Origin of the sequence: Pseudomonas sp. FeS53a, from assembly GCF_000931385.1 — a bacterium.
Taxonomy (GTDB): domain Bacteria; phylum Pseudomonadota; class Gammaproteobacteria; order Pseudomonadales; family Pseudomonadaceae; genus Metapseudomonas; species Metapseudomonas otitidis.
In genome coordinates, this window is sequence record NZ_JYFT01000004.1 from 1 (window position 1) to 48,159 (window position 48,159).

Genomic DNA, 48,159 nt, shown 5'->3' on the forward strand with positions numbered 1-48,159 from the left:
TGGGCGGGGTGGGCGTTTCATCGCCTTGGCGGTGGCCAGCACGGTGCGTTTGCTCCAGATCAGCAGGCCGCTGAGCACCATCATCGTCAGCAGCAGGCCGAACACGAACCACAGCAGCTTGACCCAGATGCCACCGAAATCGCCGGTGTGCAGCGGACGCATGGACTCGGTGACGAACTCCAGGGCGTTGCGGTCGCCGAGCAGGTGCGAGCCCAGCAGGGTGCCGTCGTAGGGGTTCACCTCGGCGGTCTGGAACATCAGCGGGTACCAGCCCCGGCCGCCCACCTCCAGCGGGGTGAAGGCGTCCGCCGGGAAGATCACGAAGCTCACCTCGAAGCCGGGGATGGTGCGCGTCGCCACCTCCACCGCCTGGTCCACGCCGATGCGCGGCACCGGCTGGCCGGGCTCGGGGCGCGGCAGCGCCTCGCGGGCGATCAGCGTGGGCGGGCCTTCGCTGGAGATGGAGATGTGGTTGTCGTAGAGCACCGCGCGGATCAGGAACCAGGTGCCGGTGACGGCGATCACCGCGATGAACCAGATGGACCAGATGCCCACCAGGCGGTGGAAGTCGCCCCAGAAGATCCGCGCGCCCTGGCGGATGCGCAGGGTCGGCCGCAGGAAGCCGCGCCAGAAGCGCTTGTACACCACCAGCCCGGTGACCAGCGAGGCGAGCATCGGCAGGGCCAGCAGCGACACCAGGTACCAGCCCCAGCTGTAGCCGTTGGTGAAGGGCACCAGCCACCAGCCGTGCAGGGCACGGGTGAACTGGCGGAAGTCGAACAGCGGGCTGCTGCCCTGGATCACCCCGGTGTACGGGTTGACGTAGAGCGTGGCGGTGCGGGTGTCGGGGTAGCTGACCGCCGCCGTGAGGGCGAAGTGGTCCTCCTCCGGCTTGGCCAGCCACTCGATGGCGGCATCCGGCTGCTGGCGGGCGATGGCGGCGACGACCTGGTCGAAGCCGAGGGGCTGGGTGTCATCGGCGGGGCGGGTGGCGCGCACGTCGGGGTTGGCCAGCCAGATGATCTCCTCACTGAGCACCGCCAGGGTGCCGGTGGCGCAGACGAGGAAGACGAAGAACCAGATCGGCAGGGCCAGCCAGCTGTGGACCAGGAACCAGGTTCGCGAGCGGGACTTCTTGGACATGACGGAGCGCGGTCCTGACTGTTCGGGGCGATGAAAAAGACCGCCCGCCGGGATGGCGGGCGGAAACTAGCCAAAGGGGCGCTCGGCACCGGCCCGCCCCGGCAAGGGCGCGGCAGGTGCATGGAGAGGAGTGCCTAACAGTAAGGACGGATGAGCGCGGAAAAACCGACAGGGTCAGGTGAAAGAAAATGTTTCCGCGCCGGCCGGGCTCAGCCCATGTGGGAGCTGGAGCGGCGCACGAACTTGATGGAGTGCTTCAGGGTGGGCTTGCGGGTGACGCTGATGGCGCGGCGGGTCACCGTGTCGATGGTGATGTTCCAGAAGCCCGTGCTGGGCACCGTGATGCGCGCCGGGAAGCGGTCGAAGGCGCCGCCGTGGTAGGTGTGGCGGCCGCCGTTCTTGAAGCTGCGGAAGTTGGCATCGCTCATCAGGCGGATGTTGCAGACCTGCGAGCACTCGATGACGACCAGGTCGCCTTCGTTGAGGTGTTCGCGTTGATGGATGAACTTCATGGCAAGGCTCCGGAGCAGGGGTGACGCGGGGGCGCAACGATAGCACGGCCGGCCGGCGTCCCGCTGCCCCGGGCACGGCGTGCGCGACGGAATGCCCGGATTCGCCAGGGCGCGGTTGCCGGGCGCCGGCGGCCCGGGAATGATCCCCCGCTGCGGGCGCGAGCCCGGTCTAGGCTGCGCAGCGAAAGATCGCAATTCCTGCAAACCCGCTGCCGCTAGCGTCTGGTCCAGGGAGGCTGACCATGAAACCCGAAMCCCTCGCTCACTACGCCCGCCGCATCGACCCGGTGCTGCGCTGGCTGGCCGCTCACCCGGACGCCGATCCGGACCTCCACCACCTGGCGGAGCTGGCCTGCCTGTCGCCGTACCACTTCCACCGCGTGTACCGCGCGATGCTCGGCGAGACGGTCAATGCCACGGTCCAGCGGCTGCGCATGCACCGCGCGGCGGTGGCCCTGGCCGGTACGGGGGATTCGCTGGAACGGGTCGGCCGGCGTGCCGGGTACAGCTCGCACGCCGCCTTCAACCGCGCCTTTGGCGCCCACTTCGGGCTGCCCCCGGGACGCTACCGCGAAACCCGGGCCCGCCCGCTCGACCCCCAGGAGCTCGCCATGTACCCCATCGCCATCGAAACCTTCCCAGGCGCCGTCCTCGCCACGCTGCCGCACCAGGGCAGCTACCAGGGCATCGGCCCGCTGTTCGGCCGCGCCTTCATGCTCGCCATGGGCCAGGGGCTGCTCGGCCCCGACTGCCTGATGTACGGCGTCTACTTCGACGATCCGGCCCAGGTGCCCGAGGCGCGCCTGCGCTCGCTGGCGGGTATTTCCGTGTCCCCGCAGGCGGTGATCGGCGGCGAGCTGGAGCGCTACGAGATACCCGCCGGGCGCTGCGCCATGCTCACCTACACCGGGCCCTACAACGAGATGGGCAAGGCCTATGACTGGCTGTACTCGCGCTGGCTGCCGGAGAGCGGGCTGGAGCCGGGCGACTGCCCGATGTTCGAGCAGTACCTGAACGACCCGCGCAGCACCCCGCCTGCCCAGTTGCAGACGCGCATCTGCATGATGCTCGCGGGCTGACGCCCGGCGCCGCCTTCCCGGGGGAAGGCGGCGCGATAGTTTGCAGAATCCGCAACTGAGTATTTGTCCTGTCCGATGTATCCCGAGCAACCGCTTGGCTAGAGTCCGGCGCACAACCATTACAACAACGCCGAGCACTGCCATGCCTGACGCCTCGTTCGCCCTGCGCCCCGTCCCCTCGTCCTGATCCGCGCCCGTCGCCGCGCCTTCAACTTCCCTACCGGACGAGGACTTCCCATGACTCAACAGCACGACGCGCGCCCGATGATCGAGGTGCGCTCCATCGACTACGTGCCCCGCCACGAACGCCACGGCAAGGTGTGGCACCAGGGGCCGTTCTGGTTCACCGGCAACTTCGTGCTCACCACCCTGGTCACGGGTTTCACCGGGCCGGCCCTGGGGTTGGGGGCGCTGGGTTCGATCCTGGCGATCCTCATCGGCGTGTGCATCGGCACCTTCTTCATGGCCTTCCACGCCAACCAGGGGCCGCGCATGGGCCTGCCGCAGATGATCCAGTCGCGCCCGCAGTTCGGCGTGCGCGGCGCGGTGGTGCCATTCCTCGCCGTGGTGTTCGTGTACATCGGCTTCAACGTGTTCAACGTCATCCTCGCCACCGACGCCATCAACACCGTGCTGCCCGGCGCGCGCACCCCCTGGTACGTGCTGCTGGTGGGGCTGGCGGTGCTGCTGGCCATCGTCGGCCATGACCTGCTGCACGCCGTGCAGCGCTGGCTGACCTGGCTGATGATCGCGGTGTTCGGTGCCCTGACCCTGTTCGCCGTGACCCAGCTCAGCGCCGATGCCGCGCTGCAGGGCAGCGGCTTCAGCTGGAGCGCCTTCCTCGTGCAGCTCTCGGCGGCCGCCGGCTACCAGATCAGCTACTCGGTGTACGTCTCCGACTACTCGCGCTACCTGCCGGAGGAAACCCCCGCCGGCAAGGTCATCTTCTGGACCTACCTGGGGGCCGGCGCCTCGGCGCTGTGGCTGATGTCCCTCGGTGCCTTCCTCGCCTCGGCCCTGCCGGCGCCGGACGCCATCGGCAGCGTGCGCGAGCTGGGCAACCAGCTGCACGACGGCTTCGGCACCCTCATCGTGCTGGTGGCGGTGCCCTCGCTGGTGGGCATCATGGCGGTCAACTGCTACGGCGCCATGCTCACCGGGCTCAGCGCGCTGGACGCCTTCTCCCGCGTGCGCCCGACCCTGGGCGTGCGGGTGGTCGGCATCAGCGTGGTGGCGCTGGTGATCCTGCTGGTGGCACGGATGATCCCGGAGAGCTACCTGGGCAGCTTCAACACCTTCGTGCTGCTGATGCTCTACTTCCTCGTGCCGTGGACGGCGGTGAACCTGGTGGACTTCTACCTGGTGCGCAAGGGCCGCTACGCCATCGCCGAGATCTTCAACCCCGAGGGCGTCTACCGCGGCTGGTCGCGCCCCGGCCTGGTGGCCTACGGCCTGGGCCTGCTGGCCATGGTGCCGTTTATGTCCCTGAGCTTCTGGAGCGGCCCCTTCGCCACCGCCCTGGGCGGTGCCGACATCGCCTTCGCCATCGGCCTGCCGGTGGCCGGCCTGGCCTACTGGCTGCAATGCCGCCACCAGGACCGCAGCGAGGAAGAACGCCTCGCCGCCCTCGACCCGCAACGCCTGGAGGACCCGCGCCCATGAACACCCGCCCCGTCGCCCCGGTGAAGGTGGCCTGCTGCCAGGTGGCGCCGCGCATCGGCGAACTGGCCCACAACCGCGCCCTGGCCGAGGGCGCCATCCGCCGTGCGGCCCTGGAGGGCGCACACATCATCGTCCTGCCGGAGCTGGTGCAGAGCGGCTACCTGTTCCGCGACAAGGCCGAGGCCCTGGCGCTTTCCGAGCCCCTGGACGGCCCGGCGGTCAGCCACTGGCAGGCCCTGGCGCGGGAGCTGGGGGTGGTGATCGCCGCCGGTTTCTGCGAGCGCCGCGACGACTGCGAGCTGGCCAACAGCGCCGTGCTGGTGGACCCGGACGGCCTGCGCGCGCATTACCGCAAGGCCCACCTGTGGGATGCCGAGAAGGCCCTGTTCATCCCCGGCGACGCAGCGCCGCCGGTGGTGGATACCGTCCACGGCCGCCTGGGGCTGATGATCTGCTACGACCTGGAGTTCCCCGAATGGGTGCGCCTGCCGGCCCTGGCCGGCGCCCAACTGCTCTGCGCCCCGGTGAACTGGCCCCTGGGCCCGCGTCCCCAGGGCGAACGCCCGGCGGAAGTGGTGCGGGTGCAGGCCAACGCGGCGGTGAACCGCATGTTCATCGCCGCCTGCGACCGCCACGGCCACGAACGCGGGCAGGACTGGGTGCAGGGCTCGGTGATCGTCGATGCCGACGGCTTCCCCCTGGCCGGCCCGGTGGAGGGCGGCGAGCGCCTGCTGCTGGCGACCCTCCACCTGGCCCAGGCCGACGACAAGCGCATCAGTGCCCGCAACGACGTCCACGGTGACCGCCGCCCCGCGCTCTACCAGGCCCCCTGAGGGGCCTGCCTCCCTTTCTGCGTAAAACGTGAAACAGGCATGCCAGAGCCTGTGAAGCAGTCGTCACTGTGACGGAGCGCATACCCTTCGGTGAGCGATGGGTTCAGACTACGCGCCCCCGTTTCACAACGGCGACAAGGGTGCCGAGGGTGGCTTCGCTGCGCGACGCCAGGCATCCGGTCCGTCATCACAAACACAATAAAGGGGCGACCGGTCACAGCGCCGTGCCCCGCGAACCAACAGCAAAAGAGGGAGTTTTCCATGGTTGTTGCGGTAAGACGCGCCCTGGGCCTGGCGCTGGCAGTCACCTGCCTGCCGGCCTCGGCGGATTTCGTCACGGTCATCACCTTCGGCGGTGCCAACAAGGACGTGCAGAAGGAAGCCTTCTTCAAGCCGTTCAAGGCCAGCACCGGCGACGCCGTGGTCCACGGCTCGTACAACGGCGATCTCGACAAGCTCAAGAGCATGATCGACATCAGCCACGTGACCTGGGACGTGGTGGAGGTGGAGGCCCCCGAACTGGCACGCGGCTGTGAAGAAGGCCTGTTCGAGAAGATCGACCCGGCCCTGGTGGGCAACCCCAGCGACTTCGTCGCCGGTGCCCTGCAACCCTGCGGCGTGGGCATCTTCGTCTGGTCCACCGTGCTCGCCTACGACTCCGCCCGCATCAAGGACGCCCCGCGCGGCTGGGCCGACTTCTGGGACCTGCGCAAGTACCCCGGCAAGCGCGGCCTGCGCCATGGCGCCAAGTACAACCTGGAATTCGCCCTGATGGCCGACGGCGTCGCGCCGAACGAGGTCTACCAGGTGCTCGACACCCCCGCCGGTGTCGACCGCGCCTTCCGCAAGCTCGACGAGATCAAGTCCAGCGTCGTCTGGTGGAAGTCCGGCGCCGAGCCGGTGCGCGCCCTGCAGGACGGCAAGGTGGCCATGAGCTCCGCCTACAACGGCCGCATCGCCACCGCCCAGAAGGAGACCCGCAGCCTGGCCATGGCCTGGGGCGGCAACATCTACGACTTCGACTACTGGGCCCTGCCCAAGGGCTCGTGGAAAGGCGAGCTGGCGAAGAAGTTCGTCCACTTCGTCAGCCAGCCGGACCAGCAGAAGGCCTTCGCCGAAGGCATCTCCTACAGCCCGGTGAACAACAAGGCGATCGCCATGATCAACCCGGCCATCGCCGCCACCCTGCCCACCGCCCCGCAGAACATCCGCGATGCCCTGCCGATGAACGTCACGTTCTGGGCGGCCCATGCCGACCTCGAAGCGCGTTTCGAGAACTGGGTGAAGAACTGACCCCGCCCCACCCTGAAGCGGCCGTCCAGGCCGCTTCGTTTTTCCGGCAGCGTCTTCCGCTGCGGTCGACGTCGGGCCCGCGCCTCTGGCACGCTGCGCCAGCCCCGGTACCGCGTTGCCGGGCAGCCGCCTGACAGGGAGCGAAGCGATGGCAGTGGATATCGAATGCGTGGTGGTGGGGGCCGGCGTGGTCGGCCTGGCCGTGGCCCGTGCACTGGCCCAGGCAGGGCTCGAAGTGGTGATCGTCGAAGCGGCCGACGCCATCGGCACCGGCATCAGCTCGCGCAATTCCGAAGTGATCCACGCCGGCATCTACTACCCGCCGGGCAGCCTCAAGGCGCGCCTGTGCGTCGACGGTCGCCATCGGCTCCTGGCCTTCTGCCGCAGCCACGGCGTGGCCGTGCAACAGCTCGGCAAGCTGATCGTCGCCACCGATGACGCCCAGGTGGCGCCGCTCCAGGCCCTGCTGGCGCGGGGGCTGGCCAACGGCGTGGATGACCTGCGCCTGCTGAGCCGCGACCAGGCCCTGGCGCTGGAACCCGACCTGCACTGCGTGGCCGCGCTGCATTCGCCGTCCACCGGCATCGTCGATTCCCACGGCCTGATGCTGGCGCTGCTCGGCGACGCCGAGGCCGCCGGTGCCGCCCTGGCCCTGGGGTCGCCGCTGCTGTCGGCGCAGGTGCAGGGCGACGGCTTCCAGCTGACGGTGGGCGGCGCCAGCCCGACCACCCTCGGTTGCCGCCTGCTGGTCAACGCCGCCGGCCTCGGCGCCCCAGGCCTGGCTGGCCGCATCGACGGGCTGCCGGCCGCCCATGTCCCGCGCGGCTACCTGTGCAAGGGCCACTACTTCAGCCTCGCCGGACGGGCACCGTTCAGCCGCCTGGTCTACCCCGCGCCGGAGGCCGCCGGCCTGGGCGTGCACATGACCCTCGACCTGGGCGGCCAGGCCCGCTTCGGCCCCGACGTGCAATGGACGGATACCGAGGACTACCAGGTCGACCCACGCCGCTCCGACGGCTTCTACGCCGCCATCCGCCGCTACTGGCCGGGCCTGCCCGACGGCGCGCTGCAGCCGGACTACGCCGGCATCCGCCCGAAGATCAGCAGCCCCGACGAGCCCGCAGCGGACTTCCGCATCAGCGGCCCCGAGGACCACTGCATCCCCGGCCTGGTCAACCTGTTCGGCATCGAATCCCCCGGCCTCACCTCCAGCCTGGCCATCGCCGACGGGGTGCGGCAGGCGTTGGAGCGTTAGGGGGCGTGGAGCTGCCGCCCTGTAGCCCGGACTTCAGTCCGGGAGTGCCCCGCACCATTTTCCTGGGCTGAAGCCCAGGCTACGGGGGCTTGGGCGTTGTCTGGCGGGTTGTTGCGGTAAACATCGGATTTCTGTTCAGGAGGGAGCATGGCCATCTGGCAATTCGATTTCAGCCTTGTGCCCAAGGCGGCTGTGGTGGCGCTTCACGGGTGTGTGCCGGACAGTCTGGACGGCTACGCGGCCTTCGATCTGGAGGAGGAGTTCGATCTGGACTCGGACTACCCCAACTACTGGGAAGGGGGTGTCAGTCATCAGGTCGTGCAGGTTGTGCGGGAGCGATTGCCGCTTCGCCGCTCCTGGAGCGAGGAGGCTGAAATGTACGGAGACGAGCGCGGCACCAGCGTCGAAATCTGGAGCGATGACGTGAATTGTCGCGTTGATGCGCGATCCAGTCCGCTACCTGATCTGGAGTTTTTTGCACAACTTGCCTGTGATGCTGAGTGCCTGATCGTCCTCAAGGGAACCGGTTCGCCGCTTGAGCCTTCGCTGCTCTCATTGCTATGTGCCTTCAAGGCATCGCGGGCGTATCGCTTCTGCAAGGACCCCATCGGCACCCTTCATGAGCTGTAGCCCGGACTTCAGTCCGGGGATGCCCCGCACCTTTTCCCTGGGCTGAAGCCCAGGCTACGGGTGCCAGGGGGTTGCCTGTAGCCCGGACTTCAGTCCGGGAGTGCCCCGCGCCATTTCCCTGGGCTGAAGCCCAGGCTACGGGTGCCAGGGTGTTGGCTGTAGCCCGGACTTCAGTCCGGGAGTGTCCCGCACCATTTCCCTGGGCTGAAGCCCAGGCTACGAGCACAGCTGCTTTCGCGAGGAGAAATGAGATGTCCATCCTGATGTGCCTGGAAGTCGAAGAAGGCGTTCCGCTTGCGGTCGTGGAGGCCATTCTTCGTGCGAGTGGGGAGCGGTGGGAGGAGGGGCCGGATCGACTGGAGGGCGTGTTCGAACGCTCGTGGGCGGTATTCGCGTTCCGTCGGGAGGAGCCTGCTCGGGACGTGGGACTCGACCACCACAGCGTGGATTGGAAGGTCGGTTTAAGCGGCGTTTTTCATTGCGCCAACAATCGCTTGGCGGAGAGCTGGGGCGACATCCATCACCTTATCGTCCAGCTTGCGGCTGCAACCTCTGCGCGCTTCCTGCTGTCATTTCAATACGAGTCCCTTTATGCCTACCGCGATCACGAAGGGCTCACGCTGGTACAGGCCATGGTGCTGGACTGAGGTCGCACTGCATTCGGGCTGCCCTCGGTCGTCTTGCATTTTGCAAGGCGATCAACGTGCCATCGTGCAGGCTGCATATATCAAACTGCCTTCATGTCAAATAAATTCCTTTTAAATCAAATGGATAGATTTATCGTTCGGCTGGCATGCGCCCTGCAAATGCCTGGGTCCAAAAGCCCAATCCACTGACAGGGAGCCGAACAATGCAGATCGCCATCAAGGAATTCTTCGACGCTTTTCCCGGTTACGAAGTGTCCATCCGCCCGCGTCCGGACGGCATGTTGCTGCTGACCCTGGGCAAGGACGGCGAGGAGCCGTTGCGCAAGGCCATCCCGAGCGATGCGGTGTTCTGCATCGAGCGGGTGCGTGGGGTGATCCGCGAGATGCAGCGGGAAATGAAGCTGGCCTCCGGCGAAGTGACCTGGAAGGGCGAGGGCGACACCTGGCTCAATCGCGAGCTGCCCACCTTCACCGGTGGCCCGATCCACATGACCGCCGCCAAGACCCTGGTCGAACGCCGCCGCCTGGAATTGCTCAACGCCCGTCGCGCCGTGGCCAGCTGAAGCCCGGCGCAGCGGATCGGCCATGACGCCGGTCCGCTGGCAGGGAATTTTTCGCGATTTCCGTACTCCACCATTCCGAACCCCGTCGGAAGAATCGTTATGCCAGCAACGACTGCTGGTAGAGGTTCTGTTAGTTTGTGCCCTCGTTCACGTCAGATCCGGCCTATTACCCGGTAAGTCGTGTGGGTTTTCCCCGCCGCGAGGACACGAAAGGAGATCGCGTTGTGACACCCATCGACAGCACCGAGGACCTGGCGGCTGCGACCGAAGCCTGTGCCAAAGAGCCCATCCACATCCCGGGCAGCATCCAGCCCCACGGTTTCATGCTGGTCTTCGACGAAGGCCGTGGCTGCGTGGTGCAGGCCAGCGAGAACGTCCAGGACTGGCTCGGCCTGCCCGCCAGCGAACTGATCGGGCTCCCGTTCGAGCGCCTCTTCGAACACGCCGCTGTGCTCCAGGGCCGCCTGCAGGGGCTGGCCCTGGAAGACCCCAATCCCTTCCACCTGGGGGACGTGCGCTTTGCCATCGGCCAGGAGCGTTCGCTCCCGGTGGCGATGATGGTGCACCGCCACGACCAGGTGCTGATCGCCGAGTTCGAGCCGGCCAGCGACGCCATCTCCGCCTACGGCAATTTCTACCCGCTGGTGCGCAGCTTCGTCGCCCGCCTGCAGGACGCCGACAACGTCGACGAGCTTTGCCGCCACGCGGTGCAGGAGATGAAGCGCATCACCGGTTTCGGCCGGGTCAAGGCCTACCGCTTCGACGCCGAGGGCAACGGCCTGGTGCTGGCCGAAGAGGCCGACGAGGGCTACCCGCGCTACCTCGGCCTGTGCTTTCCCGCTTCCGACATCCCTCCCCAGGCGCGCGCGCTGTACCGCGCCAACCGCATCCGCGTGATCGAGGACGCCCACTACACGCCCTCGCCGCTGTACCCGGCGCAGAACCCGCTCACCGGGCGCCCGCTTGACCTCAGCTTCGCCGCCCTGCGCAGCGTCTCGCCGGTGCACCTGCAGTACATGCGCAACATGGGCACCCTGGCCTCCATGTCCGTCTCCATCGTGGTGCGTGGCGAGCTGTGGGGACTGATCTCCTGCCACGACCTGCACCCCCGGGGCGTGGGCTTCCAGACCCGCACCGCCTGCGAAATGCTCGGCAGCGTGCTCTCGCTGCAGATCGAGAGCCGCGAGGCCCACGACCGCACCGAGCACCTGCTGAGCCTGCGCCAGCACATCGTCCAGATGCTCTCGGCCATGGCCGACCGCGACAGCATCAGCGGCGGCCTGCTGGCCCAGCCGGAGACCTTCCTCGGCTTCGCAAAGGCCAGCGGCGCAGCGATCATTTCCGCCGCCCGCTGCGACCTGGTGGGCGAGACCCCGCCCCAGGCCCAGGTGACGGCGCTGGTGCACTGGCTGGCCCGGCGCCCCGGCATCAACGTGTTCCACAGCGACAACGTCGGCCGCGACATCGACGAACTGCCCGAACTCGCCCGGCATGCCGCGGGCGTGCTGGCCGTGGCCATCTCGCAGATCCATTCCCACTACCTGGTGTGGTTCAAGCCCGAGCAGGCGCGCACCGTCGAATGGGCCGGGCGCCCGGAAAAGAGCGTCGACCCCAGCGGTGGCCTCAGCCCGCGGCACAGCTTCGAACGCTGGCAGCAGACCGTACGCGGCTACTCGAGTCCCTGGGACCCGCTGGAGATCGAGGGCGTCTGGGAGCTGCGCACCGCCGTGCTCGGCATCGTCCTGCGCAAGGCCGAGGAGATGGCTGCGCTGGCCAGCGAGCTGAAGAAATCCAACAAGGAACTGGAAGCCTTCTCCTACAGCGTGTCCCATGACCTGCGCGCACCGTTGCGGCACATCGCGGGTTACGCCGAGCTGCTGGGGGAATTCGAAGGCAGTCGCCTGTCCGAACGGGGGCTGCGCTTCCTTGACCACATCGGCGAATCCGCCCGCTTCGCCGGCACCCTGGTGGACAACCTGCTGAGCTTCTCGCAGATGGGCCGCGCAGCCCTGCGCTTCTCCGACGTGGACCTGCAGGCCCTGGTGGACGCCATCCTCAAGGAGATGGAGCCGGACCTGGTAGGCCGCAACATCCAATGGCACATCGCCGGGCTGCCCACGCTCATCGCCGATGCCGCCTTCCTCCACCTGGCCATGCGCAACCTGCTGGCCAACGCCGTGAAGTACAGCCGCGACCGCGACCCGGCGGTGATCGAGGTCAGCGCCCGCACCGAGGGCGACGAAGTGGTGGTGACGGTGAGCGACAACGGCGTGGGCTTCGACATGGCGTACGCCGGCAAGCTGTTCGGCGTGTTCCAGCGCCTGCATCGCATGGAAGAGTTCGAGGGCACCGGCATCGGCCTGGCCAGTGTGCGCCGCATCATCGAACGCCACGACGGCCGCGTATGGGCCGAGGGACGCGTGGGCGAGGGCGCCCGATTTCATTTCGCACTGCCCCTGAGGGCGCAGCACAGTCAACTACCCACTGAGTGATTACCCATGCTCAAACCCATCCTGCTGGTCGAGGACAACCCCCACGACCTGGAACTCACGCTGGTCGCTTTGGAGCGCAGCCAGCTGGCCAACGATGTCGTCGTCATGCGTGACGGCGCCGACGCCCTCGATTACCTGTTGCGTCGCAACCACTACGCCCAGCGTGACGACGGCAACCCCGCCGTGCTGCTGCTGGACCTGAAGCTGCCCAAGGTCGACGGCCTGGAAGTGCTCAAGGTGGTGCGCGAGACGCCCGAGCTGCGCAGCATCCCCACCGTGATGCTGACCTCCTCCCGCGAGGAGCCGGACCTGCAGCGCGCCTACGAGCTGGGCGTGAACGCCTACGTGGTCAAGCCGGTCGAATTCAAGGAATTCGTCACCGCCATCTCCGACCTCGGCGTGTTCTGGGCCGTGCTCAACGAGCCGCCGCCGGGCTCGCTGCGACTGCAGCGCCGCCCCGGAAGCTGATACGGCCCGCCGACCCACAGGAAGCCCCCACACTCCATGCCGCAAACGCCACTCAAACTGCTGCTGGTCGAAGACAGCCCGCGGGACGCCGAACTGGCCCTGCTGACCCTGGAACGCAGCGGCCTCGAGGTCGACTCGACTCTGGTCTACCACCACGCCGGGGTCGAGCAGGCCCTGGCAGCCGCCACCTTCGACCTGATCCTCTGCGATTTCATCCTGCCCGGCTCGTCCGGCGCCCAGGCCCTGGAAGTGGCCCGGCGCCTGGCGCCGAAGACGCCCTTCATCTTCCTCTCCGGCGTGTTCGGCGAAGAACACGCGGTGGAGATGATGCGCCAGGGCGCCGTCGACTACGTGCTCAAGCAGAACCTCAGCCTGCTGCCCAAGGCCGTGGGCCGGGCCCTGGCCGAGGTGCGCGAGCGCGAACGCCGGCGCCGCGCCGAAGAGGCGCTGATGGAGGTGGAGGTGCGTGCGCGCTTGGCCATCGACGCCGCGCGCATGGGCATGTGGGACTACAACCCGCAGACCGGCCGGCTGCTCTGGGACGAACGCTGCAAGGCCCTCTACGAACTGCCCCGGGACGCCGAGGTGGACCTGGTCACCTTCTTCGACCGCTGCCACCCCAAGGACCGCCCCCTGCTGGAGCGCAAGGTCCAGGAGGCGCTGGCCGTGGACAGCGGCAACGAGTACCAGGCCGAGTACCGCGTGCAGCTGCCGGGCGGGCGCGAGCGCTGGGTGCTCACCAGTGGCCGGGCCTTCTTCGAGGCGGGGCGCTGCGTGCGCTTCATCGGCGTGCTGCAGGACATCAGCGAGCAGAAGTACGCCACCGAGGCCCTGCAGCGGCTCAACGAAATGCTCGGCGAGCGCGTCGAACGGCGCACCCGCGAGCGCGACCGCACCTGGGAACTCTCCCGCGAGCTGCTGGCGGTGATGCGCTTCGACATGACGCCCATCGCCCTCAACCCCGCCTGGGAAGACACCCTCGGCCTCACCCGCGAGCAGCTCACCCGGGTGCAGCTGTGGCAGCTGATCCACCCCGACGACATCGAGGCGACCCTGCGCGAGACCGAGAGCGTGGCCGACGGCAACGTCTCCACCCGCTTCGTCAACCGCATGCGCCACACCGACGGCGACTACCGCTGGCTGTCCTGGACCATCGTCCCCGACGAGGGGCTGATGTACGCCGCCGTGCGCGACATCACCGGCGAACGCGCGGTGCTCGACGAACTGGCCACCACCAACCAGCGCCTGCGCGAGCAGATCCGCGAGCGCGAACGCATCGAGGCGACCCTGCAGCAGATGCAGCGCCTGGAAGCCATCGGCCAGCTCACCGCCGGGGTCGCCCACGACTTCAACAACCTGCTCACCGTCATCCTCACCAGCGCCACCTTCCTCGAGCGCGATGTCGAGCGTGGCAACCACGAGCGCATCCTCGGCCGCCTGCACAACATCCGCGAGGCCGGCGAGCGCGGCGCCAAGCTCACCGGGCAGTTGCTGGCGTTCTCCCGCCGGCAGCGCCTGGAGCCGGTGCCGGTCAACCTCAACGACACCCTGCAGGGCCTGCTGGAGCTGCTGCAGCGCACCCTCGGCGGCGGCATCTGGGTGGAAACCCGCACCGCCCCCGACCTCTGGCGGGCGCTGGTGGACCCGACCCAGACCGAGATGATCATCCTCAACCTCGCCATCAACGCCCGCGACGCCATGCCCCAGGGCGGCACCCTGCGCCTGGTGACTGCCAACGAGGTGGTGCAGGCCGCCGCGCAGCGCCCCGAAGACCCGGAGCCGGGCCCCTATGTGGTGCTGAGCATCGAGGACACCGGCGTGGGCATGACCGAGGAGGTGCTGGCCAAGGCCTTCGAGCCGTTCTTCACCACCAAGGAGGTGGGCAAGGGCTCCGGGCTCGGCCTGGCCCAGGTGTTCGGCTTCGCCAAGCAGTCCGGCGGCGGCGTCAGCATCCACACCGAGCCGGGGCGCGGCACGCGGGTCAAGGTCTACCTGCCGTGCATCCACGACGACCCCGGCGAGGCTTGCGTCGAGCGCCCGGCGGCCGTGCCGGCACCGGGGCCGAGCAGCACCGCGCGGACCATCCTGCTGGTGGACGACGACCCCCGCGTGCGCGAGGTGACCGCCGCGCTGCTGGACTCGCTGGGCTACCGGGTGCTGGAGGTCGGCAGCGGCAGCGAAGCGTTGCAGCGCTTGGAACAGGGCGTCGACCTGCTGCTCACCGACTACGCCATGCCCGGCATGAACGGCGCCGAGCTGGCCAACCTGGCGCAGCAGCAGCGGCCCGATCTGCCCGTCATCTTCATCACCGGCTACGCCGAACTGGGCGGGCTGGACCTGCCCGACCAGGTGGTGGTGCAGAAACCCTTCCGCGAAGCGGACATCGCCGCCAAGCTGCGCGCCGCCCTGGAGGAGCGCCCATGAGGGTGCGCGAGCACCTGCGCCAGGCCGGTGCCCCGTTGCACGAGGCCGTGGACGCCGCCTTCTCCCGCTTCGACCTGGGCCAGGCGGACGGCTACCGCGCCTTCCTGCGCGCCCATGCCCGCGCCTTGCCGGGGCTGGAACAGGCCCTGGAGCAGGCCGGTATCGCCCAGCTGGTACCCGACTGGCCGGCACGTTGTCGCCGCCACGCCCTGCTGGCGGACCTGGCCGACCTCGGGTTGCCGCCGCCACCGACAGCCGCGCCCCGCCTGGACGCCAAACCGGGCCTGCTCTGGGGCCTGGCCTACGTGCTGGAAGGCTCGCGCCTGGGCGGTCGCCTGCTGGCCCGACAGGTCACCGGCGCCCAGGCTGACCTGCCCGTGCGCTACCTCGGCCACGGCCAGGACCAACCCCTCTGGCCCGACTTCCTCCGCCAGCTGGAAGCCCACGCCCACGACCTGCCCCACGCCGACCTGGAACAGGGCGTGATCCTCGGCTTCCGCCACTTCCTGAACGCCGCCGAACCCCCTGCCGAACAATCCGCAGGATGCGCTGAGCTCGGCGAGCCGCATCGAATCCCCGCATGAGCCCGCCATGATGGGCTTCGCACAGCTCAGCCCATCCTACGTTTGTCGCCGCGCGCTGGCGGACACTCCGCGCTTCACCAGCCCACCGCCTCGACGCACATCGGGCACCCGTAGGATGCGGTGAGCTCGGCGAACCGCATCGCCCCGTGCCCGAGCTCCGCCATGATGGGCTTCGCACAGCTCAGCCCATCCTAGGTTTGCCTCCGCACCCTGCCGGACACTCCGCGGTTCACCGGTTCACCATCTCGGCGTCAGACACGTAGCCCGGGCTTCAGCCCGGGACCACGGCGCATCCCTGGGCTGAAGCCCAGGCTACGGCTGAGCGTAGGGTGGGCTTCAGCCCACCATCGGAGCCGGCGGCACACCCTTTGGTGGATGGATAAAGCGCCATCCACCCTACACACCGGGCACCCCCGTAGGATGCGGTTCGCTCGGCGAACCGCATCAACCCGCGCCATTCCCCGCAGCCGTCTCCATACCTACCCCTCACTGCGCTCCGCCATGAGCCGGCGGTAATGGCGGGTGCGGTGGAGGGTGTGCCATTGCTCCTTGAGCAAGGCGCGCAGGGGGGAGACGCCGGGGCGGGGGGATTGGCCGTCGCCGAGGCGACGCATCTGGTATTTCACGGCCGACATGTAGGCCAGCGCGGCGAGGGATTTGTTGCGCCAGCGGATGGGCGGCAGCTCGGCGCTGGCGGCGTTGTCGCCTTCACGCCAGCGGCGCGGCAGGGCCGGGTCCAGGGCCAGGGCGGTGGCGATACCGGCCAGGCTCACGCCGCTGGTGAGCACCTGCTCTACCACCGGCAGCCGGCGGATGCCGCCGGTGACCATCACCGGCATGCGCGCTTCGGTGGCCAGTTCACGGGCGAATTCCAGGAAGTACGCTTCCCGCGCGAGGGTGCGACCGTCCCGGGCATCGCCCTGCATGGCCGGTGCCTCGTAGCTGCCGCCGGAGAGTTCCACCAGGTCCACCGGCAGGTCGTTCAGCCACAGCAGCACCTGGCGGGCGTCTTGCGGCTCGAAGCCGCCGCGCTGGAAGTCCGCCGAGTTCAGCTTCACCCCCACGCCGAAGCGTGGGGATACCCGCGCCCGCACCGCCTTCACCACCTCCAGCAGCAGGCGCGCGCGGTTCTCCAGGGAACCGCCCCAGCGGTCCTGGCGGCGGTTGGTCAGCGGCGAAAGGAACTGGCTGAGCAGGTAGCCATGGGCGGCGTGGATCTGCACGCCGTCGAAGCCGGCCTGCTCGGCCAGCACGGCGCTGTGGGCGAAGCGTTCGATCAGGGCGGCGATGTCCTGTTCCTCCAGCGCACGCGGGGTGGGGAACATCCGCGACAGGCTGCCCATCTCCAGGGCCACCGCCGACGGGGCCACGGTCGCCTGGCCGAGGTTGGCCTGCATCTGCCGGCCGGGGTGGTTCAGCTGCAGCCAGAACTGCGCGCCATGGGCCTTGCCCACCTTTGCCCATTCGCGGAAGCGCGGCAGTTGGCGGTCATCCTCCAGCACCACACCGCCGGGTCCGGTCATGGCGCGGGCGTCCACCATCACGTTGCCGCTGAGCAGCAACCCCACACCGCCTTCGGCCCAGGCCGCGTAGAGGCGCATCAGCGCATCGGACGGCGCCTGGCGGGGATCGGCGAGGTTCTCCTCCATGGAGGCCTTGGCGATGCGGTTGGGCAGGGTGGTGCCATTGGGCAGGCTGAGTGGCTGGAAGGGTGACATGGTGGGTGTCCTCGGGCGGGCATCGACGAAAGGTAGAAGAGCTGCGGTAGAGCCTAAGGTTAAAGTCAGCTTCAAGGTCAATAGGTGGAGAACCCCTGCCATGAAAATCGGCGAACTGGCGCGACGCAGCGGCCTGACCGCCTCGCGCATCCGCTTCTACGAGGCCAGTGGCCTGATCGCCGCCCAGCGCCTGGGCAATGGCTACCGGGACTACCCCGAGCAAGCCCTCGCGGTGCTGGAGCTGATCGCCTGCGGCCAGCAGGCCGGCTTCAGTCTGGAGGAGATGCGCCACCTGCTGCCCAGCCCCGGCCAGGTGCACGGCAACCACGAGCGGATGCTGGAGGGCCTGCGGCGCAAGGTGGCGGAGATCGAGGCCATGCAGGCGCGCCTGGTGGTGGCCCGCGAGCGCCTCCTGCAGGTGATCGACAGCATCGAGGACAAGCCCGAGGGCATGGGCTGCCAGGAGAATGCCGAGCGCGTGCTGGGGCGCCTGCGCAGTAGCACACAGCCGCTGCCGCAGCGCTGAGTTGGCGTTTTTGCCGGGCCACTTCGCGGCGGCGCGGGACGTTTGCAGCGACACTGCGCGCGGTTCCGGGGCGCGCAGGGTTCGCCCATCGATCAGTCAGTGGAGGGCAGGGCAATGAAAGGGTTGGCAGCGGTGTGTGCAGGGATGGCGTTATCCACAGGGGCGGCCTGGGCAGGCGCATTGCCCGATCCGCAGGCATCCGGCGCGGCGGCCAAGGCGCCGGCAGTGCTGGAGCACTACGCGGGCGCGCTGGGCTGCAGCTTCTCGATGCCGGTGAAGACGCTGGTGCCCTTCACCGTGGTGGAGCCCGCCACCCTGGAGGAACACCCCCTGTACCTGGCGCTGTTCCAGGTGGACGAGGGCTGCGTGGGCGACGCGAGTGCAGTGCGCACCCACATCGCGGCGCTCCAGCCCGCCCGGAACGGCGGCCTCTATGTGGTGCCGGGTTATTCCCAGACCTCGCCCTACCTGCCCCAGCGCATCGACCGCCTGTTCGTCGAGGGCGAGGCGTTGCGCTACACCGGCCAGGCCAGCCTGGACCCGGCCAACCCCGAGCCGCAGGCCGGCCAGCTGAGCCAGGAAGGCGGCCGCTGGATCGACGCCAACCTGGAGCCCCTGGGCGACTGAGCCGGCCCCGGCCTCAGTGCCAGGGCACCAGCAGGAAGTCGGTCACCACCGCCACCAGCCGGCCACTGGCGTCGTAGCCGAAGTAGCTGGGATAGGCGCCGTCGCCATAGCCGCTGGAGAACAACGCCACGTTGCCGGCCTCGGTCGGCAGCAGGGTCCAGCTGCGGGTGTGCCGGTAGGTCCTGTCCAGCTCGGCTAGCAGGCGCTCGTCGAAGGCTTCGCCCTCCTGCTCGCGCTGCGCTTCGTAGCGACGCAGGGCGGCGGCGTCCATGAAACCGCCGGTGCCGCTGTCCACGCCGTAGCCGAAGAATTCGTCCGGGCCCAGGGTGCTCGGGTCCTGGCCGTCCACCAGGGCCATTTCCCAGCGGGTTGCCGTGCCCGGCGCGAAGACGATGCGGGCGAAGGCGATGCGCTCGTCCTCGCCGATCCGCGCGATGGCCAACTGCAGCGGGAAGCGGCCCTTGGGCACCGCCTGGGTGAAAGGCGCGTCGCAGCTCACCAGCGGGTCACAGGCCACCAGCTGCCCGGTGGGCAGCTCCAGTTCGCCAATGGGCTGGGTGTAGAAGCGGTAGTCGATCCCTTCCACCTTGACCTGGTAGCCCTCGGCGAAGGCGGCATCGAAGGGCGGGTGGTTCATGGGGGCAACCTCCTCGGCGTGGAGCGTGGACAGGGCCAGCAGCAGGGTGAGGGCGGCGAGGGGGCGTTTCATTCGCAGCGGTACTCCAGGTGTGCGCCAGCGGCGGTGAACAGTTCATACCATCGCTTGAGCTCATAGCTACTGGCGTTCAGCACCCGGAAGCGCCCCGTCTGCATACGCTCTCGGGCTTGTGCCGGAGTCAGCTGGGCGGCCAGCCGGAGGAGGGCGAACACCTTGATGGGGTGCTCGCCTGCGTCCAGAACCCACAGCGAGGGCTCCTCGGACCACGGGTGGTCGGGTGCCATGCTGCCGAAGCGGGCCACCAGATGCGCCAGAGCCTGGTCACTGGGCATGTTCGTGCATTCGCTAGCCGCCTCCCTGTGCTCAGCGCAGAACCACTCAAGCCCGACCGGGTGCCCCGCCGCGCGGGGTGCTAAGGGGCGGTAGTCGGCGAACCGGAACCAGTATCCGCAGTCGACCAGCCCACAGCACACGCAGGGCCTGCCGCAAAGCATGCAGATGGCGGCTCTCACCGCAGCCTCCGGATGGCGGTGCATGGGCCTATTAGGCAGGGCATTGGAAAAGCTCCCTCGCATTCATTGACGAACGACCGGCTCGTGATGCGGAAGCGCGTTACTCTACGCGCCGTTTCGGCCCGTGTCGGGCGCGCCATCATTGCATAAGGATCGAAGATGGAACCGGTCTCTGTTTCGCAGCTTCTGGCTGCACTGTTCGAAGCCCATGGCGTCGAGTTCGTCGTGCACGAAGGGTGGGTCGCTCCGGGTGGCCGGCTGCCGGCGATCCGCGCTACCTGGTATCCCCGTGGCAAGACCGGTCGGCTGGATGTGGACGTGCTGCTGGAGGATGACAACCGCCACTTCCAGGAAGCCTTCGCCGGCGTGGGTGAGGGCGAGGCCGGCCTGCGCGATGCCTGGGAGAACTTCTGCCGCAACAGCTTCCACGTGCTGCTCTCGGCACTCTGGGGCCGTGTCGACGAGGACCAGGTGACGGTGGAGACCTGGCAGGTGGGCGAGCAGCGCTTCGAGGCGCACCTGGGCAACTTCTGCACGCGCGGTGCCGACGGCAAGGTGCCGGCGCTGCCGGAGGACCTGTTCCCCAGCATCGAGGCACAGATCCGAGCGCTGCCGCTGGATGGGCGCATCCACTGGTTCCGGCACTTCTTCTGCGCCTTCGACAACCAGCGCACGGTGGAGGCGCTGTTCGACAACGAGCCCTGGCAAGCGGGCATGGACAGCTTCGCGGGGCTGGCCTGGCAGGACTCCGAGGCCTATTACAGCGCGCGGAATTTCCTGGTGATCAAGCCCGTCCCGGCCTGATCGGAGCGGGTCGTCCCCTTAAACAAAAAGCCCCGCATCATGCGGGGCTTCTTGTTGGGCGAGGCGACGGATCAACGGTTGTTGTAGCCGTCTTCGCTCGGGTCGTAGGTGATCTGGTAGACGTTGAAGTTGGCACCGGTGGCGCCTACGCCGGTGTAGGTGATGCGGCCCTGGCCCTTGTACAGCTCTTCCATGCGCATGGCGTCGCTGCCGAAGTAGAAGGGGATGAACATCTTGCCGGTCATGCGGTTGTAGCTGTCGGTGGGCTGGCCGATCAGGTCATGCACCTGCTTCATGGACATGCCGGGCTGGACCTTGGCAAAGGGGCTGCCCGCCGGGATCTGGCCGACGATCTGTTGTTGCGGGGCACGTGGCGAGGAGCCGCAGGCGGCCAGCAGGCCCATGGCGGCGATCAGGCCGATGTGCAGGATCTTGGTACGCATTGAATCTCTCCAGAGGGTGACGGTAATTCAGCGGGCTGCTCAGCCCTTGTAGCCTTTCGCGACCAATTCCGTGGTCACTTCCTTGGCCGCCTGCACGCACTCTTCGTGAGTGCTGTCGAGGAACCTCAGGAAATGCCAGGCACCGTCCTTCTTCATCGCGAAGCCTTGCATGTCGCCGGTGTCCTGGCCGTCGGCCCGGACGCTGTTGACGGTCTGGCAGGCGGCGATGCCGTCGATTTCGGTGTATTCGCCGAACTTGTAGACGTCCTTCACCAGCAGGTTGTCGATCACCACCTTCTGGACTTCGGATTCGGAGGAGTTGCAGCCACCGAGCACGGCGGCGAGCCCCACTGCGACGGCGCAGCGGAGCAGGTTGGCAGGGGTACAGCGGCGTTTCAGGGCGTGGAAAACAGTCATGACGCAATCATCCATGTGGGTTCTTGTTGGGCGTGGAGCGCCTGGTTGTCACTGCAAATTCACAGAAGAAGCTGTTGGTCGAGGTTCACTCCCGCTCGGGAACGCTATTTTCCAGCCACGACGAAAAGCCACGACTTGGCGGCAGGATCAGCGGAATTCAGGGGGATTTTGCAGATACTCGCGAGGGTGTTTCTGGGTCGCTTTGTACTTGCAATCCTTTGCAACACTTGTACAGCGAAGCGGAATCTGACAGGGGCGTAAGAAATATTCAACGGAAATCGTATGACAATCTGAAGGCTGTCACAGCGGCAGAGTGGCCATCGATGCCACGCCGAAGTTTCGTTTCGTGGTCTGGTGAGCCACTCAGTCTTTCGAATACGCTGCTGCGCTTTACCGGGAGCTTTTGATTGTCGGGAGTTAGTGACGTGCAGCCCTTGATTGGTATTGCGAGTGTCCAGTTCTCCATCTCAATGCCTGATCTATACGAGTGGATCGATGACACCAAATACCTCACGGCAGCCTGGCGAGACATTGCTCGGTACGTCGGTGTCAATCCGGATGCATTGACTGGCCTATGGGATCTCTATTTCGAACGTACCAAGGTCGGGGAGGGCGATTTGCATGCCTTTCTGGGGCATGACGAGATGCACGACGTGCTGATTTTTGACCTGTATCGGGAAATCATCGACCAGATGGACATCATTGAAGTGACCGCCCGGGTGGCCCGAGCACGTATGAACGGGCTCAGGAAATTGCTGCGGGAAGCCTTCGACCAGTCGAGTTGCCAGCTCGGCTATCGGGAGACGTGTTCGGATTTCGGAGTGGTGCGTGCCCTAGATCCTGGCTCCTACCCCAAGGTGATTGAAGAAACCCGCTATGCACAGCAGTTGAGGATATGGCCGGGCAAGCCGGCCTGAGGCGCTCCCCTCTGCTTTTGACGCACGCCCCGCCCCGCCTCCACACGATCTCCACAAAACCTCGAATCAATCCCAACGGTAGGCCGCCAGACTCGCGTTTTCTGGGGCTTTCGGCCGTTCTGGCCGGGGCCGTTCATCCGTGAGGGCAGTGGGTCATGGGATTGCTGAAGGGGCGGCTGCGTGCCGTGTGGATCGGGGTGTTCGCGTTTGGCCTGGCGGGGTGTGAGCCGTCGCCGACGGCGGAGGAAGGCATGCCGCCGGCGCGGGTCACGGTGATGACCCTGGCGCCGACCGAGCTGGTGGTGGACGAGGACCTGCCAGGGCGTGTCGCGGCCCTGCGCACGGCGGAGATCCGCCCCCAGGTCAGCGGCATCCTGCAGCGCACGCTGTTCAGCCAGGGCGCCGAGATCCAGGCCGGGACGGCGCTGTTCCAGATCAACCCGGCGCCCTTCAAGGCCGAGGTGGAAACCGCGGCCGCCGCCCTGCAGCGTGCGCGGGCGGTGCTGGATCGCGCGCGCATCCAGGCCGAGCGGTTGGCGCCGCTGGTGCGGGCCGAGGCGGTGAGCCGGCAGGTGTATGACGACGCCGTGTCCCAGCGCGAGCAGGCGGCGGCCGACGTGGCCCAGGCCCAGGCGGTGCTGGCGCGGCGGCAGCTGGACCTGCGCTTCGCCACGGTGGAGGCGCCGATCTCCGGGCGCATCGACCAGACGCTGGTGTCCGAAGGGGCGCTGGTGACCTCGACCGATGCCTCGCCCATGGCCACCTTGCAGCAGATCGACCAGGTGTACGTGGACGTGCGCCAGTCCGCCGCCTCCCTCGAACGCCTGCGCGAGGTGCTGGAGGCACGTGGCGGGCCCGGCGATGGCGGGCTGCCGGTGCAGATCCTCGGCAGCAGCGGCAAGCCCTACGACCTGCACGCGCGCATTCTGTTCTCCGGCATCAACGTCGATGCCGGCACCGGCGATGTGCTGTTGCGCGTGCTGGTGGACAACCCCGAGCGGCGCCTGTTGCCGGGCATGTTCGTGCGGGCGCGGGTGGTGCGGGCGCATTACCCGGCGGCCCTGGCCGTGCCGCAGCAGGCGGTGGTGCGCGCCGGTGAGGCGGCCAGCGTGTGGGTGATCGATGAGCAGCAGCAGGCCAAGCGGATCGCCGTCGAACTGGGCGAGCTGGTGGACCGCCGCTACCGCATCGCCGCCGGCCTCGGTGCCGGCCAGCGGGTGGTGGTGGAAGGCATCGAGCGCCTGGAGGAGGGCGCCGCCGTCGACCCGCGCCCTTGGCAGCCCAGCGTGGCCGCCGGGTTGGCCGCCACCGCGCACTGAGTCGAGGAGACGACCATGCCGCAGTTCTTCATCGAGCGCCCGGTGTTCGCCTGGGTGATCGCCTTGTTCATCGTGCTGTTCGGGGTGATCGCCATCCCGCAGCTGCCGATTGCCCGCTACCCCTCGGTGGCGCCGCCGTCGGTGACGCTCTACGCCTCCTACCCCGGCGCCACGCCGCAGACCCTGGACGACTCGGTGGTGAGCCTGATCGAGCGCGAGCTGTCCGGGGTCAAGAACCTGCTCTATTTCGAGTCCTCGGTGGACACCTCCGGCTCGGCGCAGATCACTGCCACCTTCAAGCCCGGCACCGACCCCGAGCTGGCCCAGGTGGACGTGCAGAACCGCATCAAGGCGGTGGAGCCGCGCCTGCCCCAGGTGGTGCGGCAGAGTGGCCTGCAGGTGGAGTCCGCGGCCTCCGGCTTCCTGATGATGGTGGGCATGACCTCGCCGGACGGGCGCTTCGACGAGGTGGCGCTGAACGACTACCTGGCGCGCAACATCGTGCAGGAGCTGCGGCGCATCGACGGCGTCGGGCGCGTGCAGCTGTTCGGCGCCGAGCAGGCCATGCGCATCTGGGTGGACCCGCACCAGCTGACCGCCTACGGGCTGACCATGGGCGACCTGGCCCAGGCCATCGAACAGCAGAACGCGCAGATCGCCCCCGGCCGGGTCGGCGACGAGCCGACGCTGCCCGGCCAGCGGGTGACCGTGCCGCTGACGGTGGAGGGGCAGCTGTCCAGCCCGGAGCAGTTCGCCGCCATCGTGCTGCGCGCCGGCGCCGACGGTTCGCGGGTGGTGATCGGTGACGTCGCGCGGGTGGAGCTGGGCGCGCAGTCCTACGGCTTCGCCAACCGCGAGAACGGTGTGGCGGCCACCAGCGCGGCCATCCAGCTGTCGCCCGGGGCCAACGCCGTGCGTACCGCCCAGGCCGTGCGCGACCGGCTCGCCGAGCTGGCGCCGAGCATGCCGGCGGGCATGGGCTATTCCGTCCCGTTCGACACGGCGCCCTTCGTCAAGGTCTCCATCGAGAAGGTGGTGCAGACGCTGTTCGAGGCCATGGTGCTGGTGTTCCTGGTCATGTACCTGTTCCTGCAGAACGTGCGCTACACGCTGATCCCGGCCATCGTCGCGCCCATCGCCCTGCTGGGCACCTTCGCGGTGATGCTGGTGGCGGGCTTCTCCATCAACACCCTGACCATGTTCGGCATGGTGCTGGCCATCGGCATCATCGTCGACGACGCCATCGTGGTGGTGGAGAACGTCGAGCGGCTGATGGCCAGCCACGGCCTGTCGCCGCGGGAGGCCACTGCGCGGGCCATGAAGGAGATCAGCGGCGCGGTGGTGGGCATCACCCTGGTGCTCACCGCGGTGTTCATCCCCATGGCGTTCGGCTCCGGCTCGGTGGGGGTGATCTACCAGCAGTTCACCCTGTCGATGGCGGTGTCGATCCTGTTCTCGGCCTTCCTCGCGCTGACCCTGACCCCGGCGCTGTGTGCCACGCTGCTGCACCCGGTGGCGCCCGGGCACCACGCCCGGCGTGGCTTCTTCGGCGCCTTCAACCGTGGCTTCGAGCGGCTGACCGAGCGCTACACCGGCGGCGTGGCCGGCATGGTCGCCCACAGCGGGCGGATGATGGCGGGCTTCGCCGTGCTCTGCGGCGTGCTGGCGCTGGCGGCGTACCAGTTGCCGTCGTCCTTCCTGCCGGAGGAGGACCAGGGCTACTTCATGACCTCCATCCAGCTGCCCACCGGCGCCACCGCCGAACGCACCCTGGACGTGGTGCGCACCTTCGAGGCCCACGTGGCCAGCCGCCCGGCGCTGGAGGCGAACCTGGTGGTACTGGGCTTCAGCTTCTCCGGCTCCGGCCCCAACGCCGCCATGGCTTTCACCATGCTCAAGGACTGGGACCAGCGCAACGGCGCAACGGCCGGCGAGGAGTCGGCCCTGGCCCAGGCGGCGATGGCGGAGATTCCCGAGGGCACGGTGATGAGCCTGCTGCCGCCGGCCATCGACGAGCTGGGCACTTCTTCCGGTTTCACCCTGTTCCTCCAGGACCGCGCCGGCCGGGGTGAGGCGGCGCTGCGCGAGGCCCAGGCGCAGCTGCTCAAGCTGGCGGCGCAGAGCAGCGTGGTGAGCGACGTGTACCCGGACGGTCTGCCGCCGGGGCCGAGCATTCGCCTGGAGATCGACCGGCGCAAGGCCGAGGCCATGGGCGTGTCGTTCGCGGCGGTGAGCAGCACCCTGTCGGCGGCCATGGGCTCGCTCTACGTCAATGACTTCCCCAATGCCGGGCGCATGCAGCAGGTCATCCTCCAGGCGGACGCTGCCGCGCGCATGCAGCTGGACGACGTGCTCGGCCTGCGGGTGCGCAACGCCGCCGGCGGCATGGTGCCGCTGCGCGAGGTGGTGACGCCGATCTGGACCGAGTCGCCGCAGCAGATGATGCGCTTCCAGGGGTTCCCGGCGGTGCGCATCGCCGGCGGCCCCGCGCCGGGCGTGTCCAGCGGCGACGCCATGGCCGAGATGGAGCGGCTGGTGGCGCAGCTGCCGGCGGGCTTCGCCGTGGCCTGGACCGGGCAGTCCCTGCAGGAGCGTCAGTCGGCGGCCCAGGCGCCGCTGCTGATGCTGCTCTCCGCGCTGGTGGTGTTCCTGGTGCTGGCGGCGTTGTACGAGAGCTGGTCCATCCCGCTGTCGGTGATGCTGGTGGTGCCGCTGGGCCTGCTGGGCGCGGTGGCGGCGGTGATGCTGCGCGGCCTGCCCAACGACGTGTTCTTCAAGGTGGGGATGATCACCATCATCGGCCTCTCGGCGAAGAACGCGATCCTCATCGTCGAGTTCGCCCGCCAGCTGCACGCCGAAGGCCGCAGCCTGGCGGAGGCGGCGGTGATGGCGGCGCGCCTGCGCCTGCGGCCGATCCTGATGACCTCGCTGGCCTTCACCCTCGGCGTGGTGCCGCTGATGCTCGCCTCCGGCGCCAGTGCCGAGACCCAGCACGCCATCGGCACCGGGGTGTTCGGCGGCATGCTCAGCGGCACGCTGCTGGCGGTGTGCTTCGTGCCGGCGTTCTTCGTGTTCGTCATCGGCCTGCAGGAGCGCCTCGGCGCCCGGCGGGCCCGACGCACCGCTCCCCAATCCCCGCGCGAGGAGGCCTGACATGCGCCTGTTGATCCCGCTGGCCCTGGCCGCGAGCCTTGGCGCCTGTTCCCTGGTGCCGCCCCTGGAGCGGCCCGCACCGCCGGTGCCGGCGCAGTTCCCGCAGCTGGCGGGCGCTCCGTCCGTCGCGGCCGCGCCGCTGCCGGGCTGGCGCCGCATGTTCGGCGACCCGCGCCTGCAACGCCTGATCGAGCAGGCGCTGGAGCAGAACCGCGACCTGCGCCTGGCGGCCCTCAATGTGGAGGCGACCCAGGCGATGTTCCGCATCCAGTCTTCCGCGCGCCTGCCTTCGGTGGCGCTGGAGGCCAACCAGACCCGCGAGCGGGCCCTGGCGGCCGACTCCAGCGAGCGCTCCAGCCGCACGGTGAGCAAGCAGGTGGGGGTGAACCTGGGCGTCAGCGCGTTCGAGCTGGACCTGTTCGGCCGCGTGCGGGCGCTCTCCGATGCTGCGCTGGCGCGCTACTTCGCCAGCGAAGAGGGGCGTGACGCCGCGCAGGTGGCGCTGGTGGGGGCGGTGGCCGATGCCTACTTCGCCCAGCAACTGGCCGCCGAGCAGCAGCAGCTGGCCGAGCAGACCCTGGCGGACTGGGAGCAATCCCTGGCCCTGGCGCGCCTGCTGAAACAGGCCGACCAGAACAGCGCGCTGGACGTGGCCCAGGCCGAAGGCCAGGTGGCCAGCGCCCAGGCCGATCTGGAGGCGCGCCGACGCGCCCGCGCCCAGGCTGACAACGCGCTGCAGCTGTTGGTAGGCGGCGAACTGCCGGCAGACCTGCCGCCGGCCCTGTCCCTGGCGCAGCAGCCGTTGCTTGGCCGCCTGCCGGCAGGGTTGCCGTCGGAGCTGCTGCTGGCCCGCCCCGACCTGCGCCAGGCCGAGCAGGTGCTGGAAGCGGCGAACGCGGACGTCGGCGCGGCGCGGGCGGCGTTCTTCCCGCAGATCTCCCTGACCGCCTCCTTCGGTTATGCCAGCACCTCGCTGGACGGGTTGTTCGACCCGTCCCGGCAGGTCTGGCGCTTCGCCCCGCAACTGACGGTGCCGCTGTTCCAGGGCGGGCGCTTGCGGGCGGAACTGCGCCTGGCCAAGGTGCGCAAGTCCGAGGCGGTGGCGCAGTACGAGCGGGCCATCCAGATCGCCTTCCGCGAGGTGGCGGACGCCCTGGCGGGCACGGCCACCTTCGACCGGCAGATCGACGCTCAGCTGCAGGCCGTCAGCGCCGCCGAGCGCCGGCTGTACCTCTCTGGACAGCGCTACCGCGCCGGGCTCGATGGCCGGCTGGAATTGCTCGATGCCCAGCGCCAGCTGTATGCCGCGCGCCAGGCACTGCTGGAGCTGCGCCGGGAGAAGACCAGCAACGCCGTGGCCCTCTACAAGGCCCTGGGCGGTGGCTTGAACGCGCAGGACGGGGACGCGCCGGTGTCCCTGGTGAGCGCTTTCGCCGGGGGCGGCTGAGGGGGGATTGGCGCGTGGAGGGGCGGCGCCGGCGTCAGCCGGTCACGCCACCCCGCACCGGCCAGCTGAGGCTGAAGGCGGTGCCGCCGAGCGATGAGGGGTGGCAGGTGGCGTGGCCGCCGTGGGCTTCGACGATGGCCCGGACCACGGACAGGCCAAGGCCGCTGCCGCCGCTCTTCCGCGAGCGGGAGGGGTCGCCCCGGCGGAAGGCCTCGAACACCAGCGCGGCAGTTTCGGCCGGCAGGCCCGGGCCGCTGTCCTCGACGCTCACCCGGCAGGTGCCGTCCTCGATGTGGGCGTGGATCTTCAGCGCGCCCGGTTCGGCGTACTTCAGGGCGTTCTCCAGCAGGGCCAACAGCGCCTGGCGGATGCGGAAGGCATCACACTCCACCTGGGCCCGGGCGGGCACCTCCAGCTGCAGCACGAAGCCCTTGGCCTCCAGGCTGGAGGTGAAGGCCTGGGCGATGCTGGTGACCTCCTGCGCCAGGTCGGTCGGGGCCAGCTCCATCTCCAGGTGGCCGCTGTCATTGAGGCTCACCACGCGCAGGTCTTCGATGAGCCGGCCAAGCCCTTCCACCTGGCGCAGCAGCCCTTCGAACATCTCGTTGCTGGGGGTGAAGACGCCCTCGGTCAGCCCTTGCAGGCGCCCGCGGAGGATGGTGACCGGGGTTCGCAGCTCGTGGGCCACGGCGGCGTTCCAGAACTGCTGCTCGCGGGTCATGCCCTCCAGGCGTTCGGCCATGGTGTTGAAGTCGTGCACCAGTTGGGCGGTTTCCCCCATGGCGTGTTCGTCCAGCGCGGCGCGGGCCTGCAGGTTGCCCTGGGCCACCTCCCGCAGGCTGTGGGCCACCGAGTTCAGCGGGGTGAGGATGCGCCGGGAGAGCTGGAAGGCCACGTAGCCGGCGATCACCAGCGCCGCGAGGATGGTGGCCAGCACCCAGGCCAGCTCGACGCGCGTGGGCAGCCAGGTATCCGAGATGCTGCCGGGCTCGTAGGCGTCGAGCACGGCATAGAAGGCGTAGGTGCCGACGATGGAGATGAGCATGATGCCCAGCGCCATGGTGCACAGGGACAGGATGATCTGTCGGCGCAGGCCCGGGATGCGGCTCATGCTTCGCCACCGAAGCGGTAGCCGACGCCGCGCACGCTGGTGGGGACGCCCTGGATGCCCAGCAGCTCCAGCTTCTTGCGCAGCTTGCTGATGTGGCTGTCCACCGTGCGCTCCTGGGTGTCGCCCTCGGGCAGGCAGGCCTCCAGCAGTTCGCCACGGCTGAACACCCGCCGGGGTGTGCGCATCAGGCTGGTGAGCAGCTTGAACTCGGTGAGGGTGAGGTCCAGCAGGTGCCGCCGGCCGGCGCACTCCACGCTCGCTTCGTGGTTGTCTAGGTCGATACGGAAGGCGCCGGCGCTGAGCACCCGCGAGCCCTCGGCGCGGGTGGCCTTCGCCCGCCGCAGCACGGCCTGCACCCGCGCCACCACTTCTGCCGGGTTGAAGGGCTTGACCACGTAGTCGTCCGCGCCGATGCGCAGCCCGGTCAGCTTGTCGATGTCCTGGTCCAGTGCGGTGAGCAGGATCACCGGGGTGTCGCCGCGATGGCGGATCTCGCTGAGCACCTGCCAGCCGTCCAGCAGCGGCATCTGCACGTCCAGCAGCACCAGGTCGGGCTTCTGGCTGTGGTGCCGGGCCAGTGCGTCCTGGCCGTCTCTGGCGTGGACGGTGCGCAAGCCGCTGCGCTGGAGGTAGGCCGCGAGGATCTCGGCAATCTCCACTTCGTCTTCGGCAATGAGAATGAGGGCGTCGGCCGGTTTGCTCCGCATCGCGGCGGTCGAGTCCGTAGCTCGCTGGTTCATGGAAGGCACCTGTGTGTTCAGCGGCGCATTATCGCGCCAAACACGGGGGCGGATACCAACGGCGTCGCACCGATCTCAGGGTGCTGCGGGCCGCCGCCCAGGGGCGGCGGTTCCCCTGGGGTGGTCGGCGTTACGCCTGCCAGTGGCTGTTGGAGGCGCCGTCTTCCTGGTAGCGGCCGAGCAGGTCCAGGGTGGAGCGCAGGCGCTCGGCTTCCTTCATGTCGTTGCGCTGCTGCGCCCCGTCGATGCCGTCGCGCAGCAGCTTCAGGTAATCGAAGCTGCGGCTGTTGTCGGCGCTGCCATCCACTGCCGACACACCGTTGAGGGTCATGGACACCAGCGACTCGGTGCCATCCAGCGTGCCCGTCGCCTTGACCTGGGCGTTGATCCACTCCATCAGCTCGCCACGGTTCATGTGGCTGAAGTCGGCCTTGGGCGGCTGCCCCGCCTTCTCGCCGGCCCGCGCGGCGGCATAGTCCCCGGCGAAATCCCCCGTGCCCTGCGCCGCACCCCGGCCGGTTTTCTGCGTGCTGGAGGCGCCGGCCCCCTGCATCAACTGGGTATCGATCCTCATGGTTCTGCTCCTTCAGGTTGGGCTAGGCCCGTTATTAGCAGGTTCCATGCCGAGCCCTGCAGRCGCCGGATGGCGCGGCTTGCAGGTGCGTGCGGGTGGAGGAGGGCGGCAGGTGTGTGCCGGGGGGCGGCAAGGKGGTGCCTGGGGAGCGGTGCATCATGTATGGGGGTGGCGTTAGGATGCGCTTCTTTCAGAACCTCATCGAGGCACGTCTTTGAATTACGGAATTGACGAGCACAAGCACCGATTCGCCGTATGGGCAGCTGGGCGAGCGTATGCGCGGCGTGGAAAGGGCTACACCGTTGCCGTGGCGAAGAGGCTGATAGAGAGTGCCGGGCTTGATCGCATCTCTAGTCCGACTGACCTACCACCTCCGGACGAAGTAGATGCGTTTATTCACCAGCGTATCGAAGCCGTTTGCGAGGCAGCACGGGTCACATCGTTGGAATGCACGTATGGGCGTGCCCAGAAGCTGGTCAACATCTACCTGAAGTCGAAATTGGTGTGTGCAGGGCACCATGACGACCCGAGTGTCAGGGCTTTGCATCCGCCGATTGATCGCGTGCTGATCAGGGCTCTCGTCACCTATAGCCATCAGCGTCGAAACGATGCCTCCCTTGCCGAATTTCGGGCTGCGCTGAACGCCGCACGACGCTTCGGTGAGTCTTGGACAGACTTCGACAAACCGACTTACGACGCCTACGTAGCGGCTTTCAAACTGCTTCAAGGGAGCGAGCCACTTTGGGCTGTCGAAAAGCACTGGCGGCCGGAGAGAGAGTTAAGTGAAACGTGACGGTCGAAGCTATCCAAGAGCCGTGATTTCCAACGCCATTCAGGTACGTCTGTAGGCGCTACATCATCAGGCTAAAGCTGCTGGCGGCGGAGCAGTAGCGCTGCTTCATAAGCTCGCTGCTCGGCTCACGGTCCTGCTGCAAGCGCTCTCCCCAGCCCCTGCACTCGGCTTTGAAAAACTGCTTCGCGCCTTTGCGGCACTCCCGGTAATCGATCGAGCCGCGCTTGTGGTTGTCGCACACGCTGCCGTTGTCGATGTAGTTGTTCACGATGGTCCAGGTTGCGTAGTAGCTGCCGCCGCCGTCCCATTTCCTGACCATCTGGCCGTCCTTCTCAATGGATCGGCGGCGGGTGGTCGTTTGCTGGTTGGGCTGCTGATAGGCGAGCGACTGCCGTACGCCTTCCATGCTCACCACGTTGTCGGGCTGCCGGGGCGTGTAGTTGTGGTCGTTGAAGTCGGTCTGCCGCTGCTGGGCTTGGGCCTGTGCCCGGCGCTGTTCTTCCTTGCGGCGTTGATCGGCCCAGAACTGCTCTTCGGCGGTGGCGGTTTGCGGTTGCCGTTCAGCCCCGTTGCCGTATGGATCGGTATGCACGTATTCCGCTGGCGGTTCGGCGGGTTGATCATTGAAGCGGGGGAAGGCGAAGTGGGTGCCTGCCAGGTTGAGCAAGCCAAACACCAGGGCACAGCCTGCGAGCCCTGGCACCAGCCAGCGAACCCATGCGTTTTTCCCGTTCCGTCTTACATGGCGGGGGGCGTCGTCCCAGTCGGCTTTCATGGCCATCACTCCTTTGATCGGCAAGCCGCTGAATCCTATTCAGCCAGGGCGCCGTTATCAACGCCGGTGCCCATGCCCGTTGGTAGGGGACCTACGCATGCAGGGGTAGCTGGGATGCCGAAGTTTCCTAGGAGACGTCTGAATCCATCTGGCCACCCTCGCGCGAACCCGGCCCCTGTGCTGTTCTTCACCTCGTGAAAATGTGAGGTGTGTCACACATGCAATTACATGAAGGTGTCTGCCGTGCGGGCGATGTGGTGTCGATCAACATCCTTGATGGGGAGCCGGACGAGCGGGTGATGCGGTTGCTGCTGACCCAGGGGATCGAGGTGGAAGTGCTGGAGGTTCTGGAGGGGGCGGTGAAGCTGGCGGTGAGGGCACCGGGTGGGATGCTCATCGTGGAGGAGCTGACGTTTCCTCCGTGATGCTGGGGGGAGGGCTGGGTGTTACGAGCGGCTCGCCGGGGAACTGGCGGGCCGTTTCTATATATAGAGAGCCTATTCGGTATCCGTAGCATTAGCCCGGCCGTACTCCGGGCTGGTCTGGCCGCACTCGGGAGCGATCTTTCCGCTCACGAGCCACAGCGCGTACTCCGGGGCCAGTTCGACGATGACCTTGATGTCGTCCTCGTTGACCCTCCTTCCGCCCTTTCTGAGCGCATACCACTTCTCGCGGTCGACACCGCTCAGCTCTTCCAGCTTCTTGGCCGTGAGCTTCTTATGCTCAAGTATCGCGACGATTCGCTCTCTCATATTCTCAATTCGCCTTTGGAGGTGCTGGAGGGTTCTGGAGGGGCGGTGAAGCTGGCGGTGAGGGCATCGGGTGGGATGCTCACCGTGGAGGAGCTGACGTTTCCTCCGTGATGGTGCGGGTTGAGGGCTGGGTGTTACGGGCGGCTCGCCGAGGGGACTGGCGGGCCGCTTCTATATAGAGGGCCTATTCGGTATCCGTGGCATTCGCCTGGTCGTACTCGGGGCTGGTCTGGCCGCACTCGGGAGCGATCTTTCCGCTCACAAGCCACAGCGCGTACTCCGGCGTGATGTTGGCCATTGCTTCGATGTCGTCTTCGTTCGCACGGCGCTTTCCATTTCGTAGGGCGTACCACTTCTCGCGGTCGATACCGCTCAGCTCCTGCAGCTTCTTGGCTGTGAAGCTCTTCGCGTCCCATATGGCTATAAGCCGCTCTCTGATCATTCCAATTTGTTCTTAGTAATTAGCAAATAGTGCTACTAACTATCTGCAACGGTGGATATTCTTGCATTATGTGATTTGCATTAAATGCAAATCATCATTTCCCAATAAAGACCAACATAGTGCAACAAAGGCCAGGGAGATGGAAGAAAACTACCTTGTTCTTATGTCATGCCGTAAAGCCCGGAGCCCTTACCGCGCTGCTACCAGCTTGCTGTTCCGACTGCTCCGGATCATCCGCTTCGACCTGCACCGCGATCCCAACGCGGCTGCCATGAGGTTTCGCCAGCTGGTGCTGCTGTTCCACGTCGCCGGCTTCGTGGACGACCTGCAGGTCAGTTGCCTCAACAAACTGGGGGACAACGCCCTGTACTACGGCCTGCGCGCCGCGCTCCACCGCGCCCGTGCCGACTTCTGGACACGCCACCGTTCAGAATCCGTGAAGGATAGCTAGGCCATGGACCGTGATGACTTCCTGGCGCCGCCACCGCTGATGCCATGGCGCCAGTTCGCCAACTGGATTCGCATGGGCGACGAACACGACGTGGTGTGGGGCTGGATTCGCAACGGCTACCTACCGTCCCGCAAGGTGGGCAAGTACGTGATGGTCAACGTGGCGCTGCTGACCCAGCAGATGCTGGAGCGGGAGCCCGATCCGTAGGCAGGGGAGGGCGGGTGACGCCGACACTTGCAAGCCCTGGAAACGACCAAGCCCCTGGAAGTATGGGGTTCAGGGGCTTGGCTCTTGATGGCAGCACCTACCACCGCCAGTCGATCCGGGCTTTTCAGGGCGAGCCAGCTGGCATTTGCGAGGAAGGACGTGACGGTCTGTCATCACCAGGTGATTGCGTAGATGCTTTGAGGCTCATTGAAACGCGTCAGCTCACGCTCAAGGGTCATCCCGATTCTCTTGAGCAAGCGTATGGAGGCGAGATTTCTGCTCTGCGTTTCGGCAATCACTCTTCTAAGTCCCATCACGTTTTTCCCGTAGTGCAGCGCGAGGGTTAACGCCTCGGTGGCGTATCCCTTGCCGAAGTGCTCCGGGAGCAGTTCGTAACTCACCTCAATATCAACGCCATCATGATGCTGGTCGAACGAAACAACGCCAGCGAACTGCCCAGCTCGCTGGGTTCGGATGACCCATAAAGGGGCTTCTCTGTGAGCACCTACCTCAAGTTCCGCCCTCTTCACTGCCGCCTCTTTGCTGAGCGGGCCTCCCAAGTAAGCGCGCACCACAGGGTCGGTATACAACCTCACGAGATCTGCGGTATCTGCAGGGCATAGCGGTGTTAGACGAATACGTGAATGCACTGACGTTTCATCGCAGGTAATGAGACTCGGCATCTTGGGCACACCTCGATTCAATGGCGCTTGCATCGATGGCTGGAGTGGCGGCGGGATTTGCTGAGTTCTTTCACACTTCCCAACCCCCAGAAACGACTAAGCCCTTGAAAACCGAGGTTATTCAGGGGCTTAGCTTTTTGATTTCTGGAGCGGGCGAAGGGAATCGAACCCTCGTCATGAGCTTGGGAAGCTCAGGTAATGCCATTATACGACGCCCGCTTGCGAGGCCGACTTTTTACCAGAAGTCGTGGCCGAAATGAAGCCCCGCCCCTGAACCTTCCGTGATGAAACGCACCTTGCCGGCCGCCTGCGTCGGGCGCTGGCGGCCGGGTGTGCGCGTCATACGGCCATGGCCTGCGGGCCCAGGCCGTGGAGGACGCGGGGCTGCTGGCTGCGGGTGGGGGCGTTGAGGAAGCCCAGCAGGACGTCCTGGGTCTGCTGCCAGCCGGCCTTGTGCTCCAGGTCGATGAAGTGGCCGGCGTTGCGGATGGTGGCGAACTGGCAGTCGCGCACGTGGCGGGCGAAGCCGCGGGCGTCCTCGGGGGAGGTGTAGAGGTCGTGCTCGCCGTTGATGAACAGCAGGGGGATGTCCACGGCTTGCAGGCAGTCGACGTAGCAGTGGGCGTCGAGGTTGAGCACCTGGCGGATGTGGAAGTGCATCTGCAGGTATTCGTGGTCGTCGAGGCTGGCGACGTGCTTGTGGTTGAAGCGCTTGAACAGGGCCGGCAGGTAGCGGCCGATGGTGGCGTTGACCAGTTGCGCGACGTTCTCCCGGTCCAGGGCCTGGAGGTGGGTCATGCCGTTGCGCAGGTAGTCGAGCATCGGTTCGTTGAGCACCGGCGAGAAGGAGTTGATCACCGCCTTGCGGATGCGCGCCGGGTTCTGCGACAGGGCGAGCAGGGTGGCGACGCCGCCCCAGGAGAAGGAGGAGACGTAGTCCACCTGGTGGTGCTCGATGAGCGCGAGGAGGATCTCGGCCTCGGCTTCCTTGGTGACGGGGCTGCCGTGGTCGTTGTGGGGCTTGGACTGGCCGGCGTAGGGCTGGTCGTAGAGCACGACGTTGAACTGCGGGTGCAGGTACTTGATCGTCTGCGCGAACGAGGCCGTGGTGGCGAGGGAGCCGTTGACCAGGATGATGGTCCGGCTGGCCTGCGGGTTGGCGTAGAACTCCGTGTGAACCTTGTACTTCCTGTTGACTGTGACGACTTGGGTTTGAGGCCTCATGTCGTTTCCTCCGGGCGCAGGTTGGACGAGCGGGCGATGGGGGCATCGTTCGCGGCGCATGGCAGTCAGATAAACGCCTGGAGATGACAGGGGAATGTCAGGCGAGGATTTTAGAATTATTTATTTTTCAATGATTTACAGCGAAAAAGGGTGGCCGTTCCAGCGCCGCTGAGGGGCGTTGGAGTGGGTCCTTTGACCAGGCAGGTGGAACAGGGCAGGGCGCGTGCGCCGGTACAGCGGGTCGCTTGGAAGGTTGTTGTGACTCATTGGTCACACTCTGACCTTGGGTTGGGAGTTAAGCAGCCGCGTTTTCCGCCCGCAAGCCTCTGGCCGAAAAAAAACCTGCAGTTGGTCGGCTGCCTGGCCACGTTGCTGTGAGTGGGGCCGGGGGCGAAAGGTTCGGGAGATCGGGCGGCCGCTGGTCGGGCCTCAGAACAGGGCGATCTCGTCCGGCGTGAGGGCGCGGTACTGGCCGGGGCCCAGGGCCGGGTCCAGCGGCAGGTCGCCCATGCGCTCGCGGTGCAGGCCGACGACCTTGTTGCTGAAGTGGCCGAACATGCGCTTGACCTGGTGGTAGCGCCCTTCGTGCAGGGTGAGGCGGGCCTGGCGCGGGGCGAGGATTTCCAGCTGGGCGGGGCGGGTGACGAGGTCTTCGTAGGCGAAGTAGAGGCCGGCGGCGAAGGCGGCGATGCAGGCGGGGTCGATCTCGTCTTCGGTCTCCACGCGGTAGACCTTGGGCTGCTTGGTTTCGGGCTGGGTCACACGGCGCGACCAGAGGCCGTCGTTGGTGATCAGCAGCAGCCCGGTGGTGGTGAGGTCGAGGCGGCCGCCCAGGTGCAGTTCGTGCTTGTCGGGCTCGTCCAGCAGGTCGAGCACGGTGGGGTGTTCGTCGTGGCAGGTGGCGCTCACCCAGCCGGCCGGCTTGTGCAGCATGAAGTAGCGGGCGGGCTTGCCGGGCTGGATCTCGCGGGCGTCGAGGGTGACGCGGTCGAACACGCGCACTTCGCGCCGGGCGTCGCGCTCGGGGGCGCCGTTGACCTGCACGCGGCCGGCGGCCAGGGCGAGGCGGGCGTCCTGGCGGTTGAGGTCGGGGAGGTTGCCCAGCAGGCGGTCGAGGCGCATCAGGCCGGCTCGTCGTCGGCGCGCAGGCGGGCGCAGCGGGGGCACAGGCAGGCGCGGTCGCGCGCCTCCAGCGGCACCTGGCGCAGGGCCTCGGGGTCGATCTCGACGCTGWAGCACCAGCACGGCTGGGCGTCGCCACGGGCGAGGCTGCACTGGTTGGGCTGGCCGCAGAGCGGGCAACGGGTCGGGTCGAGGGGCTGGCTCATGGGACGGGCGTCGGGTTTCGGCGCGCTAGGGTGCAGCGGGGTGGGCGGGGATGCAAGCCGCAGCGGGCCGACGGTCGGTCAGGCGCCTGCCGGGCCTCTGGCCGGGGCGCTGCGGCGGCACAGGGGCAAGCCGCTGGGCGGCGGAGCGTGCCCAACGTGAAGGAAGCTGCATCGAATGACTGGCGCAACGAGTAGAATCTTCGGCATTGTGCCCGTCGTCGCTCGGACTCGATCGATGAACGTGTAGGAAAAACCTGTTGTCTACCCAACATCGTCACCACTCAGCGGAATAGAGACGAACGTGTCCACTCAAATCAACGCGGTCAATAAAGCCAAGGCCTGGTCGGCCCACGGCGTCACTGCCACCGGTGTGGTGCTGGCCCTGATGGCCATCCTGGCACTCTTCGACAACCACCCCCGCGACTGCCTGCTGTGGCTCGGCGCGGCGTTGCTGGTGGACGGCCTGGACGGCAGTTTCGCGCGCAAGGTCCAGACCAGCACCATGCTGCCGAACTTCGACGGTTCGACGCTGGACCTGGTGATCGACTACCTCACCTACGTGTTCATCCCCGCCATCTTCATCTACCGCTACGTGCCGCTGCCGGACTACACGGTGCTGCCCACGGTGAGCCTGATCCTGGTGTCGTCGCTGTTCTGCTTCTGCAACCTGAACATGAAGAGCAGCGACAACTACTTCGTCGGCTTCCCCGCCGCCTGGAACGTGGTGGCGCTGTACCTCTACCTGCTGGACCTGCCGCCGGTGGTGAGCTTCGGCATCATCTGCGTGCTGGCCGCGCTGACCCTGACCAAGCTGAAGTTCCTGCACCCCTTCCGGGTGAAGCGCCTGATGCCGCTGAACATCACCGTGACCTTCGTGTGGATGCTGAGCAGCATGTTCCTGGTCATCCAGTACCCGGGCATGAAGCCGATGATGCTGGTGCTGTGGGGCCTGTCCTCGGCCTACTTCGTGGGCGTGTGCCTGTGGCGCAGCCTGATGGACTGGACCGGCAAGCTCCGCGCCTGAGCCGGTTGGTGGTGAAAGAGCCCGTCCTTGTGACGGGCTTTTTCGTGGGGGCGTTTTCTCACCGCTGCTTGCGGGGGACGGTGCGGCAGGGCGTATTCACCGAGCCTGGTTTCGTGCTCTCCGGCCAGGCTCCATCGGCTATGGCCGGGGCATCCGATTGGTCAGGCTCACCCCCGCGATCACCAGCGCGCCGCCGAGCAGCATCGAGCCGAGGATGGGCTCGTCCAGCAGCCCGGCCGCCAGCAGCATGCCGAACACCGGTACGAGGTTGTTGAACACGGCGGTACGGGCCGGGCCGATGCTGCGCACGCCCTCGTAGTACCAGACGAACCCCACCACCGTGCCCAGCGCGCCGAGGTAGAGGAGGGCGGCGGCCAGCGACCAGCCCAGCGCCCGGGTGTCCACCTGCGGCCGTTGCGCCGCCGCGCCCACCAGCAGCACCGCCAGGCCCCAGAGCGTGGCGTAGGTGGTCGCCGCCAACGGGCTCAGCCCGCGCAGGGCGAAGCGCCCCAGCAGGGTGTAGGCCGCCCAGCTGCACACGGCGCCGAACATCATCAGCTCACCGCTGCCGAGGGCGCTGCCCAGGTCATGCAGGGCGGCGCCGGGCTCGCCCCGGGAGATGACCACCACGGCGCCGGCCAGGGCGATGACGATCCCCAGCCAGCGCAGCCGGCCCAGTCGCTCACCAAACAGCAGGGCCAGCGCCAGCGCGGTGACGATGGGGTTGAGCGCGACGAACAGCGCAGCGCGCCCGGCGGGAATGCGCGCCAGGGACCGAGGAAGAACAGGTTGTAAAGGACGATGCCGGTCAGCCCCAGCAAGGCCGTGACCAGCACCTGGCGGCGATCCAGGCGCGGCAGCCCGCCTTCCAGGCGCCAGACCAGCACCAGCAGCAGGGCCGCCGCCACGGCGAAACGCCCACAGGCGGCCACCAGCGGCGGCAGGGCCTGGGCCGCCAGGCGCCCGGCGATGAAGGTGCCGCCCCAGAGCAGGGCGACGGTGGTGAGCTTGGCGTAGATGAGCGGACGGGCTGGGCCTTCGAGGGCGAGGGATGGGGTTGTCATGGAGGAGACCGGCGGGGAGGGTGTCGATATCATTTTGCTGATCGAGGCTCATCGTAAAATGAGCAAACCCTCATGAGGTGCCCATGACCTTCACCCAGCTGGAAATCTTCGCCCTGGTGGCCGAACTGCGCGGTTTCACGGCGGCGGCGCTGCGCCTGTCCATCAGCCAGTCGGCGGTTTCCCATGCCATTCGCGCCCTGGAGCAGGAGCTGGGTGTGAGCCTGGTGCGGCGCGATCCGGCCGGGGTGGAGCTGACCGACATCGGCCGCGACCTGCTGGTGCAGGCCCGGCAGATCCTCGGGCTGGCCGAGGGCATGGCCCAGCAGGCAGCGGCTGCGCGCGGGCTGCGGCGCGGCACCTTGCGCATCGGCTCGTTCGGGCCCACCTCGTCCCTGCGCCTGCTGCCGCCGCTGCTCGCGGCCTTCGCCGAGGCGCACCCGGGCATCGAGGTGTATGTGGAGGAGGGCACCGACCAGCAGGTGCTGGATTGGCTGCTGGACTGGCGGGTGGAGATCGGCTTCGTGGTGCTGCCGGAGAACCGCTTCGACACCCTGCCCCTGGTGGAGGATCAACTGGTGGCGGTGGTGCCCCGTGGCCACCCGCTGGCCGAACAGGCGGCGCTGCCGTTGGCGGCCCTCTGCGACGACCCCTTCATCCTCACCGCCGCCGGTTCGGCGCCGCTGGTGTCCGGTGTGTTCGCCGCCGCCCGGTTGAGCCCGCGCATCCGCTACCGCACCGGCCAGTTGCTCAGCACCCTGGCCCAGGTGGAGGCGGGCCTGGGTATCACGCTGGTGGCCGAGCTGGCGCTGCCGGCTGCTGATGCCGGGCGTCCGGCGGGCTACGTGGCCCGCCCCCTGGCGCCGCCGGTGCGGCGTGAGGTCGGCCTGGCATTGCTGGACGAGGCCGCCGCCAGCCCGGCGGCGCGGGCCTTCCTCGCCATCGCCCGGCGCCTGCAGCGCGAGGGCCGGTTCGGCTGACGGCGCGGCGGCTTGCCTATATCCTTCACGCCTCGTTATCCACCCCAGGACTTCCTTGCCATGAAAGCGCAGCTCGTCGAACTCATCACCAAAATCAGCTCGGGTTGCATGACCGAGCAAGAGATCGAGCAGATCGCCGACGAAGCGGCCCAGGCCTATGCCGACCCGGAAGCCTTCCTCGCGGCCAACCCCGACATCAACTACGACGACACCTTCACCATCCCCCTCGGCGAGTGGGTGGTGGTGGGCAGCCTGCCGGAGACCGTGCTGTTCCACGCGGACGACTACCCGGAGCTGCTGAGCCAGATCATTGCCTCCTTCGGCCCGAGCGTGACCTTCAACATCCAGCCCAAGCAGCTGAAGAAGGTCGAGCCGCTGCGCGCCGTGCGCAGCATCCAGGTGCAGCTCAGCGCCCTTTACCCGGAGAAGGGCGGCTACGTGCTGGTGGGCTTCAGCGACCCGATGGAAGAGGGCGTGCTGCAGGCCGTGCTGGTCTACACCCAGGACCTGCCGCGCGTGCTGGAGCTGGCCGAAGAGCTGGGCATCGAGGCCGTGGCCGTCTACGAGGCCATGCAGGGCGCCCAGGACGACGCCTGAGGCGTGCGGGGGCGGAGCCATTCGCGGAGGCCCGGCGCTCGGGCACTTCGCGGTCGAGCCCGCCCCCACGGGCGGTAATTTGTTTAGCGCCGCCTGAACCAAAGATAGGAAAAACTGGATTTTAAGCACCCATGGGGGCGTGCGAGTCTCCGGGGCATCCTTGTTTTCGGCACCTTCCCGATGGGTTCGACCCGCACAACCGCCCCCGTATCGCACACGCCGCCCCACCTGGGCAGCGTGCGCTGGCGGTGCCGCCGGTGGCCGGCCCTGACCCGCGTCTCCCTCCCTCTCGAACTGGCCTTCTGGGCGCTCTGGCACTGCCGCCACGCGCGCCCGCCGGATAGCGCACCTGTCTGATCGCGGCCCACGCGCCGCACCGTGACTATCGTTGACCTTGCCCGCCTGCACAGCCTTTGCATGGCCAGGGACGGGACCATTTCGCGCGCCACAGGGCGCAGAGGGAGCCACATGACATTCGCCAGAGCGCAGGAAGCCCAGGACTTCCTGGACCAGAACCCGGACATCGACACCTTCGAGCTGTTCATCCTCGATGCCAACGGCGTGCCGCGCGGCAAGCTGCTGCACCGCGAGGAGCTGCTCGCCGTCTACCAGAGCGGCCGGCCGCTGCCGAGCACCATCCTGGGGCTCACCCTCAACGGCGAGGACGTGGAGGACTCCGGCCTGGTCTGGGACGTGGGCGACATCGACTGCCGCGCCTACCCGCTGCCCGGCAGCCTGGTGCGCCTGCCCTGGCGGCGCATGCCCACCGCCGCGTTGCAGGTGTGCATGCACCCCGAAGAGGGCATGCCGGCGGCCATCGCCGACCCGCGCCACCTGCTGGTGCAGGTGATCGACCAGCTCAAGGCCGACGGCTACCACCCGGTGATGGCCTGCGAACTGGAGTTCTACCTGCTGGACCAGAAGAACGACGCCCAGGGCCGCCCGCAACCGGCGCTGGACACCGACGGCCGCCGCCCGCGCACCACCCAGGTTTACGGCCTGCGCGAGCTGGAGCAGATCGAGCCGTTCCTCGCCGACCTCTACGCCGCCTGCAAGGCCCAGGGCATCCCGGCGCGCACCGCCATCTCCGAGTACGCCCCCGGCCAGGTGGAGATCACCCTGGAGCACGGCGACGCCCTCACCGCCATGGACCAGGCCGTGCGCTACAAGCGCCTGGTCAAGGGCGTGGCCAATGCCCACGGCATGCGCGCCTGCTTCATGGCCAAGCCCTTCGACCACCTGGCCGGCACCGGCATGCACATGCACGTCAGCCTGGCCGACGCGCAGGGCCGCAACCTGTTCGCCAGCGAAGACCCGGCCGGCACCCCGCTGCTGCGCCTGGCGGTGGGCGGCATGCTCGACTCGCTGCTGGATTCGCTGCTGCTGTTCTGCCCCAACGCCAACTCCTACCGCCGCTTCCAGGCCAACAGCTACGCCCCGCTGGCGCCCACCTGGGGTGTGGACAACCGCACCGTGAGCCTGCGCGTACCGGGCGGTCCGGCGGCCAGCCGGCACGTGGAGCACCGCATCTGCGGCGCCGACGCCAACCCCTACCTGGCGGCGGCCGCCATCCTCGCCGGCATCCACCGCGGCCTGCGCGACGAGATCGACCCCGGCGAGCCGGTCCAGGGCAACGGCTATGCCCAGGCCACCGAGCGCCTGCCCACCGACTGGCTCACCGCCCTGCGCGCCCTGGAGGCGTCCACCTGGGCCCGCGAAGCGTTCGGCGAGGCCTTCCTCGGTGTGTACCTGGCCGTGAAGCGCGCCGAGTACCGCCAGTTCATGGCCGAAGTCAGCGAGCAGGACTGGCGCTGGTACATGGACCAGGCCTGACCCTTTTTTGCGCGGGCCGCCGGGCGGCCTGCACCCGTTGGATGCCCCCACAGGGGCACTGAAGGAATGACCCGATGAATGCTGCACTGAAGAACACCGCCAGCGCCGAGCGCTGCCGCTCCTACTACACCGCCACCCTCAACCAGGAGACCGACTACCCCACCCTGACCGGCACGGTCGAAGCGGACGTGGTCATCATCGGCGGCGGTTTCACCGGCGTCGCCACTGCCGTCGAACTGGCCGAGCGCGGGCTCAAGGTGGCCCTGGTGGAAGCCAAGAAGATCGGCTGGGGCGCCACCGGCCGCAACGGCGGCCAGGTGACCGGCAGCCTTTCCGGCGACGAGGCCATGCGCAAGCAGATGCGCCAGCGCCTGGGCAAGGAGGTGGATGACTTCATCTGGAACCTGCGCTGGCGTGGCCACGAGATCATCAAGCAGCGCGTCGCCCGCTACGGCATCCAGTGCGACCTCAAGCACGGTCACCTGCACGCGGCGATGAAGCCCGCGCACATGGACGAGCTGAAGGCCTCCTACGAGGAAGCCCTGGCCCGTGGCATGGAAGGGGAGGTGACCCTGCTGGATGCCGCCGGCATGCGCAGCCACCTGGAGAGCGACCTGTACCTGGGCGCGCTGAAGAACACCCGCAACATGCACCTGCACCCGCTCAACCTGTGCCTGGGCGAGGCCCGCGCGGCCGAGAGCCTGGGGGCGATGATCTTCGAGCACTCCGAGGTGCTGGAGATCATCCACGGGCCGCGCCCGGCGGTGGTCACCGCCCAGGGTCGGATCAATGCCGGGCAGGTGCTGCTGGCCGGCGACGTCTACCACAAGCTGGAGCGCAAGAAGCTCAAGGGCATGATCTTCCCGGCCATGGGCGGCATCGTCACCACCCGCCCGCTGGGCGAGGTCGCCGACCAGATCAACCCGCAGGACCTGGCCGTCTACGACTGCCGCTTCGTGCTCGACTACTACCGCCTCACCGCCGACAAGCGCCTGCTGCTGGGCGGCGGCGCCAACTACTCCGGGCGCGACTCGCGGGACATCGCCGCGGAACTGCGCCCGGCCATCGAGCGCACCTTCCCCCGGCTCAAGGGCGTGGAGATCGAGTTCCAATGGAGCTGCGCCATGGGCATCGTCATCAACCGCATCCCGCAGCTGGGCAAGCTCTCGCCCAATGTCTGGTACTGCCAGGGCTACTCCGGCCACGGCGTGGCCACCACCCACATCATGGGCGAGATCATGGCCGAGGCCATGACCGGCACCCTGGGGCGCTTCGACACCTTCGCCGGCTGCTCCCACATCAAGGTCCCCATGGGCGACGTGTTCGGCAACCCCATGCTCGCCGTGGGCATGTGGTACTACCAGATGCTGGAAAAACTCCGCTAAAGCCCCGTAGCCCGGGCCAGCCGCATGGGATTCGCCGAGCTCATTCCATCCTGCGGGGGCCTTGCCCGCTCCCTGTGGGAGCGGTTTCAACCGCAAAAAGGTGAGGGCGCCGGGCCTTGGTCGCGAATGAAGTCGCATCCACATGGCACGGCACCCTACCGATCCGCAGCCCGCCAGCAACGATGGGCTTCGCATAGCTCAGCCCATCCTGCGGACGGAGCAGGCCCGCAGGATGCGGTGAGCTCGGCGAACCGCATCGATCCGTTACGGGGATGTAGGAGCGGTTTAAACCGCAAAGGGTGAGCGCGCCGGGCCTTGAACGCGAATGAAGTCACACCCACATGGCACGGCACCCTACCGATCCGCAGCCCTCCAGCAACGATGGGCTTCGCATAGCTCAGCCCATCCTACGGACGTAGCAGGCCCGTAGGATGCGGTGAGCTCGGCGAACCGCATCAATCCGTTGCGGGGATATGGGGGCGGTTTAACCGCAAAGGGTGAGGGCACCGGGCCTGATCGCGAATGAATTCACTCCCACGGGGCACGGTATCTGTAGGGGCGAATTCATTCGCCAAGGAGCGCGCAGCGCTCCCTCGCCCCTGTGGCCTACCCCCGCTGCGCCTTGAGGAACAGCGAGAACAGCTCCGACTGCGACTTGATCCCGAGCTTGGCGTAGATGTGCTTGCGGTGGACCTTCACCGTCTCCGCCGAGATGGCCAGCTTGCGCGCCACTTCCTTGCTGGAGCAGCCGCTGAGCATCAGCCGGGCGACTTCCAGCTCGCGGGCGGTGAGGGCGCTTTCCACCTGCTGGCCCACCTGTTCCAGCTGCACCTCCCAGTTCGGCGCCGGTTGCGGGGTGCTGGCCAGGCGTTCGGCCTCGAAGGCCAGGCGCTGGCGCATCAGCCCCACCACCCAGGGTTCCACCAGGCTCAACAGGGCGATCTGCTCGGGGGTGAAGGCCTGGCGCGAGCCGAGGGACAGGCACAGGGTGCGCCCGCCCTCCAGCGGCACGTTGAACTGCAGTTCGTCGGTCACCACGTTGAGGCGGTGGTAGCGCTGGTAGTAGTCGGTCTGCTCGAAGCATTCCGGCGCCACGTCGGCCAGGCGCAGCAGGCCGCCACGGTTGCTTTCGCGGCTGTGGATGTAGAAGGGGTCCAGCAGGTAGAGGCCGTCCAGGTAGTCCTGGAACAGCAGGTCCGGCTCGCCGTCCTCGCCCGGGCATTCGGCGAACACCAGGGGCCGGCCTTCGCTGAACAGCAGCGCCACCCAGCTGTCGTGGGGCACGTACTGGCCGAGGGTGCGCACCAGCGCCACCCAGAAACCCGGGGCGTCCAGCGACTCGATCAGTTGCCCGACCGAGCGGTGCCAGGCGATGTCCTGCAGGCTCAACGTCATGCTTCTACCCCTGATGGGTTACCACGCGGGCGTGATTTCACCGAAGGCGCCGGGGGTTCCATACTGCGCGAACACCGGGACCGACGCAGCGCGCATTCTGACCGTTTTGCGCCAGCAGGTCTCGCGCAACGACAAGAATCAGGAGTGCCCATGAAGGTCGAACTCGTCCAGCTCACCGGTCGTGACGGCGATACCGCCCACAACCTCGCCGCTGCCCTGGAATCCATCGCCGCCTGCGCCGCCGACACCGACCTGGTGGTGTTCCCGGAGACCCACCTGATGGGCTTCCCCACCGCCGAGAACATTGCCGCCGTCGCCGAACCGCTGGATGGCCCCACCGTCCAGGCCGTACAGCGCGCCGCCCGCGAGCGCAACGTCGCCGTGGCCATCGGTGTGGCCGAGAACGACGCCGGCACCTACTACAACACCACGCTGCTGATCACCCCCGAAGGCATCGCCCTGACGTACCGCAAGACCCACCTGTGGGCCTCCGACCGCGGCATCTTCACCCCCGGCGACCGCTACGCCACCTGCCTGTACAAGGGCGTGCGCGTGGGCCTGCTGATCTGCTTCGACATCGAGTTCCCCGAGAGCGCCCGTGCCCTTGGCCAGCTCGGCGCCGAGCTGATCATCGTCACCAACGGCAACATGGACCCCTACGGCCCCACCCACCGCACCGCGATCATGGGCCGCGCCATGGAGAACCAGGCCTTCGCCGTGATGGTGAACCGCGTGGGCGAGGGCGACGGCGGGCTGGTGTTCGCCGGTGGCAGCGCCGTGGTCGATCCCTTCGGCCACCTGCTGCTGGAAGCCGGGCGCGAGCCGTGCCGGCAGGTCATCGAACTGGACCTGGCCCAGCTCGCCGCCGCCCGCAGCGACTACCGCTACCTCGACGAACGCCGCCTGCACCTGCCCGGCCGGCTGGTCGAGCACGAGGGCGGCCTGCGCGAGTGGCTGATCCCCTGAATCACGATTGACGGGCGCCTGCAGGGCGCCCGCTTGGCCGCCCGTTCGAGGCGGTCGCTCCACCTTCGCCGACTTCGGCTCTGCCATAACAACCAACAATTCGGAGTAGCAGTAATGGCTCGTCTTCAGCGCACCCTGTCGCTGGGGTCCGTGGTGCTGTTCGGCATCGCGTACATGACCCCGATCATCGTCCTCGGCACCTTCGGCATCCTCGCCGACGTCACCCAGGGCCTGGTGCCCGCCGCCTACGTGGCCGCGTCCCTGGCCATGCTGTTCACCGCGCTGAGCTACGCGCGGATGGCCGCCGCCTTCCCGGTGGCCGGCTCGGCCTACACCTACGTGCGCAAATCCATCAGCCCCAAGCTGGGCTTCCTCGCCGGCTGGGCGGTACTGCTGGACTACCTGTTCCTGCCCATGGCCATCTGGCTGATCGGCGCGGCCTACCTGCACTCGGCCTTCCCCGACGTGCCCCAGGCGCTCTGGGTGCTGGCCTTCATCGGCGTCACCACGGCCATCAACGTGGTCGGGCTGAAGCTGGCCAAGACCGTCAACGGCGCGCTGATGCTGGTGCAGTTCCTGGTGCTGCTGGCCTTCGTCGCGCTCTGCGTGCACTACGTGCTGGGCGATGCGAGCAAGCCGCTGTGGTCCCTGGCGCCCTTCGTCGGTGAGGGCCTGAACCTGCCGCTGGTGATGAGCGGCGCGGCCATCGCCTGCTACTCCTTCCTCGGCTTCGATGCGGTGAGCACCCTCACTGAAGAGACCCGCGACCCGCGCCGGACCATTCCCAGGGCGATCCTGCTGATCACCCTGATCGGCGGGCTGATCTTCATCGCCACCTCCTATTTCGTGCAGCTGGCGCACCCGTCCATCGAGTTCCAGAGCGCGGACTCGGCGGCCTACGAGATCGCCCGCAACATCGGCGGCGATGTGTTCGTCTCGGTGTTCCTCATCGGCCTGATCGTCGGCCAGTTCACCTCGGGCCTCTCCGCCCAGGCCAGCGCCTCGCGCCTGCTGTTCGCCATGGGCCGCGACGGCGTGCTGCCGCAGTCCCTGTTCGGCCGCCTCAGCGAGCGCTTCGGCACCCCGGTGGGCAGCATCGTGCTGTGCGGCGTGGTGGCCCTGCTGGCGCTGAAGATGGACGTGACCACCTCCACCTCCTTCATCAACTTCGGCGCCTTCCTGGCCTTCAGCCTGGTGAACCTGTCGGTGATCTTCCACTACTGGCTGCGCAGCGATCAGCGCGGCCCGCGCGAGGCGCTGCTGTTCGTGGTCTGCCCGCTGATCGGCATGGTCTCCACCCTGTGGCTGATGATCAGCCTCGACCACCTGGCGATCATCCTCGGCCTCTCCTGGCTGGCCCTGGGGGTGATCTACCTCGCCTGGCTCACCGGCGGCTTCCGCCGCCAGCCGCCGGAGCTGCACTTCGAAGAGGCCTGAGGTCAGCTGCTGCGGGTGACGCTGAGGGTGGGCTGAAGCCCACCCTTGTATCTCGACTACAGCCCCACCCCAGGGGCATAGTCCCCGACTGATCATCGGGGGAGGGATAGGAAGCCGTGCCCACCCTTAGGCCGCGAGCCTGCAACGTAGATAGTGCTCCGCCCCTCCACACTCACTCGAACAGCCCGAACGGTATCCAGAGCTTCGAGCTCGCATTCACAAGGTTGGGCCGGGTGCAGTGATGATCGCGTCTGAACGGATCGAGAGGAGAATCC

Annotated in this window: 49 protein-coding genes, 1 tRNA gene and 2 pseudogenes; 30 read left to right on the top strand and 22 right to left on the bottom strand. The window is 67.7% G+C overall.

What is annotated here, in order from left to right:
* Positions 1-1,143 (bottom strand): PepSY-associated TM helix domain-containing protein (locus tag SZ55_RS01215; protein WP_044400046.1); only part of this gene is annotated, 1,143 nt, incomplete at its 3' end.
* A gap of 209 nt (positions 1,144-1,352) precedes the next feature.
* Positions 1,353-1,655, bottom strand: coding sequence for a DUF1883 domain-containing protein (locus SZ55_RS01220; protein ID WP_044400048.1), 303 nt, complete (start codon positions 1,653-1,655; stop codon positions 1,353-1,355).
* Positions 1,656-1,897: 242 nt separating this feature from the next.
* Between SZ55_RS01220 and SZ55_RS01225 the strand changes: the two genes are divergently transcribed.
* From SZ55_RS01225 to SZ55_RS01280, 12 genes are all read left to right on the top strand, one after another.
* Entirely contained in the window at positions 1,898-2,734 is an 837-nt protein-coding gene (locus SZ55_RS01225) for an AraC family transcriptional regulator (RefSeq protein WP_044400050.1), read from the top strand.
* Between the two features lie 237 nt (positions 2,735-2,971).
* Positions 2,972-4,396, top strand: a complete 1,425-nt coding sequence (locus SZ55_RS01230) for a purine-cytosine permease family protein (protein ID WP_044400052.1) — start codon at positions 2,972-2,974, stop codon at positions 4,394-4,396.
* Positions 4,393-5,229, top strand: coding sequence for a nitrilase family protein (locus SZ55_RS01235; protein ID WP_044400055.1), 837 nt, complete (start codon positions 4,393-4,395; stop codon positions 5,227-5,229). The genes SZ55_RS01230 and SZ55_RS01235 overlap by 4 nt, the downstream gene beginning before the upstream one ends.
* A 261-nt stretch (positions 5,230-5,490) precedes the next feature.
* Positions 5,491-6,522 carry an ABC transporter substrate-binding protein gene (locus SZ55_RS01240; protein ID WP_107331290.1) on the top strand — a complete coding sequence of 344 codons (1,032 nt, stop codon included), beginning with the start codon at positions 5,491-5,493 and terminating at the stop codon, positions 6,520-6,522.
* Positions 6,523-6,670: 148 nt separating this feature from the next.
* Positions 6,671-7,777 carry an NAD(P)/FAD-dependent oxidoreductase gene (locus tag SZ55_RS01245; RefSeq protein WP_044400058.1) on the top strand — a complete coding sequence of 369 codons (1,107 nt, stop codon included), beginning with the start codon at positions 6,671-6,673 and terminating at the stop codon, positions 7,775-7,777.
* A 147-nt stretch (positions 7,778-7,924) separates the two neighbouring features.
* Positions 7,925-8,407: a hypothetical protein gene (locus SZ55_RS01250; protein WP_044400061.1), complete on the top strand. Its 483-nt coding sequence runs from the start codon at positions 7,925-7,927 to the stop codon at positions 8,405-8,407.
* A 251-nt stretch (positions 8,408-8,658) separates the two neighbouring features.
* On the top strand, positions 8,659-9,054 hold the full coding sequence (locus SZ55_RS27040) for a hypothetical protein (RefSeq protein WP_052807501.1): 396 nt from the start codon (positions 8,659-8,661) through the stop codon (positions 9,052-9,054).
* 203 nt (positions 9,055-9,257) lie between these two features.
* Complete coding sequence (locus SZ55_RS01260) at positions 9,258-9,617, top strand: DUF3509 domain-containing protein (RefSeq protein WP_044400064.1); 360 nt, start codon at positions 9,258-9,260, stop codon at positions 9,615-9,617.
* Between the two features lie 224 nt (positions 9,618-9,841).
* Entirely contained in the window at positions 9,842-12,109 is a 2,268-nt protein-coding gene (locus tag SZ55_RS01265) for an ATP-binding protein (RefSeq protein WP_044400067.1), read from the top strand.
* Positions 12,110-12,115: 6 nt separating this feature from the next.
* Positions 12,116-12,577 (top strand): response regulator, encoded by a 462-nt coding sequence (locus SZ55_RS01270; protein WP_044400070.1) that lies wholly within the window; start codon positions 12,116-12,118, stop codon positions 12,575-12,577.
* Between the two features lie 36 nt (positions 12,578-12,613).
* On the top strand, positions 12,614-15,001 hold the full coding sequence (locus SZ55_RS01275; protein WP_044400073.1) for a response regulator: 2,388 nt from the start codon (positions 12,614-12,616) through the stop codon (positions 14,999-15,001).
* The gene (locus SZ55_RS01280) at positions 14,998-15,585 is read left to right on the top strand and encodes a biliverdin-producing heme oxygenase (protein ID WP_052807502.1); all 588 of its coding nucleotides are present in this window, start codon (positions 14,998-15,000) and stop codon (positions 15,583-15,585) included. The genes SZ55_RS01275 and SZ55_RS01280 overlap by 4 nt, the downstream gene beginning before the upstream one ends.
* Before the next feature lie 479 nt (positions 15,586-16,064).
* Here the strand turns inward: SZ55_RS01280 and SZ55_RS01285 are convergent, their stop codons facing one another.
* Entirely contained in the window at positions 16,065-17,303 is a 1,239-nt protein-coding gene (locus tag SZ55_RS01285; protein WP_044400076.1) for an NADH:flavin oxidoreductase/NADH oxidase family protein, read from the bottom strand.
* Between the two features lie 100 nt (positions 17,304-17,403).
* Here SZ55_RS01285 and SZ55_RS01290 point away from each other — a divergent pair, with 100 nt between their 5' ends.
* The gene (locus tag SZ55_RS01290) at positions 17,404-17,829 is read left to right on the top strand and encodes a MerR family transcriptional regulator (RefSeq protein ID WP_044400079.1); all 426 of its coding nucleotides are present in this window, start codon (positions 17,404-17,406) and stop codon (positions 17,827-17,829) included.
* Positions 17,830-17,973: 144 nt separating this feature from the next.
* Positions 17,974-18,456: a hypothetical protein gene (locus tag SZ55_RS01295; protein ID WP_139233625.1), complete on the top strand. Its 483-nt coding sequence runs from the start codon at positions 17,974-17,976 to the stop codon at positions 18,454-18,456.
* 13 nt (positions 18,457-18,469) lie between these two features.
* Here SZ55_RS01295 and SZ55_RS01300 read toward each other — a convergent pair whose 3' ends face one another.
* Positions 18,470-19,165, bottom strand: coding sequence for a DUF4241 domain-containing protein (locus tag SZ55_RS01300; RefSeq protein ID WP_201774856.1), 696 nt, complete (start codon positions 19,163-19,165; stop codon positions 18,470-18,472).
* Positions 19,162-19,446, bottom strand: a complete 285-nt coding sequence (locus SZ55_RS27825) for a hypothetical protein (RefSeq protein WP_152644412.1) — start codon at positions 19,444-19,446, stop codon at positions 19,162-19,164. The genes SZ55_RS01300 and SZ55_RS27825 overlap by 4 nt, the downstream gene beginning before the upstream one ends.
* A 339-nt stretch (positions 19,447-19,785) precedes the next feature.
* On the opposite strand from SZ55_RS27825, the gene SZ55_RS01310 reads away from it, so the two are divergent.
* The gene (locus tag SZ55_RS01310; protein ID WP_044400085.1) at positions 19,786-20,430 is read left to right on the top strand and encodes a DUF6348 family protein; all 645 of its coding nucleotides are present in this window, start codon (positions 19,786-19,788) and stop codon (positions 20,428-20,430) included.
* Between the two features lie 71 nt (positions 20,431-20,501).
* Here the strand turns inward: SZ55_RS01310 and SZ55_RS01315 are convergent, their stop codons facing one another.
* Positions 20,502-20,873: a hypothetical protein gene (locus SZ55_RS01315; protein ID WP_052807504.1), complete on the bottom strand. Its 372-nt coding sequence runs from the start codon at positions 20,871-20,873 to the stop codon at positions 20,502-20,504.
* Positions 20,874-20,912: 39 nt separating this feature from the next.
* Entirely contained in the window at positions 20,913-21,290 is a 378-nt protein-coding gene (locus tag SZ55_RS01320) for a hypothetical protein (RefSeq protein ID WP_044400088.1), read from the bottom strand.
* A gap of 425 nt (positions 21,291-21,715) precedes the next feature.
* Between SZ55_RS01320 and SZ55_RS01325 the strand changes: the two genes are divergently transcribed.
* From SZ55_RS01325 to SZ55_RS01340, 4 genes are all read left to right on the top strand, one after another.
* Positions 21,716-22,207: a hypothetical protein gene (locus SZ55_RS01325; RefSeq protein ID WP_044400091.1), complete on the top strand. Its 492-nt coding sequence runs from the start codon at positions 21,716-21,718 to the stop codon at positions 22,205-22,207.
* Positions 22,208-22,362: 155 nt separating this feature from the next.
* Positions 22,363-23,526: an efflux RND transporter periplasmic adaptor subunit gene (locus SZ55_RS01330; protein WP_044400094.1), complete on the top strand. Its 1,164-nt coding sequence runs from the start codon at positions 22,363-22,365 to the stop codon at positions 23,524-23,526.
* A 15-nt stretch (positions 23,527-23,541) separates the two neighbouring features.
* Positions 23,542-26,679, top strand: coding sequence for an efflux RND transporter permease subunit (locus tag SZ55_RS01335; protein WP_044400097.1), 3,138 nt, complete (start codon positions 23,542-23,544; stop codon positions 26,677-26,679).
* A 1-nt stretch (position 26,680) separates the two neighbouring features.
* Positions 26,681-28,126, top strand: coding sequence for an efflux transporter outer membrane subunit (locus tag SZ55_RS01340; protein WP_044400100.1), 1,446 nt, complete (start codon positions 26,681-26,683; stop codon positions 28,124-28,126).
* Positions 28,127-28,160: 34 nt separating this feature from the next.
* Here SZ55_RS01340 and SZ55_RS01345 read toward each other — a convergent pair whose 3' ends face one another.
* The 3 genes from SZ55_RS01345 to SZ55_RS01355 all read right to left on the bottom strand — a co-directional run bounded on the left by SZ55_RS01345 (position 28,161) and on the right by SZ55_RS01355 (position 30,551).
* Entirely contained in the window at positions 28,161-29,237 is a 1,077-nt protein-coding gene (locus SZ55_RS01345; RefSeq protein WP_044400102.1) for an ATP-binding protein, read from the bottom strand.
* On the bottom strand, positions 29,234-29,944 hold the full coding sequence (locus SZ55_RS01350) for a response regulator (protein ID WP_152644413.1): 711 nt from the start codon (positions 29,942-29,944) through the stop codon (positions 29,234-29,236). Before SZ55_RS01350 ends, SZ55_RS01345 begins: the two co-directional genes overlap by 4 nt.
* 163 nt (positions 29,945-30,107) lie before the next feature.
* The gene (locus SZ55_RS01355; protein ID WP_044400108.1) at positions 30,108-30,551 is read right to left on the bottom strand and encodes a hypothetical protein; all 444 of its coding nucleotides are present in this window, start codon (positions 30,549-30,551) and stop codon (positions 30,108-30,110) included.
* Between the two features lie 214 nt (positions 30,552-30,765).
* On the opposite strand from SZ55_RS01355, the gene SZ55_RS27225 reads away from it, so the two are divergent.
* Positions 30,766-31,344 carry a hypothetical protein gene (locus SZ55_RS27225; RefSeq protein ID WP_082078107.1) on the top strand — a complete coding sequence of 193 codons (579 nt, stop codon included), beginning with the start codon at positions 30,766-30,768 and terminating at the stop codon, positions 31,342-31,344.
* Between the two features lie 58 nt (positions 31,345-31,402).
* Here SZ55_RS27225 and SZ55_RS01360 read toward each other — a convergent pair whose 3' ends face one another.
* Positions 31,403-32,119 (bottom strand): hypothetical protein, encoded by a 717-nt coding sequence (locus tag SZ55_RS01360; RefSeq protein ID WP_044400111.1) that lies wholly within the window; start codon positions 32,117-32,119, stop codon positions 31,403-31,405.
* A 218-nt stretch (positions 32,120-32,337) separates the two neighbouring features.
* Between SZ55_RS01360 and SZ55_RS01365 the strand changes: the two genes are divergently transcribed.
* On the top strand, positions 32,338-32,544 hold the full coding sequence (locus tag SZ55_RS01365) for a hypothetical protein (protein ID WP_044400114.1): 207 nt from the start codon (positions 32,338-32,340) through the stop codon (positions 32,542-32,544).
* Positions 32,545-32,616: 72 nt separating this feature from the next.
* On the opposite strand, the gene SZ55_RS01370 is transcribed toward SZ55_RS01365, so the two are convergent.
* Positions 32,617-32,871, bottom strand: a complete 255-nt coding sequence (locus SZ55_RS01370) for a DNA-binding protein (protein WP_044400117.1) — start codon at positions 32,869-32,871, stop codon at positions 32,617-32,619.
* Between the two features lie 184 nt (positions 32,872-33,055).
* Positions 33,056-33,313, bottom strand: coding sequence for a helix-turn-helix domain-containing protein (locus SZ55_RS01375; protein ID WP_044400120.1), 258 nt, complete (start codon positions 33,311-33,313; stop codon positions 33,056-33,058).
* Between the two features lie 271 nt (positions 33,314-33,584).
* On the opposite strand from SZ55_RS01375, the gene SZ55_RS01380 reads away from it, so the two are divergent.
* On the top strand, positions 33,585-33,764 hold the full coding sequence (locus tag SZ55_RS01380) for a hypothetical protein (protein WP_152644414.1): 180 nt from the start codon (positions 33,585-33,587) through the stop codon (positions 33,762-33,764).
* Positions 33,765-33,767: 3 nt separating this feature from the next.
* The gene (locus tag SZ55_RS01385) at positions 33,768-33,971 is read left to right on the top strand and encodes a hypothetical protein (protein ID WP_044400124.1); all 204 of its coding nucleotides are present in this window, start codon (positions 33,768-33,770) and stop codon (positions 33,969-33,971) included.
* A gap of 173 nt (positions 33,972-34,144) precedes the next feature.
* On the opposite strand, the gene SZ55_RS01390 is transcribed toward SZ55_RS01385, so the two are convergent.
* From SZ55_RS01390 to SZ55_RS01410, 5 genes are all read right to left on the bottom strand, one after another.
* Positions 34,145-34,654 (bottom strand): GNAT family N-acetyltransferase, encoded by a 510-nt coding sequence (locus tag SZ55_RS01390; RefSeq protein WP_044400126.1) that lies wholly within the window; start codon positions 34,652-34,654, stop codon positions 34,145-34,147.
* Positions 34,655-34,799: 145 nt separating this feature from the next.
* Positions 34,800-34,873, bottom strand: a tRNA-Gly gene (locus SZ55_RS01395).
* Positions 34,874-34,993: 120 nt separating this feature from the next.
* Positions 34,994-35,878 carry an alpha/beta fold hydrolase gene (locus SZ55_RS01400; RefSeq protein WP_044400128.1) on the bottom strand — a complete coding sequence of 295 codons (885 nt, stop codon included), beginning with the start codon at positions 35,876-35,878 and terminating at the stop codon, positions 34,994-34,996.
* A 429-nt stretch (positions 35,879-36,307) separates the two neighbouring features.
* Positions 36,308-37,000, bottom strand: a complete 693-nt coding sequence (locus SZ55_RS01405) for a 16S rRNA pseudouridine(516) synthase (protein WP_044400130.1) — start codon at positions 36,998-37,000, stop codon at positions 36,308-36,310.
* Positions 37,000-37,206, bottom strand: a complete 207-nt coding sequence (locus SZ55_RS01410; RefSeq protein WP_044400132.1) for a cysteine-rich CWC family protein — start codon at positions 37,204-37,206, stop codon at positions 37,000-37,002. The genes SZ55_RS01405 and SZ55_RS01410 overlap by 1 nt, the downstream gene beginning before the upstream one ends.
* 301 nt (positions 37,207-37,507) lie before the next feature.
* Here SZ55_RS01410 and pcsA point away from each other — a divergent pair, with 301 nt between their 5' ends.
* On the top strand, positions 37,508-38,230 hold the full coding sequence (pcsA, locus tag SZ55_RS01415) for a phosphatidylcholine synthase (RefSeq protein ID WP_044400135.1): 723 nt from the start codon (positions 37,508-37,510) through the stop codon (positions 38,228-38,230).
* 138 nt (positions 38,231-38,368) lie between these two features.
* On the opposite strand, the gene SZ55_RS28565 is transcribed toward pcsA, so the two are convergent.
* The 3 genes and pseudogenes from SZ55_RS28565 to SZ55_RS28925 form a co-directional block, all read right to left on the bottom strand.
* On the bottom strand, positions 38,369-38,860 hold the full coding sequence (locus tag SZ55_RS28565; RefSeq protein ID WP_236692375.1) for a DMT family transporter: 492 nt from the start codon (positions 38,858-38,860) through the stop codon (positions 38,369-38,371).
* Between the two features lie 48 nt (positions 38,861-38,908).
* A pseudogene (locus SZ55_RS28920) lies at positions 38,909-39,109 on the bottom strand (hypothetical protein); the annotation flags it as partial.
* Positions 39,022-39,327 (bottom strand): annotated as a pseudogene (locus tag SZ55_RS28925) (EamA family transporter); the annotation flags it as partial. The pseudogenes SZ55_RS28920 and SZ55_RS28925, both read right to left, overlap by 88 nt.
* 50 nt (positions 39,328-39,377) lie before the next feature.
* Here SZ55_RS28925 and SZ55_RS01425 point away from each other — a divergent pair.
* The 4 genes from SZ55_RS01425 (at position 39,378) to SZ55_RS01440 (ending at position 44,086) form a co-directional block, all read left to right on the top strand.
* Complete coding sequence (locus tag SZ55_RS01425) at positions 39,378-40,271, top strand: LysR family transcriptional regulator (RefSeq protein WP_044400137.1); 894 nt, start codon at positions 39,378-39,380, stop codon at positions 40,269-40,271.
* 60 nt (positions 40,272-40,331) lie between these two features.
* Positions 40,332-40,868, top strand: coding sequence for a hypothetical protein (locus tag SZ55_RS01430; protein ID WP_044400139.1), 537 nt, complete (start codon positions 40,332-40,334; stop codon positions 40,866-40,868).
* 468 nt (positions 40,869-41,336) lie between these two features.
* Complete coding sequence (locus SZ55_RS01435; protein WP_044400141.1) at positions 41,337-42,701, top strand: glutamine synthetase family protein; 1,365 nt, start codon at positions 41,337-41,339, stop codon at positions 42,699-42,701.
* A 74-nt stretch (positions 42,702-42,775) separates the two neighbouring features.
* A complete protein-coding gene (locus tag SZ55_RS01440) occupies positions 42,776-44,086 on the top strand; it encodes an NAD(P)/FAD-dependent oxidoreductase (protein ID WP_044400143.1) in 1,311 nt (436 codons plus the stop codon).
* Positions 44,087-44,692: 606 nt separating this feature from the next.
* Here SZ55_RS01440 and SZ55_RS01445 read toward each other — a convergent pair.
* A complete protein-coding gene (locus tag SZ55_RS01445) occupies positions 44,693-45,481 on the bottom strand; it encodes a helix-turn-helix transcriptional regulator (RefSeq protein ID WP_044400146.1) in 789 nt (262 codons plus the stop codon).
* Between the two features lie 150 nt (positions 45,482-45,631).
* Between SZ55_RS01445 and SZ55_RS01450 the strand changes: the two genes are divergently transcribed.
* Positions 45,632-46,447 carry a carbon-nitrogen hydrolase family protein gene (locus tag SZ55_RS01450; RefSeq protein ID WP_044400150.1) on the top strand — a complete coding sequence of 272 codons (816 nt, stop codon included), beginning with the start codon at positions 45,632-45,634 and terminating at the stop codon, positions 46,445-46,447.
* 114 nt (positions 46,448-46,561) lie between these two features.
* Positions 46,562-47,884, top strand: coding sequence for an APC family permease (locus SZ55_RS01455; RefSeq protein WP_044400153.1), 1,323 nt, complete (start codon positions 46,562-46,564; stop codon positions 47,882-47,884).
* Positions 47,885-48,159: the final 275 nt, after the last annotated feature.

What these genes read in the sequence shown, in the direction of transcription:
- SZ55_RS01220 (WP_044400048.1), bottom strand. Translation starts at nt 1,655, where the DNA reads ATGAAGTTCATCCATCAACGCGAACACCTCAACGAAGGCGACCTGGTC.
- SZ55_RS01230 (WP_044400052.1), top strand. Translation starts at nt 2,972, where the DNA reads ATGACTCAACAGCACGACGCGCGCCCGATGATCGAGGTGCGCTCCATC.
- SZ55_RS01235 (WP_044400055.1), top strand. Translation starts at nt 4,393, where the DNA reads ATGAACACCCGCCCCGTCGCCCCGGTGAAGGTGGCCTGCTGCCAGGTG.
- SZ55_RS01240 (WP_107331290.1), top strand. Translation starts at nt 5,491, where the DNA reads ATGGTTGTTGCGGTAAGACGCGCCCTGGGCCTGGCGCTGGCAGTCACC.
- SZ55_RS01245 (WP_044400058.1), top strand. Translation starts at nt 6,671, where the DNA reads ATGGCAGTGGATATCGAATGCGTGGTGGTGGGGGCCGGCGTGGTCGGC.
- SZ55_RS01250 (WP_044400061.1), top strand. Translation starts at nt 7,925, where the DNA reads ATGGCCATCTGGCAATTCGATTTCAGCCTTGTGCCCAAGGCGGCTGTG.
- SZ55_RS27040 (WP_052807501.1), top strand. Translation starts at nt 8,659, where the DNA reads ATGTCCATCCTGATGTGCCTGGAAGTCGAAGAAGGCGTTCCGCTTGCG.
- SZ55_RS01260 (WP_044400064.1), top strand. Translation starts at nt 9,258, where the DNA reads ATGCAGATCGCCATCAAGGAATTCTTCGACGCTTTTCCCGGTTACGAA.
- SZ55_RS01270 (WP_044400070.1), top strand. Translation starts at nt 12,116, where the DNA reads ATGCTCAAACCCATCCTGCTGGTCGAGGACAACCCCCACGACCTGGAA.
- SZ55_RS01275 (WP_044400073.1), top strand. Translation starts at nt 12,614, where the DNA reads ATGCCGCAAACGCCACTCAAACTGCTGCTGGTCGAAGACAGCCCGCGG.
- SZ55_RS01280 (WP_052807502.1), top strand. Translation starts at nt 14,998, where the DNA reads ATGAGGGTGCGCGAGCACCTGCGCCAGGCCGGTGCCCCGTTGCACGAG.
- SZ55_RS01285 (WP_044400076.1), bottom strand. Translation starts at nt 17,303, where the DNA reads ATGTCACCCTTCCAGCCACTCAGCCTGCCCAATGGCACCACCCTGCCC.
- SZ55_RS01290 (WP_044400079.1), top strand. Translation starts at nt 17,404, where the DNA reads ATGAAAATCGGCGAACTGGCGCGACGCAGCGGCCTGACCGCCTCGCGC.
- SZ55_RS01295 (WP_139233625.1), top strand. Translation starts at nt 17,974, where the DNA reads ATGGCGTTATCCACAGGGGCGGCCTGGGCAGGCGCATTGCCCGATCCG.
- SZ55_RS01300 (WP_201774856.1), bottom strand. Translation starts at nt 19,165, where the DNA reads ATGAAACGCCCCCTCGCCGCCCTCACCCTGCTGCTGGCCCTGTCCACG.
- SZ55_RS27825 (WP_152644412.1), bottom strand. Translation starts at nt 19,446, where the DNA reads ATGCCCAGTGACCAGGCTCTGGCGCATCTGGTGGCCCGCTTCGGCAGC.
- SZ55_RS01310 (WP_044400085.1), top strand. Translation starts at nt 19,786, where the DNA reads ATGGAACCGGTCTCTGTTTCGCAGCTTCTGGCTGCACTGTTCGAAGCC.
- SZ55_RS01315 (WP_052807504.1), bottom strand. Translation starts at nt 20,873, where the DNA reads ATGCGTACCAAGATCCTGCACATCGGCCTGATCGCCGCCATGGGCCTG.
- SZ55_RS01320 (WP_044400088.1), bottom strand. Translation starts at nt 21,290, where the DNA reads ATGACTGTTTTCCACGCCCTGAAACGCCGCTGTACCCCTGCCAACCTG.
- SZ55_RS01330 (WP_044400094.1), top strand. Translation starts at nt 22,363, where the DNA reads ATGGGATTGCTGAAGGGGCGGCTGCGTGCCGTGTGGATCGGGGTGTTC.
- SZ55_RS01335 (WP_044400097.1), top strand. Translation starts at nt 23,542, where the DNA reads ATGCCGCAGTTCTTCATCGAGCGCCCGGTGTTCGCCTGGGTGATCGCC.
- SZ55_RS01340 (WP_044400100.1), top strand. Translation starts at nt 26,681, where the DNA reads ATGCGCCTGTTGATCCCGCTGGCCCTGGCCGCGAGCCTTGGCGCCTGT.
- SZ55_RS01345 (WP_044400102.1), bottom strand. Translation starts at nt 29,237, where the DNA reads ATGAGCCGCATCCCGGGCCTGCGCCGACAGATCATCCTGTCCCTGTGC.
- SZ55_RS01350 (WP_152644413.1), bottom strand. Translation starts at nt 29,944, where the DNA reads ATGCGGAGCAAACCGGCCGACGCCCTCATTCTCATTGCCGAAGACGAA.
- SZ55_RS01355 (WP_044400108.1), bottom strand. Translation starts at nt 30,551, where the DNA reads ATGAGGATCGATACCCAGTTGATGCAGGGGGCCGGCGCCTCCAGCACG.
- SZ55_RS01360 (WP_044400111.1), bottom strand. Translation starts at nt 32,119, where the DNA reads ATGAAAGCCGACTGGGACGACGCCCCCCGCCATGTAAGACGGAACGGG.
- SZ55_RS01365 (WP_044400114.1), top strand. Translation starts at nt 32,338, where the DNA reads ATGCAATTACATGAAGGTGTCTGCCGTGCGGGCGATGTGGTGTCGATC.
- SZ55_RS01370 (WP_044400117.1), bottom strand. Translation starts at nt 32,871, where the DNA reads ATGAGAGAGCGAATCGTCGCGATACTTGAGCATAAGAAGCTCACGGCC.
- SZ55_RS01375 (WP_044400120.1), bottom strand. Translation starts at nt 33,313, where the DNA reads ATGATCAGAGAGCGGCTTATAGCCATATGGGACGCGAAGAGCTTCACA.
- SZ55_RS01380 (WP_152644414.1), top strand. Translation starts at nt 33,585, where the DNA reads ATGAGGTTTCGCCAGCTGGTGCTGCTGTTCCACGTCGCCGGCTTCGTG.
- SZ55_RS01385 (WP_044400124.1), top strand. Translation starts at nt 33,768, where the DNA reads ATGGACCGTGATGACTTCCTGGCGCCGCCACCGCTGATGCCATGGCGC.
- SZ55_RS01390 (WP_044400126.1), bottom strand. Translation starts at nt 34,654, where the DNA reads ATGCCGAGTCTCATTACCTGCGATGAAACGTCAGTGCATTCACGTATT.
- SZ55_RS01400 (WP_044400128.1), bottom strand. Translation starts at nt 35,878, where the DNA reads ATGAGGCCTCAAACCCAAGTCGTCACAGTCAACAGGAAGTACAAGGTT.
- SZ55_RS01405 (WP_044400130.1), bottom strand. Translation starts at nt 37,000, where the DNA reads ATGCGCCTCGACCGCCTGCTGGGCAACCTCCCCGACCTCAACCGCCAG.
- SZ55_RS01425 (WP_044400137.1), top strand. Translation starts at nt 39,378, where the DNA reads ATGACCTTCACCCAGCTGGAAATCTTCGCCCTGGTGGCCGAACTGCGC.
- SZ55_RS01430 (WP_044400139.1), top strand. Translation starts at nt 40,332, where the DNA reads ATGAAAGCGCAGCTCGTCGAACTCATCACCAAAATCAGCTCGGGTTGC.
- SZ55_RS01435 (WP_044400141.1), top strand. Translation starts at nt 41,337, where the DNA reads ATGACATTCGCCAGAGCGCAGGAAGCCCAGGACTTCCTGGACCAGAAC.
- SZ55_RS01440 (WP_044400143.1), top strand. Translation starts at nt 42,776, where the DNA reads ATGAATGCTGCACTGAAGAACACCGCCAGCGCCGAGCGCTGCCGCTCC.
- SZ55_RS01445 (WP_044400146.1), bottom strand. Translation starts at nt 45,481, where the DNA reads ATGACGTTGAGCCTGCAGGACATCGCCTGGCACCGCTCGGTCGGGCAA.
- SZ55_RS01450 (WP_044400150.1), top strand. Translation starts at nt 45,632, where the DNA reads ATGAAGGTCGAACTCGTCCAGCTCACCGGTCGTGACGGCGATACCGCC.
- SZ55_RS01455 (WP_044400153.1), top strand. Translation starts at nt 46,562, where the DNA reads ATGGCTCGTCTTCAGCGCACCCTGTCGCTGGGGTCCGTGGTGCTGTTC.